This window comes from Sulfuricella sp. (genome assembly GCF_035531155.1).
Taxonomy (GTDB): Bacteria; Pseudomonadota; Gammaproteobacteria; order Burkholderiales; family Sulfuricellaceae; genus Sulfuricella.
Genome location: NZ_DATKTK010000026.1, coordinates 170825 through 227979, shown reverse-complemented (window position 1 = coordinate 227979; position 57155 = coordinate 170825). Strand labels below are relative to the sequence as shown.

The following is a 57155-nucleotide window of genomic DNA, read 5'->3' as shown; positions in this document are numbered from 1 at the left end:
AAGGCATCGACCGCAGTGGTAGACATTTTCCTTTCCAGGAAGCCTTGGTAACGCTGCCAGTAGCGCCAGTCCTTTTTTCGTGCCGAGACGAGCCAAGGCACGTGCCCCTCTTCGTCATGTAGGGTCGAATCCTGCCCTATCCATAGGCTGAACCGCCGGATAAGCTCCCCAATCGCCACCTGCCTGTCAATTCCGGCTGGATCCGAGGGGGCGACGAGACCCGTCGCGAGATCAACCTTTTCCGCTATAAGGACGGGGGTGATGGCCGTTTTGTCCTTTTCGCCTAGCAACAGGGTTTGGGCAATGCTGATAATGTTCACGAGAGCTTTGTCGGCATCCGACATCAGGTTTCCTTTGCTTTGTTTTCAGTCTTGGGCTGGTTCGTCATCGGGCAGGGTAGCGACGAGCCCAGGATAGTTCTGGAAGGGCTCAGTGACCGAGAGCGTTTTTTTGGCGAGAGTGGGTGAAATCCCCCTGCGACCGACCATATCCCCGAAAAGCGTTTTCAGCACCGCCAAGACATTCTCGGGCGGCTCCCCGGAGAAGCCCGTGCGAGGTGTTTCCTTGTTCTCGGCGGTGTCCAGCCAAATCCTCTGCACGGGGACCGTCTCCTCGACGACGCGCAGCATGGCTTTCACAAGTGGAAGAAGGGGGCCAGCGCCGTCGAGCACGGCGAATACAGCGGGATGCTTTTCGTCGATCTTGTAGCGCGCGCCGGACTTGGCGTGCTCCACGCGCCAGGCCGGGTCGACGGTGGCACCGCCGGGACCTGGAATCGGGCTTCCACGGTAGGCAAAAACCCTTCTGGCACGTTCGCGGGTGTCCTCGGCAAGCCGCGTCAGCCAAGGGCGCAGGGAAATGGGCGGCCTGGCCGTGGATTTTCTGATGTCTATTTTCCACTCGGCGTCTGCCGTGTTTGGGATGTCAAGGCGAATGCGAGCTAGACGGTGGGCTTCCTCGCGGTTCCACGCACGTCCTTGCCCGAGGCCGAGCCAGCCACCCGCCACCAGAAGGCGTTCATTGCGGTAAACGTAGAAACCCTGCTGGGCCGTCCACCCTTCAGGGCCTCCACCAATTTCGAACTCGGCAGGAGTCAGCCTGTCTCGGTGAGGAAGGACATGACACTCAACCTCCACGGGGCCGACATCCGTCATCGTTCGCGCAACGGGGGAGTCCCACGGCTTCGCAACGTGGCCAGTCATGAAGGGATCCCAAGGGCCTACAGGTTTCCCGTTCAGAAGAAGACATAACCGTGCTTTCGGACCTTGGATGTAACGGTGGAACACCATGGCGAGGTGGGCCTCGACGCGGTCTATCAGATCGACGAAGTCGTCGGCGACGTAGCCTTTGGTTACAATTCGGTCTAGCGTCTCCCAGAGGACAAGCGTGCCAGACTTCCTGTCTTCGAGCGGGTTAAGGAACACTTCGGAGCCGGGGGATGCCCCCTCAAACAGGAGCCATCCCTTGTCGGGTTTGGCTGCCAAGGCATCGAGGTCCCAGCGCAGGCAGGCCTTCGCCCCATCCTTTACGGAGGCCACCGTAAGCCTGCGGCACTGGGAAAAAGAGGCGGTTTTGAGTCCCATGCCGAAACGCCCGAGGTCTCCCGGATCGCGTTCGTCCAACGGGCTTTTGTCCCCGAGCCGCATGGCGCTTTCAAGTTCGGTGTCACCCATCCCGCGACCGTCGTCGAGCACCAATATCCGGCTGGCCTGCCCCTCCCAAGCGAAGTCGATTCGAACCTCGGAGGCTCCGGCCGAAATGCTGTTGTCCACGACATCGGCCAAAGCGGCCGCTGTTGAATAGCCGAGGCCTCTTAGAGCCTCCATCATGGCCCCTGCTCGTGGCGGGGCGTTCCGCGTCCTAGTGGTCATTTCATGTAACCTATTCCGGGCTCGTGTTTGAAACCTATCAGCCGAAGTTTTCGGGAGAGCGTTCTCAGCGCCTTGGACTCGATTTGCCGGACACGCTCGCGTGTGACCCCGTAAATCGTCCCGGTTTCCTCAAGCGTCTTGCTTCCCCCTCCGTCTAGCCCGTTTCTTAAAGAGAGAACTTCCGCCGATCGCTGATCGAGTTCAGCAAGCAAGCGGTCGAGCATTTTTCGAAGGTCGAGCAGGGCCGCGGAAACGAAGGGATCTGGAGACGACGAATCCTCGATTAGCTCAGCGAGGGGAACGCCGTCCTCGCCAGGCTCGTGGATGGGGAGAGGGTCTTCCATGCAAAGCAAAAGGGCTGCGACCTTAGGTAGAGGCATGGAAAGCCTTTCGGCAAGAGCCTTCGCTGATGGCCGTTTCCCGGTGTTTTTCTCCATCTCGTCGGCTTCTTTGGAAACACGGTACATCGTATCGTGGAGGTGCACTGGCACCCGGATCGTCCGGCCCTTGTCGGCGATCGCCCGCATGATTTGTTGCCGTATCCACCACGTCGCATAGGTGGAAAACCTGAATCCGCGACGCCAGTCGTATCGCTCGACGGCTTTCATGAGGCCAATGTTCCCCTCTTGGATCAGGTCATCGAAGGGGAGGCGGAAGCTTTGGTAACGTTTCGCTATGGACAGAACCAACCGCAGGTTGGAGACGGCCATCCGTTCCCGGGCTCGCTCCTGGCGCTTCACCTCCTCGGCGAAGCGCGAGGCTGATCGGCCTCCGGCCGCCATCAGGTCTTTGTCTTCCGTCAGTTCCGACAGGAAGGTTTTTGAAAGAGCAGAGACAGCGATCGCCTCCCTGAGTGCTTTTTCGCCCGACCCGCCTTGTCCAGCATGGTGGGACAGAGCGGCGATTTCTTCTACTGCGCTCAGAAAGTCCTTGGCAGCTAAGGAGAGCGGAACCGAAGCTTCCATTTCGCCCTCACCTTCGTCCTCATCTTCGTTCTCATCCTCGGCTTCGATTCTCCGTTCCGTCTCGTCGCCCCCCGAAGAGAGATAGGTCACACGACCAGTCGAAGCCCATTCGACATCTTTTTTCCCTGTCCTCACCAGCTCCGCTGCTGCCAACACACGGGCCACACCATCGCGCCAAGAGGCGAGGGCGTCCAAGACATGGATAGCGCCTTCCTCCATCTCCCGTCCGAGGAAAACTTCGTCTTCGGCGGTCAGAAGACGTATTCGCTGTACTTCGCGGACGTAATGTCGCAATGGGTCGTTGCGGCTGGAGGCAACGTCTTCCATGAACGCCAACGCCTCCGAAACTGTTTCCTCTTCGATCGGCGTTTCCTCGGAGGCGAGGAACGGGGTTTCGATTTCGAGACGATCGTCGGTTTCGGCTCCCAATTCGTTCAGGATATAGCGTAGAAGGGTTTCCCCTTCTTCGTTCCTGGAACCGTCATTGCCTTGGCTGAGCGTTTCGACAGCCGATTCCGGAACACTGCCTTCCCGGAAAGCCCGGAGTAACAAGCGTCTCAGACCTATGCGGCCTTCATCGTCGCCAGCTCGATGCAGTGGGACGGCCCTCTCGGGGAGAAAGGCCTCGAACTCCCCCCAGTCCTCGGAGGTGTCGACAGGCTCGTGGTCTGAAATCGCTCGGTGGAGGGCCGCTGCCGCTTCGGCCAAAGTATCATCCCCGTCAGGCGCCAGACCATCCTCTTCGGCCTCCCATGCCGACAAATCGAATGAATTTCCTTCATCATCGGAATCAGAGAACTCCAAAGACAGGGCGTCGATGAGGGCGGTGCCTGCGTGCTTGTTGTTGGCGCAGCTCGGATCGCTCACGCCACCGGGAACCGAAATCGGAGCCTCGCTGTTTTCCTCTGTTGGGCTTTCAATTTCCTCTAAGGACAGCTCTTGGACGGTATTTCCTACTTCGGCAGTTTCAAATATCCGTTCGCCCTCGGAAGGCGCTTCAAAGGTAGTGAGGAGAGAAGATTCAGAATAGTCCGCAGCTAGACCCTCGTCGATCTGATTCTCTTGCATCGCGGCGGAGAAAACCTCTCCAATGAGAGTTGCCGACTCGGACGCCCCGGCTGCCCGTGCGATGGCGAGTGCATCGCGACCCGAGGGATCAGTAAGACCAGGGTTCACCCCCGCCGCCAATAAAAGTCTACAGATACCTACCTTGTTCTTGGCCGCCGCCATCATTAGGGGGGTGAAACCCCTATGGTCTCGTGCGTCCAGATCGTCGCCCCGTCGAATGTGCATTCGAACGGCGGTTTCCACTCCCGCAACGACAGCCATTCCAAGAAGGCGGTTCAGGGGCTGGGCCGGTATTTTTGCCACGAAGTTCAATTTTTTCCGCTCGAAGCGAAATCTCCGGGGGTGAGGGCAACGCTTCCCACCCTGTTAAAGGCCAAATAATAGTACAGCCAGATACGGTATTCTGGGCCCCGCGGGTCAGGGTTGGGCAAGCAGTTGACGCCCCAAAACTTCAGGGCGTACCAGGCGAGCGTTGCCCTCGCCCCCGAGGCAGGTATGGTTTTCCATAACCTGGCGAGGGCGAAGTCCCTGAACTTGCCGCACTTCTGGACGCGATGCGGTACGTGCAAAGCGGTTGCTGTCGCGTCTATCCGGGTAGGATGCATACACGACAATGGTCTCAGGTTCCTCGAGCAGGAGCTTGAGTCGGAAACCGGCCATTTCTGATGATATGCTTCGGTTTCTGACTGACCGATATTAAGAGCCACATGGCCAAATTGGCCGGAAACTTCGACTGTCATTCCTTTCCCCTTCCCGGCAGTAGTTTACCTGTTATTACATAGTCATGTAGAAAACCAGGCAGGATTTTATCCGTGGAATCATGAAAAGCATTCTTAAATTAGCCTCCAACCTCAGCCAGGCTCACATAATGATCCAGTGGAGACATGATAATAAGCGTATCTTGGCTGAGGAGATGCGACATAGCGATGAATCAGGTTCCGATTCAAAGAGTGTTTGCGCTAACAAAAGAGTGACGCCGCCCTTGCCAACCCAACGAAAGAAAAGTATTATTGCGCGTTTCGTCTGCCCCGCAGAGTAATATCCAAGGAGTTTCATCAATGGCAAACAGCGCACAAGCCAGAAAGCGTGCAAGACAGTCCGACAAGCAGCGCGAGCACAACACCAGCCAGCGTTCCGAGTTCCGCACCGCGGTCAAGAAGGTGATCAAGGCTGTTGAAGCTGGCGACAAGGAAGCTGCCAAGGCGGTTTACCTGGAGTCGGTTAGCGTGATCGACAGCATCGCCGACAAGAAAATCGTGCACAAGAACAAAGCTTCTCGCCACAAGAGCCGTTTGAACGCAGCCGTCAAAGCGATGGCCTAAGACCCGCCGCAGCACTCGCTGCCGCGCGCCCGTTTTGCTTGCCCGGCAGCCTTTAGCTAGCCGGGCATTTGTTTTGGCTTGACCATCCTGCTTGCCACGCCTTGAGGCGGGTTTGAAGGGCAAATTTCTCTTGCAAGTATCCGTTGTTTGGCTAAATATAACGCTTTCGAGCGTACCGATGCACGGCGGCTGATGCCGCCGTGTGCTTTTATATTTTTCGCGCGGTCATTTGTCCAACTCTAAAGCAGTAACAGCTCACCCTATATGTCACATTTAATGAACACCTATGCCAGATTGCCCGTCGCCTTTACCCGCGGTGAAGGCGTGTGGCTTTGGGACGAACAAGGCAAACGCTATCTCGATGCGGTCGCCGGCGTCGCCGTCAACGGTCTGGGGCATGCTCATCCGAAACTGGCCCAGGCGATCTGTGAGCAGGCGAAGACGCTGATCCACACCTCCAACCTGTACCAGATTCCCAAGCAGGAGCAACTGGGCACGAAGCTGGCGCAACTGGCCGGCATGGACAAGGTGTTCCTGTGCAACTCCGGCGCCGAAGCCAACGAAGCCGCGATCAAGCTAGCCCGCCTGTATGGCCACAACAAGGGCATCGACAGCCCCGCCATCATCGTGATGGAGAAGAGCTTCCACGGTCGCACCATGGCGACTCTGACCGCTACCGGCAACCGCAAGGTGCAGGCCGGATTCGAGCCGCTGGTGAGCGGTTTCGTGCGCGTACCCTACAATGATATCGCCTCGATCAACCTGATCGCCGAGCACAACAAGAACGTCGTCGCCATCCTGGTCGAACCGGTGCAGGGCGAAGGCGGCATCCAGATACCGCAACCCGCCTACCTGCAAGAGCTGCGCCGCATCTGCGACAGCCACGGCTGGCTGCTGATGCTGGACGAGGTGCAGACAGGAATGGGCCGCACCGGCTCCCTGTTCGCTTTCCAGCAGACCGGCATCACCCCCGACGTCATGGCTCTGGCCAAAGGCCTCGGTTCGGGCATGCCGATCGGCGCCTGCCTGGCGAAAGGCGCTGCAGCCGAAGTCTTCAAGCCCGGCAACCACGGCTCCACCTTCGGCGGCAACCCGCTTGCCTGCGCGGCTGCGCTGGCGACGCTGGAAGCCATCGAGGAACAAAACCTGTGCCAGCAGGCCGCTGAAATCGGCGCGCTCATCCGCGACGGCTTGAGCAACCAACTGGCAGGCACGACAGGCGTTGTCCAGGTGCGTGGCGCCGGGCTGATGATCGGCGTCGAGCTGGACCGCCCCTGCGGCGATCTGGTCAAGCTGGCGCTGGAGCTAGGCCTGATTATCAACGTTACGGCGGACAGCGTGGTACGCTTGCTGCCGCCACTGGTCATGAAGCGCGACGAGGCACAGCAAGTGGTAGACATGCTCGCGCCGCTGATCAAGGTTTTTCTCGCGCAGAAATAATGCGCCCCCGGTGGCATCTATGCAGATCAAACATTTCCTGCAATTCAACGACCTGACCCGCGACGAATACGAGCACCTGTTCGAACGCACGCGCCGGATCAAGGAACAGTTCAAGGCCTATCAGACCTACCACCCGCTGCATGACCGCACGCTGGTGATGATTTTCGAGAAGGCGAGCACGCGGACCCGACTGTCGTTCGAAGCCGGCATGCAGCAGCTCGGCGGCAGCGCCATCTACCTCAACACCCGCGACTCGCAACTGGGCCGCGGCGAACCGGTGGAGGACGCCGCCCAGGTGATCTCGCGCATGAGCGACATCGTGATGATCCGCACCTTCGAGCAGGAGATCATCGAGCGCTTCGCCGCCCAGTCGCGCGTGCCGGTGATCAACGGCCTGACCAACGAATACCACCCGTGCCAGATCATGGCCGACATCTATACCTATATCGAACAGCGCGGCTCGATCCGCGGCAAGACCGTGGCGTGGATCGGCGACTCCAACAACGTCTGCAACACCTGGCTGCAGGCTGCTGAAGTGCTGGATTTCAACGTCCACGTTTCTACCCCCCCCGGCTATGAAGTCGAGCCGGAGCGCGCCGGGCTGTACGGTACCGACCACTACGAGGAATTCCGCGACCCGATGGAAGCCGCGCGCGACGCCGATCTCGTCACCACCGACGTGTGGACCAGCATGGGCTTCGAAGCCGAGAACGAAGAACGCAAGCGCGATTTCGAAGACTGGCAGGTAGATGCCGACATGATGCGCCTGGCCAAGCCCGACGCCCTGTTCATGCACTGCCTGCCCGCCCACCGTGGCGAGGAAGTCGCTGCGGAAGTGATCGACGGCCCGCAGAGCGTGGTGTGGGACGAGGCAGAGAACCGGCTGCACACCCAGAAAGCGCTGATGGAATACCTGCTGCTGGGCAAGATAACGGAGTGATGGGGGAAGAGCGATGAGTGATGGGTAAAACCCTCGAAAACCGCTCATCACCCATCCCTCATCACCCTTCACTGGAGCTTCAAATGAGCAACGTCAACAAAGTCGTCCTCGCCTACTCCGGCGGGCTGGATACCTCAGTCATCCTGAAGTGGCTGCAAGACACCTATCAGTGCGAAGTGGTCACCTTCACCGCCGACATCGGCCAGGGCGAAGAACTCGAGCCGGCGCGCAACAAGGCGCTGCAATTCGGCATCAAGCCGGAACAAATCTACATCGACGATCTGCGCGAGGAATTCGTCCGCGACTTCGTCTTCCCGATGTTCCGCGCCAACACGGTTTACGAAGGCGAATACCTGCTCGGCACCTCGATCGCCCGCCCGCTGATCGCCAAGCGGCTGATTGAAATCGCACGGGAAACCGGCGCGGTCGCGATCTCGCACGGCGCCACCGGCAAGGGCAACGACCAGGTGCGCTTCGAGCTCGGCGCCTACGCCCTCAACCCGGAAATCAAGATCATCGCGCCGTGGCGCGAGTGGGACCTGCTCTCACGCGAGAAACTGCTGGCTTATGCCGAGAAGCACGGCATCCCGGTGGAAATGAAGCACAAGGCCGGCGGCAGCCCCTACTCGATGGACGCCAACCTGCTGCATATCAGCTACGAAGGCCGCCACCTGGAAAACCCCGCCGCCGAGGCCGAGGAAGACATGTGGCGCTGGACGGTGTCGCCGGAAAAGGCGCCCGACCAGGCGGAATATCTGGATATCGAATATATCAACGGCGACCCGGTCGCGCTCAACGGCAAAAAGCTGTCGGCCGCTGAAATGCTCGCCGAACTCAACCGCCTCGGCGGCAAGCACGGCATCGGCCGCCTCGACCTGGTGGAAAACCGCTACGTCGGCATGAAATCGCGCGGCTGCTACGAGACGCCCGGCGGCACCATCATGCTCAAGGCCCACCGCGCCATCGAATCCATCACCCTGGACCGCGAAGTGGCGCACCTGAAGGACGACCTGATGCCGCGCTACGCCAGCATGATCTACAACGGTTACTGGTGGGCGCCCGAGCGCCGCGCCCTGCAGGTGCTGATCGACGACACCCAGCGGCACGTCAACGGCTGGGTGCGGGTCAAGCTCTACAAGGGCAACGTCATGGTGGTCGGGCGCGATTCCAAGACCGACTCGCTGTTCGACTCCACCATCGCCACCTTCGAGGATGATGCCGGCGCCTATAATCAAGCTGATGCGGGCGGCTTCATCAAGCTCAACGCGCTACGACTGCGGATTGCGGCGAAATTGCAGAATCGTTAATTTAACCGCAGAGGCGCGGAGACGCAGAGGAAATCCGTTTCTCTCAGCGCCTCTGTGCCTCCGCGGTAGATGAAAGGAAAAATACCATGACCCAATTCGATAATGTCAGCGTCGTCAAGAAAGCCAACGTTTACTTCGACGGCAAGTGCATTTCCCACACGGTGGTGTTCCCCGACGGCAGCAAGAAAACCGTCGGCGTGATTTTCCCGAGCAGCCTCACTTTCAATACCGGCCTGCCGGAGCTGATGGAGATCAATGCCGGCGTCTGCAAGGTGAAACTGGCTGGCGAGAAGGACTGGAAAACCTACAAGGCAGGCGAGAGCTTCAGCGTACCGGGCAACACCAGCTTCGATATCGAAACCGTCGAGTTGCTGGATTACGTCTGCCATTTCATCACCGAGTCCACCTGCTGCGCGGGTTAAAGGGGAGTCAGCCATGCCAACATTCGATATCGTTTCCGAAGTAGACAAACAGGAATTGCGCAACGCCGTTGACCAGGCCAACAAGGTCATCAGCGGCCGTTTCGATTTCAAGGGCTCGGATTCACGCATCGATCAGGCGGAATATGTGCTGACGATCTACGCCGACGACAACTTCAAGCTCGACCAGGTGCTCGACATCGTCAACCAGACCTTCGGCAAGCGCAACATCGACGTGAGCTGCCTGGACAAGGGCAAGATCGAGAAAATCAGCGGCAACAAGGTCAAGCAGACCGTTACCGTCAAGACCGGTGTAGAAACCGAACTGGCGAAGAAAATCGTCAAGCTGATCAAGGATTCCAAGCTCAAGGTCCAGGCCAGCATCCAGGGCGAAGCGGTGCGCGTCACCGGCGCGAAGCGGGATGTGTTGCAGGAAACCATCACGCTGGTCAAAAAATCCATCACCGACTTTCCGCTGCAATTCCAGAATTTCCGGGATTAAAACCGAATAACCGCAAAGACGCGAAGACGCAAAGAAGATGGAAAATAAAACTTTGCGGAACTTAGCGCCTTTGCGGTTTGCATTTTGGAGAGTACAAAGATGCCAAAGGTGCTTGTCCCCCTCGCCCAAGGCTGCGAAGAAGTCGAAGCCGTCACCATTATCGACCTGCTGCGCCGCGCCAAAATCGAAGTCGTTTCTGCCGGGCTAGACGATCAGCCGGTGACCGCCAGCCGCGGCGTCCGCCTGATCGCCGACACCACTCTGGATGTAGCGCTCGAGCAGGAATTCGACATGATCGTGCTGCCCGGCGGTATGCCCGGCATGACCCATCTGAAGAACGATCCCCGCATCATCGCCCTGCTGCAAAAAATGGCCCGGGAGGGCAAGTACACCTGCGCCATCTGCGCCGCACCCGCTGTACTGGCCGAAGCCGGCCTGCTGGCGGGAAAATCGGCGACTAGTTACCCCGGCTTCGTCGACAAGATGAACCTGCCCACCGTCGCCTACAAGAACGATCCCGTGGTCAGGGACGGCAAGGTCATCACCTCGCGCGGGCCAGGCACGGTGATGGATTTCACCCTGGAACTGATCGAAGTTTTGGCCGGGAAGGCCCAGCGGGACGAAGTCGAAGCCGGCTTGCAGCGACCGGGGAAATTCTGACGCTGCAACCGTCTCATGCTGGCTCCAGAGACTGAATCGTGTATACTTGACTAAAGTACACTACTATTCTGCGATGCACTATGAGTTTCCGAGTTCGCCTCCTGCCCAGCGGCAAAGAGTTCACCGCCGAGAAAAACGAAACCGTGCTTGAAGCCGCGCTCCGCTCCGGCATCGCACTCAACTATAATTGCAACAATGGCAGCTGCGGCGGCTGCGGCGGCAGGATAAAGTCCGGCCAGGTACGCGAATCCCAGCAACACGATTTCCACTTTTCCGACACGCAGAAGGCACAGGGCCATGTGCTGTTATGCGTCATCACTGCGCAATCCGACCTGGAAATAGAGGTCAAGGAAGCCGGCGGCATAGAAGATATCCCGCTCCAGCTGATCCCCACCAAGGTTGAGCTGATGGAGCGCGTTCAGGACGACACCCTGATCCTGCACCTGCGCACGCCGCGCTCGCAGACGCTGCGCTTTCTCGCCGGGCAGCACCTCAGCCTCGCCATCGCCGACATGCCGCCACGCAGCAAGTCACTGGCCAGCTGCCCGTGCAACGCCATGCACTTGCAATTTCACATCCGCCGGGTGCCGGGCGATTCGTTCTCGGAATACGTCTTCAACCAGCTGAAAATCTCTCAAACGGTGATGGTCGAAGGGCCATGGGGGAACTTCTCCCTGGACGAAAATTCAAACCGGCCCATCATCTTCGTCGCCTACGAAACCGGCTTCGCATCGATCAAAAGCATTATCGAGCACGCCATCGCCCTGGAATTGGAACAGCCCCTGCACCTCTACTGGATGGCGCACCGGCCCGGCAACCACTATCTGAATAACCTGTGCCGCTCCTGGCTCGACGCCCTGGACAACTTCAGTTACACGGCGCTGACGGGGAATGATTTATCCGGCGAATCCAGCTGGGAGGCGTCCGCCGACCCGGCGGTGGGCCTGCGCGATATGGAAGCCGCAGGTACAGCGATCGTCGCCGATCATCCCGATCTTGCCGGCTTCGACGTCTATCTCACGGCACCGGAATCAAGTACGGAGGGAATTGTCGGCTTGCTACAGCGGCACGGCCTACCGAAAGGGCAGTTGCACCTGGACGTCATGAGGCGGTTCTAGCGCGTGATACCGCCAGAGAAGTAGGGTGCGTTCCACGCACCATGGTGCGCAAGGCGCACCCTACCGTATGAATAATTCTGGCTAGCGCACCAGCCCTTCAATCCACTTTTTATAGGTTTTTTGCGCAGCGGCATTCAAGGTCTTCACGCGTCCCGCCAGATTTTCCAGGATCTCCGCCGGTTGCTGCACTGCCGGGCTGGCGCTGGCGGAGGCAATTTCTTCCCCGCCCAGCTCGCACCATTCCCGCACCATCTCTTCGGTCATTTCGATATGGCATTGCATGCCCAGATGCTTGCCCAGGGCAAACGCCTGGTTTGCACAGTGCTTATTACCCAGGATGCCGGTAGCGCCGGGCGGAATCGTGAAGGTTTCGCCATGCCAGTGGAAGGCGTCGAATTTTTTCCCCTCTCCGAACCAGGCTTTGGCCGTGGCATTGTCCGCCACCGTCACCTCGCCCCAGCCGATTTCCTTGACCGGACTCCTGCCCACAACACCGCCCAGGGCCTTGGCCATCAACTGCCCGCCGAGGCAGTGCCCGAGCACGGGAATGTCGGCCTGCGCCGCCTGCCGAATCAATTCCAGAGAATGGGGTATCCACGGCAAGTCGTCGTTCACGCTCATCGGTCCGCCCATGAACACCAGGCCGCTGAACTGCCTGGCATCTGTCGGCAAGGCGTCACCGGCATCGATCCTGAACAGTTGCCAGGGAATGCCGCGACTATCGAGAAATGTGGCAAAATAGCCTGGCCCCTCGCTGGGCGCATGGCGAAAAATCGCAACCGGTTTCATGATCTGCATGATCTGAAGGAGTCCTGATGAGTTTAGTATGGCGCCATTCTATCCTGCCCGGCCTGGTTATTCTATGCACCGCAACCAGCGCCCCTGCCACCGAAGTCAACGTGGTCGGCCTGTTCAGCGGCAAGGCCATGGTCAGCATCAATGGCGGCAAGCATCGCGTAATGACCGCTGGCGAGACCACGCCGGAGGGCGTCAAGCTGATCAGCGCCGACTCCTCGACCGCAGTGCTGGAGATCGACGGCAAGCGCCAGAATTTGGGCATGGGCAAGAGCGCCTCCATCCCGTCCGCCGATGGCGGCGGCAACCAGAGCGCAGTCCTGGCCGCCGATGTCCAGGGCCATTTCGTCACCACCGGCAACATCAACGGCACCGGCACGCGCATGATGGTAGACACCGGAGCATCCATGGTATCGATGGGCAAGGATGAAGCAAAGCGGCTCGGAATTTCCTATCTCAACGGCGAACGCGGCATGGTTTCCACCGCAAACGGCGTGGTCCCGGCCTACCATGTCACCCTCAACACGGTGAGGGTGGGCAATCTCACGCTGAACCAGGTCGACGGTCTGGTGCAGGAAAGCAACATGCCTTACGTGCTGCTCGGCATGAGCTTCCTGAAAAGGCTGGAAATAAAGCAGGACGGGACTAACATGACGTTGCTGAAAAAATATTGAGTGGAATCCAGGCTCGTCCCTGCCACGTCCTGGAATGGCAATCAATCGGGGCTGAACCTTCAATCAAATTTTATACGTACTTTCAGTTCGAGGGAAAGCTGCTAGGGAACCTAGCAAAAACGAGCCGCATTCATCGCAGGGCTTCAGTCAGCAAGGCACGATAATGCCCGACCAGTTCGTGCTCGCTGCCCACCATATTGAAAATGGCAATCAGCCCATTGCGGCCGGCATCATCGCGGAAACTCCTGTCGCGGCGCACGATCTCCAGCAACTGCTCCATCGCACCGGCACAATCATCGCCAATCAACTTGACTGCACTCAACTGATAGCGCGCCAGGCTGTTGTTCGGCTCTGCAGCGATATCCCGTTCCAGCGTTTCGATGTCTGGTGCATCCTGCGCAATGCGGATAAAGCCCGCGTGCGTCAGCAAGGTGCTGATTTCGGCATCGTCGCGCACCTCTTCCGGCAGGGCTAACAGCAGATGTTCAGCCTGGACATAATCGCCCTTGAGCAGAAGCAGCTTGGCAAGATCAACCGGAATCTGGAAATTGTCCGGGTCATCCAGAGCGGCTTTGGCGAGCAGGCTGCAGGCCTGCTCCACATTGCCCTGCTGGCAAAAAGCGCTCAGGACAACCTGGGACGCCCCACCTGGCCGTGCAACGAACTTGTCAATGGCGCAACGGAATTCGGCATCGGATTCTGCACCATGGATAGTATGGGCCACCTGCCCCTGCCGAAAAAACTTGACCGTCGGCACGCTGGTGATGCCGTATTCTTCTCTGGCCATCCTGCCGTGCTGATCCGTATCCAGCAGGACCAGCAGAAATTTTCCGGCATATTCATGCGCTAGCTGAACCAGCCTGGGCATCAGCATCATGCAGGGCCCTGCGCGGGGCGACCAGAAGTACACCAGTACCGGACCTTTTCCCGAATTTTCCAGCACCAGGGTGCGGAAGTTTGCGGGGTTCACGTCAGCTATGTAAGGAGATTTCGCCATGCCATTGAAAGAGGGTAAAAGAGGATCACGGGGTCGGGCAGAGTCAGGGCAGGTGGTTTACTTCGATGTCGTTTCACGTACAAACATACGTAGGTTGCATCCCAAGCATGGTGCATGGGATGCACGGCGCGCCCTACTTTTTTTGCTCAGCGTGCCGTCTTGTCGCGCTCGATCAACGCATAAGCCGAGTGGTTGTGAATCGATTCAAAGTTCTCCGCCTCCACCACATAAGCATCGATACGCTTATCCGCGTTAAGCGCAGCCGCCACGTCGCGCACCATGTCCTCGACGAACTTGGGATTGTCGTAGGCACGCTCGGTGACGAACTTTTCGTCCGGCCGCTTGAGCAGGCCGTACAGCTCGCATGAGGCCTGATCCTCCACCATCCGCACCACGTCCTCGATCCACACCATTTCATTGGTACGCACCTCCACGGTGACGTGGGAACGCTGGTTGTGGGCGCCGTAATCGGAAATCTTCTTCGAGCACGGACACAGGCTGGTGACCGGGACCACCACTTTCATGGTGAGCTGGTACTTGCCCTTGACGATTTCGCCGATGAAGGTGACGTCATAGTCGAGCAGGCTCTGCACGCCGGAAACCGGGGCCGTCTTGTTGATGAAGTAGGGAAAGCTCATCTCGACGTGGCCGGACTCGGCCTCCAGGCGCTGTACCATCTCGCGCAGCATGGTCTCGAACGATTCCACCGAAATCTCGCGCTCGTTGCTGTCGCTGTTGAGAATCTCAACGAAGCGCGACATGTGCGTGCCCTTGAAATTATGCGGCAGATAGACGTTCATGTTGAACATGGCGATGGTGTGCTGCACGCCCTCGCTCTTGTCCGCAACCCTGACCGGATGGCGGATGGATTTGATGCCCACCTTGTCGATGGCAATCTGGCGGGAATCCGCGTAGTTCTGCACATCGGCGATGGCGTCTTTGTCACAGACGGGAGCATTCACATCGCAAGTCTCACTGCAGTCGCTCATGAATTTATTCCTTGAATTAATTTAGACCAAGTATAACACTTGTTAATAGTTGAGTAAACTACTCGGCTACCCGGAAGCCTCAATGTTTACCGGAATCCGTTCGCCCTGACTTGTCGAAGGGCTTGTTTACGAAATGCAGGCTGTTCGACAGGCTCACCACGAACGGCTTAATGGGCAATTATCGTTAACCGGGCTCTCACCGCGTGGACGATGCCGTCCTGGTCCAGGCCGCAGGCCGCCAGCAATTTGGCCGGATCGCCATGTTCGACGAAACAGTCGGGCAGGCCGAGTTGCAGCACCGGCACCGTCACGCCCCGACTCTCCAGGAATTCGAGCACGGCGCTGCCGGCACCGCCCATCACCGCGTTTTCTTCGACCGTGACGAGCAGGTCATGGGTTTGCGCCAGGCGTAATATCAGTTCCTCGTCCAGTGGCTTGACGAAGCGCATGTTGGCGACCGTGGCTTTGAGTTCTTCGGCTGCGGCCAGTGAGGGCGTAAGCATGCTGCCGAAGGCGAGAATGGCGATTTTTTCACCCTCGCGCCGGATTTCACCCTTACCCATCGGCAATGCCTGCATTTCCTGCTGGATGGCGACACCCGTGCCGCCGCCGCGCGGATAGCGCACCGCCGACGGACCGTTGTGCATAAATGCAGTGTAGAGCATCTGGCGGCACTCATTCTCATCCGATGGCGCCATCACCAGCATGTTGGGCACGCAGCGCAAAAAGGACAGGTCGAAGCTGCCGGCATGGGTCGGGCCGTCGGCGCCAACCAGCCCGGCACGGTCTATCGCCAGCACGATGGGCAGATCCTGCAGCGCGATGTCGTGGATCAACTGGTCGTACGCGCGCTGCAGAAAGGTCGAATAGATCGCCACCACCGGCTTCATCCCTTCGCAGGCGATGCCGGCGGCGAAAGTCAGCGCGTGCTGCTCGGCGATGCCGACATCGAAATAACGCTTCGGGTATTCCCGTGCGAAACGCACCATGCCGGAGCCTTCGCACATCGCCGGGGTGATCCCGATCAGGCGCGCGTCCTGCGCCGCCATGTCGCACAGCCAGTCGCCGAACACTTGGGTGTAGGTGAGCTTGCCGCCGGGCTTGGCATCCATCACCCCGTCCTCGGGGTTGAATTTGGCCACTCCGTGGTAACGGCAGGGATCCTCTTCGGCCAGCTTGTAGCCCTTGCCCTTCTGCGTGGCGATGTGCAGCAACTGCGGCCCCTGGAGCTGCTTCAGGTTTCTCAGCGTGGTCACCAGCACGTCGAGGTCGTGGCCGTCGATCGGGCCGATGTAGTTGAAGCCGAATTCCTCGAACAGGGTGCCGGGAATGACCATGCCCTTCATGTGTTCTTCGGCGCGCTTGGCCAGTTCCAGAATCGGCGGCATCGCCCCCAGCACCTTCTCGCCGCCCTTGCGCATTGCGGAATAAAAGCGCCCCGACATGAGCTTGGCGAGATAGTTGTTGAGCGCGCCGACGTTTTCCGAGATCGACATGTCGTTGTCGTTCAGCACCACCAGGAGATTGGCGTCCATCGCTCCGGCGTTGTTAAGCGCCTCGAACGCCATGCCCCCGGTCATGGCGCCGTCGCCGATGATCGCCACCGCGCGCCGGTCGCTGCCTTCCGCCTGAGCCGCAACCGCCATGCCGAGCGCTGCGCTGATCGAGGTGCTGGAATGGCCGGTGCCGAAAGCGTCATATTCACTCTCGGCGCGCTTGGGGAAACCGGCGATGCCGCCGAGCTGGCGCAGGGTGGCCATGGCCTCGCGCCGTCCGGTCAGAATCTTGTGCGAATAGGTCTGATGGCCGACATCCCACACCAGCCGGTCGTCCGGCGTGTTGAACACGTAATGCAGGGCGACGGTCAGCTCCACCGCGCCCAGATTGGAGGCCAGGTGGCCGCCGGACTTGCTCACGCTTTCGATCAGGAAGCTGCGCAACTCCTCGGCGAGCTGGGGCAGTTGCTTGCGGTCGAGGGCGCGCAACTCTGCGGGATCGTTGATAGCTTCGAGGAGGGAGTACTTACCTGGCACAAATATCCTTCAACCGCGGAAGGCGCGGCAAATAACTTAACCTAAAAATGGCGATTAACCACGAATGACACGAATGTTCACGAATAACCAAAAGTAGGCGCCTCCAGGCGACACGAATGGTTTAGAGACAATCATCGCTCCACCAAACAGGCGAATCAGGTTATCCATACTAACTAACTGATTATTCGTGAACATTCGTGTTTCATTCGTGTCATTCGTGGTTAAAGCTTTTTCTAGATTTAAACCCTGTTCAAAATTGCCGCTTGACGATGAAATCGGCGATCTGGCGTAATCTTTCCGCTCGCGCGCCGAACACTTCAAGCGACTGTAACGCATCCCGGTGCAAATCGGCAGCGAAGGCACGCGCCGCATTCGCGCCAAGAATAGAAACGTAGGTTGGTTTGTTGGCCTCGGCATCCTTGCCGGCGGTCTTGCCCAGCGTGGCAGTGGTGGATTCGGCGTCGAGCACGTCGTCCACCACCTGGAAGGCCAGCCCGATACATTTCGCGTAGTGCAGCAAGCGCTCCATTTCACCGTTTTCAAGCCCCTTGCCGCACAGCGCACCCAGTTGCACCGAAGCCCGGATCAGCGCACCGGTCTTGTGAATGTGCATGAATTCCAGTTCCGGCAGAGACAGCGTCTTGCCGACGCTTTCGCCGTCAATCGCCTGGCCGCCGGCCATGCCGCGCGAACCGGCGGCCACGGCAAGAATCTTCACCATTTCCAGCTGCACCGCGGGAGCATCCGCCAACGGGCGGTCCGCCAGCAACTGGAGCGCCAGGGTTTGCAGGCTATCGCCCACCAGCAGTGCAGTGGCCTCGTCATATTCGAGGTGACAGGTGGGCTTGCCGCGCCGCAGGCTGTCATCGTCCATGCACGGCAGGTCGTCGTGCACCAGGGAATAGGCGTGGATCAGCTCGACCGCAGCCGCAGCCGTATCGACGCGCTGCGGATCGGCGCCGGCCACTTCACCGGCAGCGAAAGCCAGCAAAGGGCGGATGCGCTTGCCGCCGCCGAGTACGGCATAACGCATCGCCTGATGCAGGCGCTGCGGCGCAATCGAGGGCTGCGGCAGCACGTCGGACAGCACGCCTTCCATGCGCTGCTGCAGGGCCGCTGCCCATGCCTGAAAATCAATCATTGTCTGTATTGGCTTTATCTGCGTCGGCGACGAAATTCTGCAAGCTGCCCGCTTCGAGGATGCGCACCTGCTGCTGCGCATCCTGCAACGCCTGCTGACAGAACTGGAGAAGCTCCGCACCGCGCTTGTAGGCCGACAGAAGCTGCTCCAGCGGCAACTGGCCCGCTTCCATGGTGGCGACGATATTTTCCAACTCGGCGAGTGCGCTTTCGAAGGTCGGTGATTTTGAAGCTTTGCTCATTACTTGCCGCACTCTAAAAAGGGTTAAAATACCGCATATTGCGGTCTCCGGTCAATCTCTGCGCGGCTTTCGGCCCCCACTCATAGACGCAAAGCGGCCCGCAGCTTTAACTTCCAGCCTGACAGCAAATCCGGGATAAACTACTCCACCATGAATTGCACAACAACTCCACAACATAACCCATGCCCAAACTTCCGCAGCTAAAATCCGCGTGGATGCTCGTGGCCGGCGTCCTGTTCGGCTGCATGGGAGTATTCGTCAAGCTGGGTGCGGAGTTTTTTTCCAGCGCCGAACTGGTGTTCTACCGCTCCCTGTTCGGCCTGCTGATCATTTCCCTGATCATCAAGAGCCAGGGCATGAGCGCCGCCACGCCTCACTGGAAAGCGCACCTGTGGCGCGGGTTGTCCGGCTTCGCTGCGCTGATGCTGTTCTTTTATTCCATCACCCGGCTACCTCTGGCCACTGCGGTGACGCTCAACTACACCGCGCCGCTGTTCCTTGCCTTTCTCAGCGTGCTGATCCTGAAAGAACGTCCGCACCTGCCGCTATTGCTGGCCATCCTGCTCGGCTTTGCCGGCGTGGTGCTACTCTTGCGCCCCACCCTGCACCAGGAACAGCTGGTCGCAGGACTGATGGGGCTGGCTTCCGGTTTTCTCGCCGCCATCGCCTATCTCAACGTCAAGCAACTGGGACAGCTCGGCGAACCGGAATGGCGGATCGTGTTCTATTTCACCCTGATCTGCACCTTTGGAGGCGGCATCTGGATGGGAGTTCACGCCTTTCATCCCGTTTCACCGCGGAATTTCCTGCTCCTGCTCGGCCTCGGCACCACCGCCACCCTGGCACAGCTCGCCATGACCCGCGCCTATCGCGAGGGCGACACGCTGGTGGTCGGCAGCCTGGCCTACAGCACGGTCGTGTTCGCCAGCCTGTGGGGCATCTTGCTGTGGCAGGAAATCCTGTCCCTGACCAGCTGGCTGGGGATAGTGCTGATCATCCTGAGCGGCGTTCTCGCCTCCCGCGTGGTGCCCCGTCTTCCTGCCGTATAGCCGGTTTGCTATAGTGAAAGGACGCCACCTCTGTTAAGGGTAAACCATGATCACCATCGAACTCCGAAGCCACCTCGTCAACGTCGCCGTGCTGGGTCAGTTCACCCTCGCCGACTTCAAGGAGCTGGAAGATGCGGTCATGTACAAGATCAAGTTCGAGGGTCGGGTCAACCTGCTGATCGATCTGCGCGACATGGCCAGACTCACCGTGGATGTTGCCTGGGAAGAAATCAAGTTTGCCCGCGAACACCGCTTCGACCTGTGGAAAATCGCCGTGGTCACCGATAGCCAATGGATCGCCTGGAGTACCTGGCTGACCAGCCTGTTCACTCCTGCTGAAACCCGGGTGTTCGACGACTACAATCTGGCCAGCGATTGGGTTGCTGGCGTTTAGTTTACTCATGGCGATCTTGGCCGACGCAGTCCTGATCGTCCACTTTCTGTTCGTGCTGTTCGTGGTGGGCGGTTTGCTCGCCATCTGGGCCGGCGCCGCGCTCGGATGGGTCTGGGTGCGCAACCTCCGCTTCCGCGTCGCGCATCTTGCCGCCACCCTCTTCGTAATGGCTGAATCCCTCGTCGGTATAGCCTGTCCGCTGACCGTGTGGGAAGATTTCCTGCGCCAGACCGGCTCGGGCGGGGCCAGCTTCATGCAGCGCTGGGTCGGTCGCCTGATCTACTACGACCTGCCGGAATGGGTATTCACGCTGGCGTATGCACTGTTCGCCCTGGCCGTCATCGTCACCTTCCTGCTCATTCGACCGCAGGCCCGGAAGCCAGACGATGCGCCCAGCGCGTCGTCTCCGGCAGGCGGTAGCGGGTGACGCAGGCCATCACATAGTCGAGCGCCGTCGCCAGGTTGATGCGGTGACCAATGGAGATGTATAGCGGTTTCACGCCGGGTCGGCTGCGCAATATCGCGCCGATGGTTTCGCCATGATCGATCAGCGGCACGGATGCGCCGCGCTGGTCGGGCGGCTCGACATGCTCGCCGATCAGCCGGGTTTTGGCTACGCCGATGGAGGGAATGCCGCACAGCAGGCCGAGGTGGCTGGCGATGCCGAAACGGCGCGGATGGGCGATACCCTGACCGTCGCACAGCAGCAGGTCGGGGATGACGGTCAGCTTCTCCAGTGCTCCGATCACCGCTGGCACCTCACGGAAAGACAGCAGCCCTGGCACATAGGGAAAACGAGTGGGGGCGCGAAAAATGGCATGATCCACCAGTTCGAGAGAGGGAAAGCCGAGCACCGCCACTGCGGCGCGGGTGATCGCGCCGCCTTCCTCGAAACCCACGTCCACCCCCGCCACATGGCGCACCGGACCGAGCCGGTCTTCCCTCACCACCTCGCCGCGCAGTTGCTGCTGGATGGCAATCGCCTCAGTCGGGCTGATATCCCAAGAGTGTCTTTGGACTATTTTCATGGTGTTTGCGGTAAAATGCGAGTTTTCCAAATACCTACAGCACGGGCCGGCTTATGAATCTTTCCACGCTTACCGCATTATCCCCTCTGGACGGGCGCTACCACAACAAGGTGGCCGACCTGCGCGCCTATTTCAGCGAGTTTGCGCTGATCCGCTATCGCGTCAAGGTGGAAATCGAATGGCTCAAGGCGCTCGCGCGCGAGCCCGCCATCGCCGAAGTCCCGACCTTCTCCGCTGAAACCTTCGCGCAGCTGGATGCGCTGGCGAACGATTTTTCAGAAGCCGACGCCCAGGCGGTCAAGGATATCGAAAAGACCACCAACCACGACGTCAAGGCTGTCGAATACTGGATGAAAGCCCGTTTGGCCGGCAATGCGGAAGTGATGAAGGTGAGCGAATTCATCCATTTCGCCTGCACCTCGGAAGACATCAACAACCTGTCCCACGGCCTGATGCTGAAGGAAGCACGCGAAGCGGCGATGCTGCCCGGCCTTGCCAGGCTCGTCGCCAGACTCACCGAGCTCGCCCATGAACTCGCGACCATGCCGATGCTGGCCCACACCCACGGCCAGCCCGCCTCGCCCACCACGGTCGGCAAGGAGATGGCCAACGTGGCCTACCGCCTGCAACGCCAGCAAAAGCGCCTGACCGAGGTCGCCATCCTGGGCAAGGCCAATGGCGCGGTGGGCAACTACAACGCCCATCTGTCGGCCTATCCCGATTTCGACTGGGAGCGCTTCGCGAAGCATTTTGTCGAAGGGCTGGGGCTGGATTTCAACCCCTACACCATCCAGATCGAACCGCACGATTGCATGGCCGAGCTGTTCGATGCCTACGCCCGCGCCAACACCATCCTGATCGACCTCGACCGCGATATCTGGGGCTACATTTCGATGGGCTATTTCAAGCAGAAGGTGAAGGCCGGCGAAGTGGGTTCCTCCACCATGCCGCACAAGGTCAACCCGATTGATTTCGAGAACTCGGAAGGCAATCTCGGGCTGGCCAATGCGGTACTGCGGCATCTATCCGAAAAGCTGCCGGTTTCCCGCTGGCAGCGCGACCTCACCGACTCCACCGTGCTGCGCAACATGGGCGTGGGCCTGGGCTACACCCTGCTCGGCTACGACTCCTGCCTGCGCGGCCTCAATAAGCTGGAAGCCAACCCGAAACGCCTGAATGAATACCTGGACAACAACTGGGAAGTGCTGGCGGAACCGATCCAGACCGTGATGCGCCGCTACGGCGTGGAGAACCCCTACGAGCAGCTCAAGGAACTCACCCGTGGCAAGGGCGGCATCACCCGGGCAACGCTGCACGCCTTCATCGCCAAACTTGCGATTCCGGAGGAAGCGAAACAGCGGCTGCTGCAGATGACCCCACACAACTACACCGGCATGGCGGCAGAGCTGGCGGCGAGGATTTAATCTGGAAAAGGCTTTTAACCACGAATAACACGAATGAAACACGAATGTTCACGAATAATCTGCACCTACAATTCGTGTCGCCTGGAGGCGCCTACTTTTGGTTATTCGTGAACATTCGTGTCATTCGTGGTTAATGCCGTTTTAAAGTTTAATCCTTCGTCTGCTCACCCTCGATGGCGCGATAGAACTCTTCCATTTTCCGCGCTGCCACGTGTTTGTAATAGGCCTTCCAGACGGTTCTAACGAGCCAGGCGGTGTAAATAAAGGCGGCGACGAAAGCAAAGGACAGCCCCCAACCCAGCCCGGTGCCGAGCGACAGGACGAGCCTCTCACCGCGCGGCGCGTTGAACACGTACAGCCCAAGCAGCGGGCCGCCGATCAACGAAACCGCGGCTATCACGGCAATATGCAAGATGATGCGCCGGGTCGGCGGCAGGAAACTGCTTACCGTGGCGTCGTCGAGCAGGGGTTCCATGGATAAGGGCTCGTTAATGGATAAGTTGGGCATACGCTGGGACTGGTTGGGGTGCAGTCCTAGGCGCGAGACGCGCCGTTGTGTCATTCACAACAGGGCGGGCGCGGACACGTTTGCAGCGTAGCTGCCCGTTTGCGGGGAGCGCCCGCGAGGCCTGCTCCCGCAAACAGCCGCTTCGCGGTAACGTGTCGCAGGCCTCCTCGCAACACCGGAATGCACCCCAACCAGCCCCAGCCCGGAGGGTTGCCGCGTATTCGGGCGCCTGCGGCGTTGCGAGGCTTGCGAATGGAACAACCATTCGCCGCGCCTCGCGCCTTGCATCCATCCCGAATATGCGGCAACGTATGCCCAACTTATCCATTAACGAGCCCTATTGAGTGCGATGGCGCAGGTAACCGATGATTCCCGGCAGGATTGACAGCAAGACAATGCCGAAGATCACCAGCGTCAGATTCTGCTTGATGAACGGAATGTTGCCGAAGAAGTAGCCGGCCAGCAGCAGCGAGCCGACCCAGGCTATCCCGCCCGCCAGGCTGTAAGGCAGGAAATGGCGGTAATCCATGCGACCGATGCCGGCAACGAAGGGAGCAAAGGTGCGGATGATGGGGAAGAAGCGCGCCAGGATGATGGCCTTTCCCCCGTGTTTTTCATAAAAGCGGTGGGTCAGCTCAAGGTGTTTGGGGTTGAGCAGGCGCGAACGTTCCCTGCTGAACACTTTCGGCCCGACATAGCGGCCGATCCAGTAATTGGTGTTGTCGCCCATGAACGAGGCGACGATCAGCAAGCTTGCCAGCACCTGAAGTTCCATCGCCCCGGTCGCGGTCAGTGCGCCGGCGACAAACAGCAAGGAATCGCCCGGCAGGAAGGGCGTCACCACCAGACCGGTTTCGCAGAAGATAATCAGGAACAGAATCAGGTAAACCCAGGAGCCGTGTTCCTGCACCAGCAACAGCAGGTGCTTGTCGAGGTGCAGGACGAGGTCGACAAAAGCAGTCAGAAGCTCCATCAGGGCAACGCTTCCGCCTCTTCGCCTTCCTTCTTCTCCGGCTTGAGGAAATCCTCGCGCGACACGCCCAGCCACATCACGATCGGGCTGGCCACCAGCACCGAGGAATAGATGCCGAAGACGATGCCGATGGTCAGTGCCAGGGCGAAGTAGTACAGCGCCTCGCCGCCGAAGAACAGCATCGACAGCACCATCAGCTCGGTCATGGTATGGGTGATAATGGTGCGCGACATGGTGCGGGTGATGGCGTTGTCGATCACCTCGGACACCGAGGCCTTGCGCATCTTGCGGAAGTTTTCGCGCACCCGGTCGAACACCACCACGGATTCGTTGACCGAATAGCCGAGTACCGCGAGGATGCCGGCCAGCACGGTGAGGGAGAATTCCCACTGGAAAAAGGCGAAGAAGCCGAGAATGATCACCACGTCGTGCATGTTGGCGATGATCGCCGCCACCGAGAAGCGCCATTCGAAACGAACGGCGAGGTAGGCCATGATGCCGAGGGAGACCACCAGCAGCGCGAGCGCACCGTTCTCGTACAGTTCCTTGCCCACCTGCGGGCCGACGAACTCGACGCGCTTCAGCGTGACGGAATTGTCTGCGCCCTGCAATGCCTGGAACACCTGCTCGGAAAGCTTGGCGGTGCTAAGCTCGGGCTTGAGCGGCAGGCGGATCATGACGTCGCGGGCTGTGCCGAAATTCTGCACCGCTGCATCGTGCATGCCGATTTTGGTCAGGGTGTCGCGGATCTTGTGGACATCCGCCTGCTGGCTGTAGCTCACCTCCATCACCGTGCCGCCGGTGAAGTCCACGCCCAGGTTCAGACCCTTCAGCCCCAGCGCCGCCACCGCCGCGATGAACGTCACCAGGGAGATAAAGGTGGTCACCCGTGCATAGCTCATGAACGGGATGTCGCGTTTGATATGGAAAAATTCCAGCATGTTGTTTCCTTGAAAATCCAGACTACTCGTTGCGGCGGACTTCCCTCTCCCCAACCCTCTCCCACGGGTGGGAGAGGGGGCGAACGTGAAAGGCGCTTGTTTTAAATCGAAACCTTATCCAGCCTGGCCTTGCGTCCGTAGCTCAGGTTGACCATGCCGCGCGACACCACCACGGCGCTGAACATCGAAGTCATGATACCGAGGCACAGCACCACCGCAAACCCGCGCACCGGGCCGGAACCCAGCCAGAACAACGCCACGCCGGCAATCAAAGTGGTGATATTGGAATCCAGAATGGTGGCAAAAGCCCGCTCGTAGCCGGCATGGATCGCGGCCTGCGGCGAGGAGCCATTCCTGATTTCCTCGCGGATGCGCTCGTTGATCAGCACGTTGGCGTCGATCGCCATACCCACCGTCAAGGCGATACCCGCCATGCCAGGCAGGGTCAGGGTAGCCTGCAGCAGCGACAGCATGCCGACCAGCAGCAGCACGTTGACGGCCAGCGCCGCCGTCGAGATCAGGCCGAAGAAACGGTAATAGAAAATCATGAAGATCGAAATGGCGACAAAACCGTAGATGTTGGAATTGAAGCCCTTGGCGATATTCTCCGCGCCCATGCTCGGGCCGACGGTGCGTTCCTCGATGATGTCCATCGGCGCAGCGAGTGCACCGGCGCGCAGCAGCAGCGCCACGTCGCTGGCTTCCATGGTGGTCATGCGGCCAGAAATCTGTACCCGGCCACCGCCGATTTCCTCGCGGATCACCGGTGCGGTGATCACTTCGCCCTTGCCCTTCTCGATCAGCAGGATCGCCATGCGCTTGCCCACGTTATCGCGCGTCAGTTGCTTGAAGATGCGCGCGCCGCGCCCGTCCAGGTTGATATGCACGGCCGGTTCGCCGCTTTGCCCTTCGAAGCCGGGTTGCGCGTCGCTGATGTAATCACCGGTCAGCACCACGCCCTTCTTCACCAATAACGGCAGGCCCTTGCGCTCGGTATAAAGCTCGCTGCCAAAGGGAATCTGGCCGCTCTGTACCGCGGCCGTCACGTCATGCTCCTCGTCCACCATGCGGATTTCCAGAGTGGCGGTACGGCCGAGAATATCCTTGGCCTTGGCGGTATCCTGCACGCCGGGCAACTGCACCACGACGCGGTCTATGCCCTGCTGCTGGATGATTGGCTCGGCCACGCCGAGTTCGTTGATACGGTTACGCAAGGTGGTGATGTTCTGCTGCAGAGCAAATTCCTGGATGCGCTTCTGCGCCTCCAGCTTGAGAGTGGCCAGCAGCTTGAAGTCGGCGCCCTCGTCGACTTCCTTCAGCAGCAGGTCGGGGGAGGTCTTCTGCAGTTCTCCCATCGCCTTCTGGCGCGATTCGGCATCGCGGAACTTGATCTCCACCGCCTGATCCTGCCGGGCAATGCCGGCATAGGCGATTTTTTTCTCGCGCAAGCTGGTGCGGATATCGCCGTTATAACGGTCGAGCGCCTTGGTGATCGCACCCTTCATGTCCACTTGGAGCAGGAAGTGCACCCCGCCGCGCAAGTCCAGGCCGAGGTACATCGGCAGCGCGCCCAGATTGGAAAGCCACTTGGGCGAACTCGACAGCAGATTCAGCGCCACCACGAAGTTTTCCCCGAGCTGCGACTGGAGAATATCCTTGGCCTTGATCTGGGTGTCCGCATCGCCAAAGCGCACCTTCACGCCGGAGGAGTCGAACGTAATGCCTTGGTAGGGGAGATTGTTTTTCTTCAGCACCTCCTCGACCTGCTTCATCAGCCCCTGGTCCACCTTGGTCATACCGCGCATCGGCGAAACCTGGACCGCGGGCGATTCACCGAAGAAATTGGGCAGGGTGTAAATCAGGCCGAACAGCATCGCCACGGCGATGACAAGATATTTCCACAGGGGATAACGGTTCATTCAGCAAACTCCGTGAGGAGTGAGGAATTAGGAGTTAGGAGTGGAGAAGGGATGCTCCTCACTCTTTACTCCTCACTCCTCACTTAAATGTCCTTGATCGTGCCCTTCGGCAGCAGGGTCGTAATCGCCGACTTTTGCACTTGGATCACTACATTCGGGGCGACTTCCAGACCGACGTAGGCTTCGCCAACTTTCGCCACCTTGCCCAGTTCGCCGCCAGAGGTAACCACTTCGTCGCCCTTTTGCAGCGACTCAATCATGTTTTTCTGCTCCTTGGCGCGCTTCATCTGCGGACGGATCATCATGAAGTAGAACAGCGCGAAAATCACGATCAGGGGCAGAAACTGCTGCAGGCTGCCCATCATGTCCGCCGGCGCGGCATCTGCCGCATAAGCCATATTAATCAACATATTGATTCTCCATTACTTAAGAACGAAATGGCGCATTTTATCACGACCCCGCCACCCGCGCTTGCCTAAACTCGCGCACGAAGCCGGAAAAGCGCCCTTCCTCGATGGCGCGACGAATGCCCTGCATCAACTCCTGGTAGTAGTACAGGTTATGGATGGTGTTGAGGCGCGCTCCGAGGATCTCGCCGATGCGGTGCAGGTGGTGCAAATAGGCGCGGGTGAAGTTGCGGCAGGTATAGCAACCGCACGCCTCGTCCAGCGGCCTCATGTCCAGCCGGTATTGGGCATTCTTGATCCTGACCGTGCCGAAGCGGGTGAACAGCCAGCCGTTGCGGGCATTGCGCGTCGGCATCACGCAGTCGAACATGTCCACCCCGCGCGACACCGCATCCACGATGTCCTCCGGCGTGCCGACGCCCATCAGGTAACGCGGCTTGTCCGCCGGCATCTGCGGCGCGACGTGGTCGAGGATGCGCAGCATGTCCTCCTTCGGTTCACCCACCGACAGCCCGCCGATGGCATAGCCGTCGAAGCCGATATTCACCAGCCCGGCCAGAGATTCGTCGCGCAGGCTCTCGTGCATGCCCCCTTGGACAATGCCGAACAGCGCGTTGGGATTGCCCTCGTGGGCCCGCTTCGAACGCTCCGCCCAGCGCAGGGAGAGGCGCATCGAGTCCCCGGCCTGCTGCAGATCGGCCGGGTGAGGCGTGCATTCGTCGAAGATCATCACGATATCGGAGTTCAGCACTTTCTGGATCCGCATCGACTCTTCCGGCGTCAGGAAGCAGCGGTCGCCGTTCACCGGCGACTGGAACTTCACGCCCTCTTCCGTGATCTTGCGCAGTTCGCCCAGGCTGAATACCTGGAACCCGCCACTGTCCGTGAGTATCGGCCCGTCCCAGCCCATGAAGCGGTGCAGCCCGCCGTGCGCCGCTATCACCTCCAGACCGGGGCGCAGCCACAGGTGGAAGGTGTTGCCGAGCACGATGTGGGCGCCGACTTCCTTCAGTTCGGCGGGCGACATCGCCTTGACCGTGCCGTAGGTGCCCACCGGCATGAAGGCCGGGGTTTCGACGGTGCCGTGGGCCAGAGTCAGGGTGCCGCGGCGGGCGGGGCCATCGGTGGCGAGAAGATCAAATTTCATTGCTGCCTTTCTATGAGCATTGCATCGCCGTAGCTGAAAAAGCGGTAGCGATTTTCCACCGCATGACGATAGGCACGGCGGATATTTTCCATGCCGCCGAAAGCCGACACCAGCATCAGCAGGGTTGATTTGGGCAGGTGGAAATTGGTCAGCAGCCTCTCCACCACCTTGAAGCGGTAGCCGGGGAAAATGAAGATGTTGGTTTCGCCGCTCCCCGCTTCCAGCTCGCCGCCCGCCGCCGCAGATTCCAGCGCCCGCAAACTGGTCGTCCCCACCGCCATGACACGTCCTCCTTCCGCCCTGGCCAGCCGGATCGAATCCACCGTCCGCTGCGGCACGGTGTACCACTCGCTGTGCATGTGGTGCTCGGCGATTTCCTCCACGCGCACCGGCTGAAAAGTCCCCGCGCCGACGTGGAGCGTGACGTAGGCCGTCCTCACCCCGATCTTTTCCAGCGTCGCCAGCATCGCCGGATCGAAATGCAGCCCCGCCGTAGGCGCGGCCACTGCGCCGGGTTGACGCGCGTAAACGGTCTGGTAGCGGGTTTCGTCCAGCGCTTCCGGAGCATGGGTGATGTAGGGCGGCAGCGGCAGGCTGCCGTACTGTTCCAGCAGTTCCAGCAGCGGCGTTTCCCCAGCGAAGCGCAGACGTTGGAGTTCGCCCTGCCGCTCCTCCACCGTCGCCGCAATCTTGCCCGCCAGCAGCAGGCCGGAGCCGGGCTTGGGCGCATGGCTGGCGCGGATGTGGGCGAGCGCTTGATGCTCGTCCAGCACCCGCTCGATCAGCACCTCCAGTTTGCCGCCGCTGTCCTTCACCCCGAACAGCCGGGCCTTGATCACGCGCGTATCGTTGAACACCAGCAAGTCGCCGGGCTTGAGAAATTGCGGCAAGTCGCTGAACTGGCCATCCGCCAGCGCGCCGCTCGCGCCGTCGAGATGGAGCAAACGGCTCTGGCTGCGCTCCTGAGTGGGAAACTGGGCGATCAGTTCGGGGGGCAGGTCGAAATCGAAATCACTGGTTTTCATACGAAGAAACTTGCCGGGAAAATGTTTTTGGTTGATAATTCGCGACTCACTAGACCAGCCGGGATGGCGGAACTGGTAGACGCACGGGACTCAAAATCCCGCGCTAGCAATAGCGTGCCGGTTCGATTCCGGCTCCCGGCACCACACAAACAAAGGGCAGCCTCAGCTGCCCTTTCGCATTTCTGACTGGCACCGGTTATGCTGCCTGCACCGGAATCTGCTGCCGCTTGTCGACAATGCGGTTGTCGCCATCCACATACACCAGCTCGGGCTGGAATTTCTGCAGTTCCAGTTCGTTGTACATGGCATAGGTGGCAATGATGACGAGGTCGCCGGGATTCGCCTTGTGCGCCGCCGCGCCGTTCACGGAAATAATGCCCGAACCGCGCTGCGCCTTGATGGCGTAAGTGGTGAAACGCTCGCCATTGCTCACGTTGTAGATGTCGATCTGCTGGTATTCGCGGATGTCCGCGGCTTCCAGCAAATTTTCGTCAATCGCGCACGAACCTTCGTAATGCAGTTCGGAATGCGTGACGGTGACACGGTGCAGCTTGGATTTGAGCATCAATCTTTGCATTGTGACTCACTCAACGAGTGGGGAACAAAAGGACGCGTATTATAAGCCTTTGTCCGCATTGAGACAAATTTCCAGGTTATCGATCAATCGGGTCTTGCCCAGCCATGCCGCTGCCAGCACCACCAGATTCATCTCGCCGGCCTTCGCCGGCACCAAGGATGCGGCGGCCCGCACCGAAACGTAGTCGACACGCCAGCCGTGAGCTTCCAGGTCGGCAATGGCTGCGCGCTCCAGCGCCGGAAAATCAAGGTTGCCCGCAATGATAGACTCCCGGAGAAACGCAAGGTTCCGGTAAAGCCGCACCGCCTCGGTGCGCTCTTCCGTACTGAGATAGCCGTTGCGCGAGCTGAGGGCGAGACCGTCCCCGGCACGCAGGGTTTCTCCCGCCACGATCTCCAGCGGCAGATTGAGCTGCCGCGCCATGGCGCGAATCACGTGCAACTGCTGGTAATCCTTCTTGCCGAACACCGCCGCCTGCGGCTGGACGATGTTAAACAGCTTCAGCACCACCGTCGCCACGCCGCGGAAATGGCCGGGGCGGAACGCCCCGCACAGCTCATTGGCGACCGGCGGCGGCTCGATGAACACCTGCTGCGGCTCGGGATACAAATCCGCCACCGTCGGCGCGAACACTACATCGGCCAGCCCGGCCAGCTTTTCGCAGTCCTGCTCGAAGGTGCGCGGGTAGTTGGAAAAATCCTCGCTCGGGCCAAACTGCAGGGGGTTGACGAAAATGCTCACCACCACGCAGCGGCCATGCTCGCGCGCCTGCCGGACCAGAGCCAGATGCCCCTGATGCAGGTTGCCCATGGTAGGAACGAAAACAACGGACGGCCCGGACTTCAGCCGGTCGCGCAATTCCTGGATGGTTGAGATAATCTGCATGAATGACAAATCAAAAACAATGCTCTTGCGCCGGGAACTCGCCGCTTTTCACCGCCTTGACGTATTGCTCGACAGCGGCCGGGATGCTCGCGGCACCGGTCAAAAAATTCTTGGCGAATTTCGGCGGCTTGCCGGGATAAATACCGAGCAGGTCATACAACACCAGCACCTGGCCGGAACAATCCGGGCCCGCGCCGATGCCGATGGTGGGAATCGTCAGCTGCTGCGTCACCTGCCGCGCCAGCACCGCCGGAATCGCTTCCAGCACCAGCAGACCGGCGCCGGCCTGTTGTAATGCAAGCGCGTCCTCGATCAGCTTCTGCGCCGCCGCGTCGCCCTTGCCTTGCACCTTGTAGCCGCCGATCTGGTGCACGGACTGGGGCGTGAGGCCGACATGGCCGCACACCGGGATGCCGCGCTCGACCAGGAAGGCCACCGTCCTCGCCATCGCCGCGCCGCCTTCCAGTTTGACCATCTGCGCCCCTGCCGCCATCAGTTTCGCAGCATTGGCGAAGGCCCGCGCCGGGCCTTGCTGGTAGCTGCCGAAGGGCAGATCGGCGACGATAAAGGCTTGCTTCGCGCCGTGCGCGACGCAGCGGGTGTGGTAAATCATGTCGGCCATGCTCACCGGCAGGGTAGTTTCCTCGCCCTGTACCACCATGCCGAGCGAATCGCCGACCAGCAGCACGTCCACGCCCGCATTTTCCAGCAGCGTGGCGAAGCTCGCGTCGTAGCAGGTAAGCACGGCGATTTTTTCGCCGTCACGCGCCAGCTTCTGCAAATTGCTCAAAGTGGTTCGCATTTTAGTACCTCAGCTTTCAGCTATCAGCCGGTAGGGTGCGTTCACGCACCATTTGGTGCGCACGGCGCACCCTACACAACTTCTTTGTTACCCCGCCCGGTTGAAGAATTCGCGCCCGCCGCGCATCTGGCCGATGCGCTCCAGCAGCAGCTCGAAATCCTGCGGCTGATCGGCAAAATTGAGATGTTCACTGTTGACGATCAGCAACGGCGAAGCATCGTACTGGTAAAAATAGCGGCTGTAACTTTCCGCCAACCGCGCCAGGTAATCTTCCGTGATCGGCGCTTCGTACGCCACGCCGCGCCGCCTGACGCGCTCGATCAGCGACTCCACCGGCGCCTGCAGGTAGATCACCAGGTCGGGCGGCGGCGTCTGCGGCTGCAGATGGGCATAAATCTGCTGGTACAGGCGGTATTCCTCGTCGTTCAGGTTGAGCCGGGCGAACAGCGTATCCTTGTCGAGCAGAAAATCGGCCACGGTGGGTTGGCCGAACAATTCCAGCTGCTTCAGGTCGCGCACCTGGGATGCGCGCTGGAACAGGAAAAACAGTTGCGTCTGCAGCGCATAGCGCGCCGCATCCTGGTAAAACCTGGGCAGGAACGGGTTGGCATCGGCGTCCTCCAGCATCAGCCCGGCCTGAAAGCGCTCTGACAAACGCCGCGCCAGACTGGTCTTGCCGACGCCAATCGGTCCCTCGACCACGATATAGCGGTATTTGTCGGGCATCATGGCCGGCTTCCCTCCATACGCTCCACCCGCTGAGCGATGCATTTCTCCAGGCACACCTCCACACTCCCGTGCCCGGCTATGATGCAGGACGGCGCGATTTCATGCAAAGGCTGAAGCACGAAGGCGCGTTCATGCATGCGCGGGTGCGGCAGGGTCAGACCGTGCTCGTGGCAGGCCAGGTCGTCGTAGAGCAGGATGTCCAGATCGAGGATGCGCGGCGCATTGCGGAACTCGCGTACGCGACCATGGCGGTGCTCCATGTCGAGCAAGGCTTCAAGCAACGCATGCGGCGCCAGGCCGGTTTCGACTTCGGCCACGGCGTTGATGAAGTCGGGTTGGTCGGCGTAGCCCACCGGCGCGCTGCGGTAGAGCGAGGAACATGACAGCAGCCGGGTTTGCGGCAGATTGCCGAGCTCGGCGCAAGCCTTGAGGATCTGCGCGCCGGGGTCGGACAGGTTGCTGCCGAGGCCGATGAAGGCGCGCTTGACGGGATTTTTTGAAGGCATGTTTAACTGAAAAACTTACCGCGAATTACACGAATGAACACGAATTGGCACGAATAAAAAAACAAACAGGCACTATGGTAATTCTCGAATGGGTTATTCGTGTACATTCGTGAAAATTCGTGTCATTCGTGGAGAATGGGTTGGGTTTCTCCAGCAGAGCCCGCAGCCTTGGGCTTGCGCCGCCGACGCTTCTTGGTGGCGGGGGCTTCGTCCTTGATCAGCATCCGGCCGCGCTCGTCGTCGCCGGCATCCTGGAAATCCTCCCACCAGCGGCCGACCTCGGCGTCTACCTCACCGCTTTCGCAGCGCATCATCAGGAAATCGAAGGCAGCGCGGAAGCGCGGGTGCTCGAGCAGTCGGAATGGACGCTGGCCGGCGCGCTGCAGGAAGCGCGGTTGCATCGTCCAGATTTCCTTCATCACCGCATCGTAGCGATGGGGAATCGCCAATTTTTCGCTCTGCGCCGCCAACACCAGATCCATCGCCAGGTGCAGCGCCGGAACCGGCTTTTCCCCATCGGCCTGGGATTGCTGCCAGGCCGCCAGCACTTCGTGCCAGAGCAGGGCCGCGAACAGGAAGGCAGGCGAAATCGGCTTCCCGTCCAGGATGCGCTGATCGGTCTTGGCCAGCGCCAGCATGACGAAACGCTCGCCCATCGGCTGCTCCAGGATCACGTCGAGCATCGGCAGCAAGCCATGGTGCAGGCCTTTTTTGCGCAGCAGCAGGATGCTTTGTACCGCATGGCCGGAAAAAAGCAGCTTGAGCATTTCGTCGAACAGACGCGCCGCGGGAACATCCTCCAGCAGCTCGGCCAGCTCCCGGATCGGTTTGATCGCCGCCGGGTCCAGCTTGAGCCCGAGTTTGGCGGCAAAGCGCACCGCGCGCAGCATCCGCACCGGGTCCTCGCGGTAGCGCTTAGCCGGGTCGCCGATGATGCGCAGCACCCCGGCCTTGAGGTCGGCCACGCCATTGTGGTAGTCCCAGATTTCCTGGCTGACGGGATCGTAATACAGCGCGTTGATCGTGAAATCGCGGCGCATTGCGTCTTCCACCTGGGAACCGAATACGTTGTCGCGCAGGATGCGGCCGCTTTCCTGGTCGGTCTGGCGGTCATCGCTGTCGTTGTTGGTGGCGACAGCAACGGTGCGGAAGGTGGAAACCTCGATGGTTTCCGGGCCGCACATCACATGGACGATGCGGAAGCGCCGCCCGATGATGCGGGAACGCCGGAACAAATTGCGCACCTCGTCCGGATCGGCATCGGTGGCCACGTCGAAATCCTTGGGCTCCCGGCCCAGCAGCAGGTCACGCACCGCACCCCCCACGACGAAGGCCTTGAAGCCCGCCTGCTGCAGCGTCTTTACCGTCTTCAGCGCACACGGAGTGAGTTGATTGGCGGTAATACCGTGCGTCTTCAGCTTGAAGATGCGCGGTTCGCCATTTTTTGGTGATTTTTTCTGGAAAACGCGGCTGATTAGTTTACGGATCATTCGTTAGTCTCTGGGTGGGGATGGGTGATGAGTAAAGGGTGATGAGGGATGCGTAAAATCAAAGTCCGCACCGATTTTGACTTTCCCCATCCCTCATCACCCATTCCCCATCACGCCTAAATTTATTTGCCGAAATAGACTTCTTGCTCCATCTCGCGGTAGATGAAATTGGCATTTTTTTTATGGTTCTCATGGTAGAGCGGAATTTCGTGCCAATCCGCAAAATCGGATTGCCGCACCGCGCTTTCGAGATCCTGACCCGCCTCCACGGCGGCACGCATTTCATCGCGCAGCCGCTTGATGTAGCGGTAAGTCTTTTCCACCATCGGGAACGGCGGCGTCTGGGCACTGCCGTGCCCCGGGATCATCAGCCGGGTATCCGGGAAAGTCTTCCGCATCCAGTCTATCGCTTCCAGGGCGGCACCTGAATGGCCGTCGCCCATGAAAGTGGAACGATTGTTGAAGGCGAGGTCGGAAATCCACAGAACCCGGTCTTCCACCTGGTGCACTACGAGATCGCCGAACGAATGGTGGTGGTCGGCATTATACACGGCGAAGGTTTTGCCGCCCAAAGTGAAATCGTAGTGGCTATAGATCTCGCCGCCCACCAGGATGTCGGGCTCCACGCCCTTGAATCCTTTCATGTCCGCGGGAAGGATGCGGCGACGGAAGGCAACCGAAGCCGGCAGATTGCCTGAACCAAGATATTCCAGCGTGCCCACGTGGCCGACGATCTTGATGCCGGGAAGCCGCCGGAACGCCACCGCGCCGTAGGAATGGTCGGGGTGGTTGTGGGTGAGGATCAGGTACCTGATCGGCTTGTCCGTTACCTTGCGCACCGTGGCGATCAGCCTCCGCCCCAGCTTGGGCGTTCCCAGGCTGTCGATCACCACCACCCCCTCGTCGGTCACGACGAAGCCGGCGTTGCCGTTGAAGCCGCGGTTCTTGCCATCGACCTCGGCAATATTGCCGTAGAGGAAATAAACGTCGGGAGCAATGCGATAATAGGGCAAGGGCTTGCTGTCGGAATCCCTGCCGGAGATGACAATTTCAGGAATTTCTGCAGTATCCACCGCCTGTTGGGGCAAACGGTCGGCATGTGCGGCGAACGATGCAGCAAACAGGCCGCAGACGGCCAATCTCATGCCGGCAGAAAATAACTGCCAACCTCCGTTTCGATTTCTCGCAATCCGCACTGGTAGAGCTCCTCCAGATTTTTTAGCGTCATCAGCTCGGCAGCGCTGCCGGCCAACACTCTTCCCTCATCATACAACATCAGGATGTGATCACAATAACGCCCGGCCCACAGAGTCTCGTGCAGCACCATCAGCACCGCCTTGCCTTCCTTGACGGCGAGTCGCTGCAGCAGCCGCAAGGCCTCTGCCTGGTGACCCAGATCGAGATGCTGCAGAGGCTCGTCGAGGCAGTAATGCTGAGGCGCCTGGGCCAGCAGCATGGCGATCCGCACACGCTGCCGCTCGCCGCCGGAAAGGGTAATCAGCGTTCGATGCGACATATCGGCCATGCCCACCTGTTGCAGCGCCGCCAGCGCGGCTTCCTCGTCGCCGTCCGTGATGCCGAAACCGCGACTATGGGGATAACGCCCGAGCAGCACGTATTCCAGCGCCGTCCCCCAGAATTCGTGGCCTTCGTCCTGGGGGAGCACACCGATCTGCCGGGCCAGCTCGCGGCGGGGATAATCCGGCAGAGGTTTGCCGACCCACGAAACCAGGCCGGCATCGGGCACACGCAGCCCGCTCAGGGCGTGCAGCAGGGTGGTCTTGCCGCTGCCGTTTCGCCCCAGAATACCCCAGCACTCGCCGGGTTTGATCGCGATATTCAGGTCGCGGCACAATACTTTGCCGGGAACGGACAGATTCAGGCCTTCGGCGCGCAACATCAGCCCAAAAACCCCAATTCATCAACCGCAAAGACGCGGAGGCGCAAAGAAAACAAGGGCATTAAATCCGTCTGGTATTCACATAATCTGGTGACTAGGCAGATTCCGATAACGAACAGCTTTTCCTTTGCGTTCTTTGCGCCTTTGCGGTTCAAATGTTTTTTTAGCATCAATCTTTCCTGGTCAACAGAAAAAGCAGCAGCGGCACGCCGAGCAGGGCGGTGAGCACCCCCACCGGCAGCTGTTGCGGCGCAATGACCGTGCGCGCCAGGGTGTCGGCCAGGGTCAGAAAGCTGCCGCCGGCCAGCACAGCCAGCGGCAACAGCCAGCGATGGCCACTGACGCCGAGCAGACGGACGAAGTGCGGCACGATCAGGCCGACGAAGCCGATCGCTCCGGCCTCGACCACCACCGCCGCAGTGGCGGCGGAAGCCGTAAAATAGATCCCGAACTGCAGCGGCCGCACCGCCACACCCAAGGACTGGGCCTTGAGTTCGCCCAGGCCGAGGATGTCCAGGCTATTTGCCTGCCACCAGGCGAGCGCCAGCGCCGTCAGCAGGACGCCCCAGGCCAGGCCGGGCGCCTGCGCCTGGGAAAGATCACCCATCAGCCAGAACAGCATGCCGCGCACCTGCGCCCCCGGCGCCAGGGTGAGCAGCAGGCTGATCAGTGCGCCGAATCCCGCCGACAGCACCACGCCGGTAAGCAGCAGGCGCACCATGTTCCCGCCGCGGCCAAAGCCCAGGGCGAACACCAGTCCAACCGCGGCCAGCGCCCCGCCGAGGGCAGCCAAATTCACCGCGGCGGCGGCCAGGCCAAACAGCATTGCCGCCAGAGCCGCCACGGCAGACCCGCCGGAAATACCCAGGACGTAAGGATCGGCCAGGGGGTTGTGCAACAACGCCTGGAGCAGCGCGCCGGCCAAGGCCAGCAGGCCGCCGCAGGCGAAAGCGCTGACCACCCGCGGCAGGCGCAGCTGCCACACGATGTCCGTCGCCAGCCCGGCTTCCTTGCCGGCAAGCGCGCACATCACCTCGCCCAGGGACAGGTCGACACTGCCGAAGGCGACGCCGGCCAGCAGGCTGAGCGGAGTCAGGAGCAGGAAAAGGATCAACAGGAAGGGACGCGACATAGCTTGGCTCTGGGGGCCGGTCAAAAGGCTCAGTGAGCCGGGTCACCCTGATTTGCAACTTCGATCAGATTGCCGTCCGGGTCGCGGAAATACGCCGACGTAATTGGCCCAAGCGCACCGGTCCGGGCAACCGGACCTTCCAGGATCGCCACATCACAGGCTTGCAGATGTGCGATCACCTGCGCCAGCGGCGTGACAGTGACGAAACACAAATCGGCGGAACCCGGCATCGGACTGGCCGCCTTGGGCTCGAACTCGTGCTGGTAGAGATGCAGGTTGATCTTCTGGCTGCCGAAAGCAAGCGCCTTGCGCCCCGCGCCGAAGGTGGTTTCCGTCATCCCCAGCACCCTGGCGTAAAAGGCGCAGGTGGCGGGAACATCGCGCACCGTGAGCACCAGGTGATCGAGCCGCTCGACTCTCATGCGCTCATCGCAGGCTGATCACCGGCCAACCGCTCTTCTCGGCACGCACCTTCAGGGTAGGATCGGGATCCACCGCCACCGGGTTACTGACCCGTTCCAGCAGCGGCAGATCGTTGAGGGAATCGCTGTAGAACCAGCTTTCCTGCACGCCTTCCCAGTCCATCCCGCGCTGCTTCAACCAAGCATCGAGACGGGTGATTTTCCCCTCACGGAAGCTGGGTGTGCCGGCCACCTTGCCGGTGAATTCGCCGCCGTTCTGTTCCGGTTCCGTCGCGATCAAGTGCTCGACCCCGAAGGCTTTGGCGATCGGCATCGTGACGAAGCTGTTGGTGGCGGTAATGATCGCCACCAGGTCAGCCTCGCGCAGGCTCCGGTCGACCAGGTCGCGCGCCTTCGGGTTGATGATCGGCATAATCTTTTCGCGCATGAATTGTCCATGCCAGATATCCAGCTGGGTCCGCGGATGGCGGGACAGCGGCTTGAGCTGAAAGTCGAGGAACTCGTGGATATCCAGCGTACCGGCCTTGTACTGATCGTAGAACGCCTGGTTGCGCGCCTCGTACACCTCGCGGTCGAGCACGCCGCGCTCGATCAGGAACTGCGCCCACTCGAAATCGCTGTCCCCGGAAAGCAGCGTGTTGTCCAGATCAAATAGCACCAGTCGCAAAATCAATCTCCACAAACTAAAATAAGGCGAAGTATAGCTTAACCCGGATGTTTCATGAATTCGCGTGATGATCGCGCAGGATTTTGTTTTGTAGGGGAATTTTGTGAAAGAGTGGCGTAGTTATTCATACGCCCGACTGAACAAAATTTCCCTGCGAAACAAAAGACCAGCGAGGGCGCGCGTCAATTTATGAAACATCCGGGTTAAAATAACAAGATGAATTTACCTGACAATCTCCTGCCTTCCGACTGGTATTGGACCGGACAGGGACTCTTCGCACTGGTCTTGTTCTGGGCAATCCGAACCGCGCCCTGGCGCAAGCTCAAGGATGCCAGCCCGCTGAATGTGTGGCTGGGTACCTGCGTGGTTCTGATGGCACTCTGGAGCGTCAAGACCGGCATCAAGCCGGGGCTGAACTTTCACCTGCTCGGCGCCACCGCCATGACGCTGATGTTCGGGCCGCAACTGGCCTTGCTCGGACTCGCCATCGTTCTGGCTGCCGTCACCCTGGCGGGCATGAGCGGATGGCAGGGATACGGCTGGAACGCCCTCATCATGGGGGCCTTGCCGATAGCGTTGAGCTACGGCATCTACTGGCTGGCAGACCGGAAGCTGCCCAACCATCTTTTCGTCTACATCTTTCTCAATGCCTTTTTCGGCGGCGCACTGGCAATGGCTGCCACCGGTTTGGGTGGAACACTGCTGCTACATCTGTCCGGCGTCTACCTGCCGGCCTATCTCTACCATGACTACCTGCCCTACTTCATCCTGATGGCCTGGTCCGAGGCAGTCACTACCGGCATGGCAATCACCCTGATGGCGGTTTACAGTCCACTCTGGCTCAGCACCTTCGACGATGCGCGCTATCTGAAGCGCAACAAATAGCGCACAAAATAAAGTATCCGAAATCCGCAGCCTGAAGCGCACATCCCCGCTAACCAGACGGGGGCTTAGAATTCCCGGCTAAATGAAACTCTGAAATATGCACGGTTGAATTCATACAAGGAAATGTTCGATTGATTAACTTGTCCGCCCAAAATCAGCCGTGGCGAAAATCCCTGCCATGACCAATCTCGCCGGAGCAGATCAACCTCGATGATATTTTTTGTGTCTTCACGAGGGTAACCAAACCAGATGTCATCCCCGTTATAGTTCAGCTTATATGATTCAATTCGCGCCCCGACCGTAAGGGCATGGGACATTTCATGGGAGAAAGATGCCCTTAGCCCATGATACCGGTATGAGTACGGTGTTTCTTTCGCCTCGGAATATCCAAGGAAGCCCCCAAGCGAAGCAATGGTATCGCCGCCGAAAGCATGGGCAATACCCAAGTTGAGAGTGCCTTGATGCCCGGACAGATATTGAACATCTGCGTAATTGAGTTGCTTGAATTCATAACTGGCTGTAACCAGGCTGCTCGGATTAATGCGCCACCCGTCGGCAATCCGTGCCAGACCGCCCGTATAAAGGGTTTTACCTGAATAACTGGAACCGTGTCCGCCCATTTCCAGGGTAAATATATGGTCTGTCAAACCAAATGATTTTCCAACTGTTGCTTGAGTGAACAGACGATCGTTGGTCCGGTTGGAATAGTCATATGACTCCAACTGAACTTGGGCAAAACTGGAAAGGTCGGCCCCAAATGCCTGTCTTCCGAATAGCCCCAGGTACCAACCCGCTCCATGCTTGGCCATGGCATCGTTGGATAGAGTGAAATGGTTACCGGATATGACAATGTCCCGGTTTTGAGTTGCGTTGTTGATATTGGTGTCGGACATCAGATCCAGCCTGATTTCCCATCGACTCAGCCTAAAACGTATGTCTCTTACGAATCGAAGCACATTTTTCTGTGCTTCATCCGGAAGCGGCTCTGACAGGGCTAGCTCAAAATGGTAAAGAGCGGCCGGATAATCCTTGATTTCGAATAGCGCACGAGCGAGTTCAAGACGAACACGAACGGCCTTTGGATCGGTGATTAGAATTGCCCGATATTCTTCAATCGCCTTTCCCCAGTTTCCTCGCATCCCTGCGAGTTGACCGGAGAGGAACATCACTTGAAGAGAGGGTCTTGGCGCCGAACGCAGTCGCTTCAGCAGTTTCTCGGCTTGGTCGGTCTTCCCCTGTTCTAACCAGACCGTTGCCAAGTCAGTGGCTTGTTCGACATTTAACTCCAGAATTGCCTGGCTTTCCCCTGCTTCACCGGAGTATGCGAAATGCAAGTTCAGGAACAGACCCAATGCGATAACCAGATGAATTATTTTCATCGGGGACACAAAAAAAAATGGGGTGCGAGGCGGCCCGCCCATTTTCGGGGACAGCAATTAAATTTATTGTTTTAGACCGAAACCTCCAGCGAACATCTTGGTTCCTCCGGCTTCGGAAGTCCTGAAGGTGCCCCCTATTTCTGCGGCTTGCGGGCCATAGAATACCCCTGTGGCTGTGCCGGTTTTACCGACGGTGCTTATTGTGCCGCTTAGCGCGTTGTTGCCAGCGGCATAAGTAAGGGTGCCGCTCAGGTTGTAATTATTGTCGGAGGATGTCAGAAGAGTAGCCTGGTCTGTCTTGATCGACAAAGTGGAAGCAAGCATTACACTCCTTGCGCCGAAGTCCGCGATGGCGATAGCGGGTGCCTTGATTGTGTAATTCGCGCCGACCCCTTCAGTGGCAAAACCCAATATCGCTCCGGTATAAGTCGCTGTACCTGCTGTTGGGATGTCGCTGCCCGCTGTCTTGCTGCCGAAGGAAATAAATGCCATGTCAGTTAAGCTTGAAGCATCGGTTTGGCGCCATATGCCCAGGGAAGAGTAGCGAAGACTCGATGATGTGGCTGGTTGGATATAAACAAATTCCCGAGTTACACCACCGCTTGTTTTTACTGCATCGATAATTGGAATGGTCATGTTTCCAATGACGCCGGTACTAACCACGTCCGCAGACGTATAAGTATCATTAACCCCTAATTCCGGAATGACAATTGTAATTGATGCAAGCGAACTGGCATTTGCGGTTATTTGCGGGGTTAGGGTGGTAGCCGGGTAATCCGCGGTCGAGTTATTGAAAGAGGTCACGGAGCCGATGTCCATCCGGACCGGGGATGCAAGGTTGGTCAAGTCGCTATAACTGGGCCTGACAATACTGGGAGTATCAACGCCACCACCGCCACCACCACCGCCGCAGCCCGCACTAATCAAGGAAACAGCCAGCAGAATGAAAAATATTGTTTTTTTCATTTTCAGTCACTCCCTTCATTCAAGCAGGATTATTTCCTACTTATTGTTTTGCTTAATTATTTATAGCAGAGCGCGCTAAAAAACCAAGCGCAAGATTTTTGATAGAAAATTGCATGGGAAATATCTACAAGCAATTGAGTATTTAAGTGCGCATGAGGATCCAAACGCAACTGGAGATGGGAATCAAAACAACGGCGATTGCCTGGAAACCGAACCCCGGCCACGCAAGTCGCTGGGCTTCAGTGTCCCGCAGAGTTGTTCTCCCCGGACGCTTTCGATTTCAGGTAGCATCATGCTACGCTTTTTGCACTTGGTCATTGAAACCGCCCCATATAATCTTTTACTGCTACCTTGGGTAAAACGCTGAAGAATTCATGGTTTGGCGTTCCGGTTTCTGCAATTCACTCAGTTAAAAAAGGCCTGATGCCGTGAAAAAACGATTCGAAATTTATGCGCAACTTGCCGCCGTGATCATTCTGGTTGCGGGTTGCTTCCTGGTGCTGAGGCCATTCATGACCGCCATGCTGTTCGCCGCCGTGGTTTGCGTCTCGACCTGGCCCCAGTATCTTTGGCTGTTGCGCAAACTGAAAAACCGGCAAATTCTGGCGGCACTCACCATGACGCTATCGTTAATTCTGGTGATCATTTTGCCGCTGGCCCTGGTGGCGTACAACCTCGCCGACAATGTCACCGCCTTTTACGATGCGGTCAGGCAATCCATGGAAGCCGGACCGCCGGAGCCGCCGGCATGGCTGACAGGGCTGCCGCTGTTGGGAGGGCCGATCGAGGAGTACTGGCACAATATCGTCAGCAGCAAGGAGGAAATGCTCGCCCTGGCGAAAAGCTTGCTGGAACCCGCCAGGAATTTTCTCCTCGCAAGCGGAATACTGCTGGGGCGTGGCGTCCTGGAAATGAGTCTGGCCACTTTCATCAGCTTCTTTTTTTACCGCGATGGCGAGGCATTGATACGATCGATCGGGGTAGGGATGGAGCGTCTGGCCGGGATTCATGCTACGAATGTGCTCGTCATCACCAACAGCACGGTACGCAATGTCACATATGGATTATTGGGAACCGCTCTGGCACAAGGTTTCGTGGCGACCATCGGTTTCGCCATCGCCGGCGTGCCGGCCGTCATGCTGCTCGGCGTAGCCACCTTCCTGCTCTCCCTGATTCCCATCGGCCCACCCCTGATATGGGGTGGGGCAGCAATCTGGCTGTTCCAGCAGGGCGACACAGGATGGGGCATTTTCATGCTGCTGTGGGGATTCTTCCTCATCAGCAGCGTGGACAACGTGTTAAAACCCCTGCTGATCAGCCGCGGCAGCAGCCTGCCGTTTCTTCTGGTGTTGCTCGGTGTAATGGGTGGCGTGCTCGCTTTCGGCTTCGTCGGCCTCTTTATCGGTCCGACGCTGCTGGCGGTGGGATTCAGCCTGGTGCAAAAATGGACATCCACCGACTCGACAATCACCAGCTAAAGCCGGTGGTCTTAACCTTGTGATGGACAAAAAAAATGCCGCGCCGGAAAACCGGCACGGCCAAGGGGAGGAACTACTTAAACTAAGACCAATCAAGTTTCAATTGGTTCCTTCTTGATGCCAGTTTCGCCCCCCTTGCCGGTTCCGCCCGCCATCTGCTCGTAAAAAGCGAAGCGCTTCTGCAGTTCATTTTCGTAGAACGCCAGCACTTCCCCACCGTCGCTATCCATTTCCTTCACCAGTCCGCGGAAGCGCGGCTCGTTCTGGATGAACTCGCGGTAGGACACCGCCGGTTTTTGCGAATCCAGCGACAGCGGGTTCTTGCCCTCCTGCTCGCGGCGCGGGTCGTAGCGGTACAGCGGCCAGTGACCGGTGCTGACCGCCAGCTCCTGCTGCTGGTGCTGCTTGCTCATGTCGTAGCCGTGCTCGACGCAGGGGCTGTAGGCGATGATCAGCGACGGGCCATCAAAGGATTCGGCTTCGAGGAAGGTCTTCAGGGTGTGGATGTCCTTGGCGCCGTAGGCGACATGGGCAACGTAGACATGGCCGTAGCTCATGGCGATCTGGCCGAGGTCCTTCTTGCCGGTGTGCTTGCCGCCGGCGGCGAACTTGGCGATGGCGCCGCGCGGGGTGGCCTTGCACGCCTGGCCGCCGGTGTTGGAATAGACCTCGGTGTCGAGCACCAGGATGTTGACGTTGCGCCCCGATGCCAGCACGTGATCCAGGCCGCCGAAGCCGATGTCGTAGGCCCAGCCGTCGCCGCCGATGATCCACACGCTCTTCTTCGCCAGGTAGTCGGCCAGGCTTTCCAGATTGCGCGCCTCGGCGGAGTCGATGCCGGCCAGCGCGCCGCGCAGAGTCTCGATGCGCTCGCGCTGGGCGAAGATGCCCGCCTCGCTGGACTGGTCGGCGTTGAGGATGGATTCGGCCAGCTCGACGCCGATTTTATCCTTCATCCCCTCCAGCAGCTCGCGCGCCTGCTCGGCGTGCTTGTCGATGCTGACGCGGAAGCCCAGGCCGAATTCGGCGTTGTCCTCGAACAGCGAGTTCGCCCAGGCCGGGCCGCGCCCTTCGGCGTTCTTGGTGTAGGGCGTGGTGGGCAGGTTGCCGCCGTAGATCGAGGAGCAGCCGGTGGCGTTGGCGATCACCATGCGGTCGCCGAAAAGCTGGCTGGCGAGGCGGATGTAGGGCGTTTCGCCGCAGCCGACGCAGGCGGAGGAGAACTCGAACAAGGGCTCCATCACCATCGCGCCCTTGATGGTGGAGGTGCGCAACTGGGTGCGGTCGAATTCCGGCAGCTTGAGAAAGAACTCGAAATTCGCCCGCTCGGCCTCGCGCAGCGGCGCCTGCGGCCGCATCTCCAGCGCCTTGTGGCCGTCGATTTTGGACACCGCCGGGCAGATTTCAACGCACAGGCCGCAGCCGGTGCAATCCTCCGGCGCCACCTGGTAGCTGATGTGCATGCCCTGCTCGAATTCCTTGCCCTTGACCTGAATATGCTTGAAGGTGGGCGGGGCGTCCTTGGCCAGTCCGGCGGGGAACACCTTGGAGCGGATGGCGGTATGCGGGCAGACGAACGGGCACTTGCCGCAGTAGATGCACAGCTCTTCGTCCCACACCGGGATTTCCTGCGCCAGGTTGCGCTTGTCCCACACCGCAGTGCCGGTGGGCCAGGTGCCGTCGTCGGGAATCGCCGAGACCGGCAGGCGGTCGCCGCGGCCGGCCATGATTTCGGCAGTGATCTTCTTGACGAACTCGGGCGCGAACGCCGGCACCGGCTGCGGCATCTCGTGGACGCTGCTCGCGGCTGCCGGCACGGCTATCTTGTGCAGGTTGGCGATAGTCTCGTCGATCGCCTTCCAGTTGGCTTCGACCACCGCGCGGCCCTTCTTGCCGTAGGACTTCTCGGCGGCGTGCTTGATCTTCTCGATCGCCAGCTCGCGCGGCAGCACGCCGGAAATGGCGAAGAAGCAGGTCTGCATGATGGTGTTGATGCGGCTGCCCATGCCGGTCGCCTTGGCGATGGCGTAGGCGTCGATCACGTAGAACTCGATTTTCTTGGTGATGATCTGCTGCTGCATCCTGCGCGTCAGGCTGCTCCACACCTTGTCCGCCGGCTCCGGCGTGTTGACCAGGAACACCGCGCCCTCGGCGGCGGAATCCAGCATCTCGTAGCGGTCCAGGAACACCGGCTGATGGCAGCCGATGAAGTTGGCCTCGTTGTGGCCGATCAAATAGGGGGAATGAATCGGCTTGGGCGAGAAGCGCAGGTGGGAAATGGTCGCCGCGCCCGCCTTCTTCGAGTCGTAGACGAAATAGCCCTGGCCGTAAAGCTCGGTTTCCTCGCCCATGATCTTGATGGTGTTCTTGTTGGCGCCCACCGTGCCGTCCGAGCCGAGGCCGTAGAACATGCAGCGCATCACGCCGTTGCCGGCGTCGGTGCGGAAATCGGGGTCCCAGTCCAGGCTGGTATGGGTGACATCGTCGAAGATGCCGACGGTGAAGTGGTTTTTCGGCTGGTCCTTGTTCAGCTCGTCGAACACGCCCTTGATCATGCCCGGCGTGAATTCTTTCGAGGACAGGCCGTAGCGACCGCCCACCACGCGCGGCAGGGCGGTGAACTTGCTCGCGCCGGCGGTGTAGGCTTCGGCAAGCGCCGTCACCACGTCCTTGTAAAGCGGCTCGCCGTCGGCACCCGGTTCCTTGGTGCGATCCAGCACGGCAATGCGCCTGGCCGTGGCAGGAATTGCCTTGAGCAGCTCGTCCGCCGCGAACGGGCGATACAGGCGTACCTTCAGCACGCCGACTTTCTCGCCGTGGATATTGAGGTGCTCGACGACCTCCTCCACCGCTTCCGCGCCGGAACCCATCAGGATCACCACGCGGTCGGCGTCGGGCGCGCCGACGTATTCATACAGCTGGTACTGGCGCCCAGTCAGCTTGGCGAACTTGTCCATCGCCTTCTGCACGATGCCGGGCATGGCGCTGTAATAGGCGTTGACGGTCTCGCGCCCCTGGAAATACACGTCCGGATTCTGGGAGGTGCCGCGGATCACCGGATGGTCGGGCGTCAGGGCGCGGGCGCGGTGGGCGAACACCAGCTTGTCGTCGATCATCTCGCGCACCACTTCCCGCGGCACCTGCTCGACCTTGGCCACCTCGTGGGAAGTGCGGAAGCCGTCGAAGAAGTGCAGGATCGGCAAACGCGATTCGAGCGTCGCGACCTGGGCGATCAAGGCCATGTCCATCGCCTCCTGCACTGAATTGGAGGAGAGGAAAGCGAAGCCGGTGGAGCGCGCCGACATGACGTCGCTGTGGTCGCCGAAAATCGACAGCCCCTGCGCCGCCAGCGAGCGCGACGCGACGTGCATGACGAAGGGGGTCAGCTCGCCGGCGATCTTGTACATGTTGGGGATCATCAGCAGCAGGCCCTGCGAGGCGGTGAAGGTGGTCGCCAGCGAACCGGTCTGCAATGCACCGTGGATCGTCCCGGCGGCACCGCCCTCGCTCTGCATCTCGACCACTTCCGGCACGGTGCCCCACAGATTCTTGAGGCCCTGCGCCGACCAGGCATCGGAATATTCGCCCATCGGCGTGGAAGGGGTGATCGGGTAGATCGCGATCACCTCATTGGTCAGGTGGGCAATATAGGCAGCGGCCTCGTTGCCGTCGATCGTAACCATGCGCGCTTGTGACATCGAAACACCCCTTTAAACAATCCATTTTACATAGACAAAACCTGCGCTCACCCGTTCAAACTATCATGACCGGGCAAGCCAGGCAATTTTTATAATGTTATCTAGGTAAGATGTCTTATACAAGTATCAATTGGATCAAAAACGGCAGAAAAATCGCTCTCCACATAACGACCGGGCAACTCGAATAATTTCTCGGGATGTTCAAAGTGTATAATTCCCGCTACGCCAGCTTACCCGCAAACCGCCGTGCAACAAACACTCCGAACCCTCGCCGCCGCGCTTCCCGCCTGCATGATCTCCGACCGCCACGCTTTCCGGCGGCAACTCGACAAGCTGCGCTCACTGGCCGCCGCCAACAAGCCAGCCGACGGCCCGCTGCAGCAACTGGAAAGCGCCATGGCGCGCTCGGTCGGTCGGCTGAAGCAACGGCTGGAGCGACTGCCCGTTCCCATCTATCCCGAAGAGCTGCCGGTCTCGGGCAAGCGCACGGAGATCGCCGCCGCCATCGCCGCCAACCAGGTGGTCATCGTCTGCGGCGAAACCGGCTCGGGCAAGACCACACAGCTGCCGAAAATCTGCCTGGAGCTTGGGCGCGGCGCGGCCGGCCTGATCGGCCACACCCAGCCGCGGCGCATCGCCGCCCGCACCGTGGCCGCGCGCATCTCGCAGGAGCTGAAGAGCCCGCTCGGCCAGGTGGTGGGCTACAAGGTACGCTTTTCCGACCACACCAGCCCGGACAGCTATATCAAGCTGATGACCGACGGCATCCTGCTGGCGGAAACCCAGAACGACCGCTTCCTTACCGCCTACGACACGATCATCATCGACGAGGCGCATGAGCGCAGCCTCAATATCGACTTCCTGCTCGGCTACCTGAAGCAGATCCTGCCCAAGCGCCCCGACCTGAAAGTCATCGTCACCTCGGCCACCATCGACGCGGAGCGGTTTTCCCGGCACTTCGACGGCGCCCCGGTGATCGAGGTTTCCGGCCGCCTGTACCCGGTTGAAATGCGCTACCGGCCGCTGCACCAGCGCAAGGTCGAGGCCGGAAAAGTCGAGGAAGCGAACAGCGAATCGGACATCGAGGAAGCCATCCTCGACGCGGTGGACGAGGTATCGCGCACCGGCTCCGGCGACATCCTGATCTTCCTCCCCGGCGAACGCGAAATCCGCGACACCGCCGAGGCACTGAGGAAGCACCATCCCGCAGGCAGCGAAATCCTGCCGCTGTTCGCCCGCCTTTCCGCCGCCGAGCAGGAACGCGTGTTCAAGCCCGGTGGGGCGCGCCGCATCGTGCTCGCCACCAACGTGGCGGAAACATCGCTCACCGTGCCCGGCATCCGCTACGTCATCGACCCCGGCTACGCCCGCCTGCTGCGCTACAGCTATAGATCAAAGGTGGAACGCCTGCAGGTGGAGAAAATCTCCCAGGCCTCCGCCAACCAGCGCGCCGGCCGCTGCGGTCGGGTGATGAGCGGGGTGTGCGTGCGGCTGTACGCGGAGGAGGATTTCAACACCCGCCCCGCCTTCACCGACCCGGAAATCCGCCGCAGCAACCTCGCCGCCGTGATTTTGCGGATGAAGGCGCTGGGCCTGGCCGACATCGAGGACTTCCCGTTCCTCGAACCGCCCGACTCCCGCGCCATCGCTGATGGCTTCAAGCTGCTGGAAGAACTCGGCGCGGTGGACGCGCAGCGCGCGCTGACCGAAACCGGCCGCCAGCTTGCGAAGTTTCCGATCGACCCGCGCATCGGCCGCATGATCCTGGCGGCCAAGGCGGAAAACTGCCTGACCGAAGTGCTGATCATCGCTTCAGCGCTGTCCGTGCAGGACCCGCGCGACCGGCCGATGGAACGTCAGCAGGCGGCGGACGACAAGCACCGTCAGTTCCAGGACGACAACTCCGACTTCATCGCCTACATCAAGCTGTGGGCGTTCTACGACGAGGCGCTGAAGCACAAGAAGTCCAACCGCAAGCTGCTCGACCTGTGCCGCGAGCATTACCTCTCCGCCACGCGTTTGCGCGAGTGGCGCGAAATCCACGGCCAGCTCCACGCCCAAGTCGTCGAGATCGGCCTGCGCCCGAACCAGACCCCGGCCAGCTACGAGGAGATCCACCGCGCCCTGCTCGCGGGGCTGCTCGGCAATCTCGGCGTCAAGACCGAAACCCAGGAATACGCTGGGGCGCGCGAAATCAAGTTCCACCTCTTTCCCGGCTCAGTGATCTACAAGAAGGCGCCGAAATGGGTGATGGCGGCGGAGCTGACCGAAACCACCAAGCTCTACGCCCGCTGCGCCGCCAAGATCGAACCGGAGTGGGTGGAAAAGGTCGCCGCCGACCTGCTGCGCCGCCACTACTTCGACCCCCACTGGGAAAAGGCCACCGCCCAAGTCGCCGCCTTCGAACGCGTCAGCCTCTACGGCCTGACCCTGGTGCCGCGCCGCCGCGTCCACTACGGCACCATCAATCCAACCGAGTCGCGCGACATCTTCATCAAGGGCGCCCTGGTGGCGGGCGAATTCAACACCCGCGCCCCGTTCTTCGAGCACAACCGCAAGCTCGTCGCTGAAGTCGAGGAACTGGAACACAAGTCGCGCCGCCAGGACGTGCTGGTGGACGAAGAGCGCATTTACACCTTCTACGACGTCCGCATCCCGGATGGCATCCACAACGGCACCGATTTCGACAAATGGCGCCGCGGTGCGGAAGCCAAGGACAAGCGCCTGCTGTACATGAGCCGCGACGACCTGATGCGCCACGGCGCCGATGCCGTCACCGTCGAGCTGTTTCCAGAAATCTTAAGCGTGGGCGAAACCGCCTGCCGCCTCAGCTACCGTTTCGAGCCCGGCCACCCGCTGGACGGCGTCACCCTCACCGTGCCGCTGCACCTCTTGAACCAGATGGACGCCAAGCGCTTCGACTGGCTGGTGCCGGGCATGATCCGCGAAAAGCTCACCGTGCTGGTCAAATCGCTGCCCAAGCGATTGCGCAGCGCCTGCGTGCCGGTGCCGGATTTTGTCACCGCCGCGCTGGAATCTATGACGCCCGGCCAGGGCTTGCTCGCCGAATCCCTCGCCGCCTTCATCCGCAAAAAAACCGGCCAGGAAGTCCCGCCCGACACCTGGAAGGACGCCGACCTGCCGCCGCACCTGCGCATGAACTTCAAGGTGGTGGACGAGGCTGGCGCCGAAATGGCTTCCGGCCGCGACCTCGCCGCGCTCAAGGAAAAACTCGGCCAGGCCGCGCGCCTCACCTTCGCCAAAACGCCCGAACTCGACATCGAAAAGGAAGGCCTGACCAACTGGGATTTCGGCGACCTGCCTTCGATGATCGCCTTCACCCGCGGCGGCCAGCAGCTCACCGGCTACCCGGCGCTGGAAGACGACGGCGATTCGGTCTCGATCCGCCTGTTCGACACCCCCGAAGCGGCGGATACCGCCATGCGCGCCGGGGTGCGCCGGCTGCTACGGCTCGCCCTCAACCCGCAGATGAAGCAACTGGAAAAAAGCCTGCCCGGCTTCACCCAGACCGCCATCCTGCTGCGCGCCGTCGCGAACCCGGACGACCTGAAGGAAGACCTGCTCACCGCCATCACCGACCGCGCCTTCATCGGCGACGACGAACTGCCCCGCACCACAAAGGCCTTCGCCACCCAGAAAGACCGCGCCCGCACCCGCCTGGCTGCCGTATCGGACGCCGCCTGCCGCATCCTTGCCACCATCGCCGCCGACTACCAGACGATACAGGCCAGGCTCGCCGCCAAACCGCCCGACAACGTCGCCGCCGACATCCGCGAGCAGCTCGCCAACCTGGTCTACAAAGGATTTCTCACCGCCACACCGTGGGAGCAGTTGCAACACCTGCCGCGTTACCTCAAGGCCACCGTGCGCCGACTGGAAAAGCTCTCCGGCGCGGTCGAGCGCGACGCCAAATGGACGGCCGCCATCCGCGAACTGTGGCAGGATTACCAGAAGCGGCTGGAGAAGCACCGCAAGGAAGGGATCAGCGACCCGGAGCTGGACAAATTCCGCTGGATGATCGAGGAACTGAGGGTGTCGATGTTTGCGCAGGAGTTGAAGACGCCTTATCCGGTATCGGTCAAAAGGTTGCAGAAGGCTTGGGAAGGGGTGAAGGGGTAGTTAGTCCGTGCCATTAAGGTGGTGTTATACTTTTTTTGACATCCCTGACTTTTTTGGAACGACGATGGACAAGATCCAAGCCAAAGAGCATGACTGCGTCTGATTCGAAAAACAAATCCCCTCGATTTTCCGGCATCCCCACCTGGATTCCGCTGCTGGCGTTCATTCTGCTCACTTTTTTGATCGGTGCGGCCGGCTATGCCATCTTTGAACAAAACAAGAAATCCATAACAGAAAAAGAAGTTCAGAACCTCGGCGCAATGGCCGATCTGAAAGTCGCGCAAATTGTCGCCTGGCGCGAGGCCCATAGGCAGCGGGCAGAAATGTTTTTGAACAACTCGCTGCTTCCCGACGAAGTTGACCTGTGGCTACGCGAAGGTGCGCAAGCAGACAAACGCAAGGAAAGGATCCTGAGCATCCTCACCGGCTTACGGCAGGTGCAGAACTATAGGACCATCTCGCTGCTCGACAAGGAAGGCGCAACCAGGATCTCGACGAATGACAGCTATGCGCCGGACACAGAGGCAATAAAACTCGCCGTTGAAGCGATGCGCAGCCAACGCGTACTATTCTCGGACTTGCACAAGGAAGGCCACAAGGACAACAGGATCAAGATCGACAGCGTGGCGCCACTCAGGGTAACCGATGAGAATAATGCCACACGTATCGTTGGCGCCCTGCTGTTCGAAATCGACCCCGATTCGTTTCTCTACCCCCTGGTCCAGTCATGGCCGATCAAGAGCCAGAGCACAGAGACACTGCTGGTGCGGCGGGATGGCGACGATGTTCTGTTCCTCAGTGAATTGCGCCATAAAAAAGGCGCCGCGCTGTCTCTGCGCATCCCTCTCACCAACAAGCAACTGCCGGGCGCTCAGGCGATGCTCGGATCGGCCAAAGTCACGGAAGGCATCGATTACCGCGGGGTTCCCGTGATCGCGACCCTGCGCAGGGTTCCCGATACCCCCTGGTTCATGGTGTCAAAAATCGACAAGGCCGAACTTTTTGCCCCGGTCAACATTCTTCAGCGATGGGTGACCGGGCTGGGCTTTGCTTTTGCCGTGCTTGGCGGCGCCCTGGTCTTCGTCTGGTTCAAGGGATACCGGGCGCGCTACGCGCACCTTAAGATGCAGCATGATGGGGCGGTCGAACGCGAGATGCTCGTAAAGCACTTCGACTATCTGACCAAATACGCGAACGACATTGTCCTGCTGTTGAATGCCCAGGGCAGGATTGTGGAGGCCAATGACCGGGCGGCTTTGGCATACGGCTATCCGAAAGAACAACTCAAGACCATGTCGCTGGGCGCTTTGCTTGCCCCGGGGATCGACCTGCGCTCGCGGCTGGAGGAAATCGAAAAAAAGGAAGGCTTGAAGTTCGAATCGGTGCATGTCCGCAAGAATGGCGCCGTTTTTCCCGTCGAGAGCAGCGTGCGCGCGATCACCATTGAAGGGGAAAGGTATTTCCAGGCCATCATCCGCGACATCACCGAGCGCAAACGGGCCGAAAGCGCCCTGCGGAAGAGCGAGGCCTTGCTGAAAGCATCGCAACAGATGGCCCACATCGGGAGCTGGGAGCTGGACCATAGAAACGCTATCCTCTTCTGGTCGGAAGAAAATTTCCGCATCTTCGAAGTCGACCCGGCCTTGTTCGACGCCTCCTACGAAGCCTTCCTGGATGCGGTACACCCGGATGACCGGGCGATGGTGGACAAGGCTTACACCGACTCGCTGAAGAACAGGACCCCATATACTATTGTCCACCGGCTTCTCTTCCCGGACCAGCGGGTCAAATTTGTCCAGGAATGGTGCGAAACGCAGTACGATCACGAAGGCCGTCCGATTCGCTCCATAGGAACGACCGAGGATATCACCGAGCGCAAGCAGGCCGAGGAAGCGCTGAGGCGGCAAAAAAATTTCATCCTCCAGGTCATCGACACCGATCCGAACCTGATTTTCGTCAAGGATGCCAAGGGGAAATTCTTGCTGGTCAACCAGGCCATGGCGACGCTGCATGGCAAGACAGTGCAGGAGCTAATCGGGATGGACGCCGCCGAACTGTTCCGGAACAGGGAAGAGTTCGAGCCCCATCTCCAAGCCGACCGCGAGGCGATCGCGAGCGGGCGGACGGTGACGTTCGTCGCAAAAAATTTCCTGGGTGGCAAAGAGCGCTGGCTCCATGTCACCAAAGTCCCGATGAAGCAGCAGAGCGATGGCTCGGTGAACGTTCTGGGCATCGCGGTGGATATCACGGAACGCAAACTCGGGGAGGAAAGACTCAACGAGTCCTACAAAGAGCTGGAAAAGCTCACTACCCACCTGGAAGTAGTCAGGGAGGATGAACAAAAGCGAATCGCGCGCGAACTCCATGACGAGATGGGCGGCGTGCTGGCCGCGCTTAACATCAATGTATCCATGCTGGCGGAGCAGATCCCCGCTGAAATGACGGATATCCAGACTAAGGTGGCCGGCCTGGGGAAGCTGGTTGCCGCCGGAATTCAGGCAATGCAGCGGGCCGTCACCGAGTTGAGGCCTACCCTGCTCGATGAAGTGGGGCTCAAGTTTGCAATCGAAAGGTATGTGCAGGAATTCGAGAAGAACACGGAAATAGAATGCGACCTTCACCTGCCCGAGGAAGCGCTGACGCTGGACGAAAATCAATCCACTACCATCTTCCGGATTATTCAGGAGTCGCTGACCAACGTGGCGAAGCACGCCAAGGCAAACAGGGTCAGCATCGTCTTGAGCGAATGGGATACCTCGCTGGTATTGACGGTCAAGGATAACGGAAAAGGCTTCGACCTGAATATCCAGAAAGCAAAATCCTTCGGCTTGCTCGGGATCAGGGAACGCGCCGCCATGGTGGGCGGAACGGCCCTAATCACCAGCGCGGCGGGCAAAGGCACGACGGTGCGGGTAAGCCTGCCACTGACAGCTGGCCGGCACGAAGGCGGCCCAGCCCGCGAATGACTGATTTTGACACCAAGCGCCCATCCGCCCATGGGCAAAAGGCAACACTTCCAAGGCGGAGGTTTTCTGGAGACCGTACCGTTCCTGAAATTACAGGGTTGTGGCACCAATTTTTCAGGTATCACGCATAACTCAATCTGCTATTTTTAAATGGTTGCGCCTGGGATAAAGAAGATACTGGATAGGGAGTACTGCAAATGACTTATGTCGTGACCGAAAACTGCATTCTCTGTAAGTACACCGACTGCGCGGTTGTTTGTCCGGTGGACTGCTTTCACGAGGGACCTAATTTTCTGGCGATCGATCCGGATGAATGCATCGATTGCGACGTATGCGTGTCGGAGTGTCCGGCTGAAGCGATCTTTCCCGAGGCGGACCTGCCGCCGGGGCAGGAGAAGTTCCTCGAAATCAATGCGGAACTGGCAAAAACCTGGCCAGTCATCACTTCGAAGAAGGACCCTCTTCCCGAGGCAGAGAAATGGAATGGTGTTGAGGAGAAGTTGCAATATCTGGAGAAAAAACCCCGAGAGTGACTGAATATCTGCTCCTGGCGCTATTAGCGTAATTGGCGTCTGACTACAGGCTACACCATTCTGTTCTACATTGGAGTCAACGAGATGAGCAAAACGACTACCCAATCCAGCAACCCCGAATTCGACAGCCTGGTTCCCAACATCCCCTACACCCGCCGTGCTTTCGTCATTACCATGCTGGGCGTGGGTTTCGCCCTCGCCACGCAGCCGGTCATGGCCGAGACCGTTATCAAAACCGGCACCGATGGCCTGATTGCGGGAGAAATCAAGGTTCCCGTCAGCGATGGCGAAATGGTCGCTTATCGTGCTCAACCGGACCTAGGCGCCGATTTTCCTGTCATCCTGGTGGTTTCCGAGATCTTCGGCGTCCACGAACACATCGCCGATATCTGCCGGCGGCTGGCCAAACTCGGCTATCTGGCCATCGCCCCGGAACTGTTTGCGCGCTATGGCGATCCGCGAAAAATCAGCAGCATCCAGGACATCCTCGACAACATCGTCGCCAAAGTGCCGGATGCTCAGGTCATGAGCGACCTCGATGCCTGCGAAGTGTGGGCCAAGGTCCATGGCGGCGACACTTCGCGCCTTGCGGTAACCGGCTTCTGCTGGGGCGGACGCATCACCTGGCTCTACGCTGCCCACAACCCCCGCCTCAAGGCTGCCGTGGCCTGGTACGGCCGGATCGACGGGGTGGGGAGCGAGCTTACGCCGAAATACCCGCTCGATCTGGCGGCGCAACTGAAGGCGCCGGTACTCGGGCTTTACGGCGGCCAGGATCAGGGAATCCCGCTGGAGGATGTGGAGGACATGCGTGCCGCCATCAAGAAGGCCGGCGGCAAGTCCGAGATTCATGTCTATCCCGACGCGCCCCATGCCTTTCACGCCGATTACCGGCCCAGCTACCGCAAGGATGCCGCCGAAGACGGATGGAAGCGTATGCAGGCTTGGCTGAAGAAGAACGGGGTGTAGTTCTAAAAAAGCAGTTCAGCCACGGATTAACACAGATATACACAGATTATCAGTGAGTTACAATTCTCACCCTAATCACATTTTTGGTGAGGTGCGAATCCTCAATAACACATTGTTTCGCTTAGAGGCGCCTACTTTTGGTATCTGTGGTAATCCGTGTTTATCTGTGGATAAAAGAGGTTTTTAGGGTAATTCGAATTCTTGAAACGGGGGGCCGAGATGGCGAAGAAATCCTTTCCCTTGTCCAAGGTCTACAGCCTGCTCGAACCGGGGCCGGTCGTGCTAGTCACGACCGCCGGCAAGGAGCGGGCGAACATCATGACCCAGTCGTGGCACACCATGATTGAATTTGAACCGCCGCTCGTGGGTTGCGTGATCAGCAACCGGAACTACTCGTTCGACATCCTGAAGGCCACCAGGGAATGCGTGATCAACATCCCGACGGTGGAGCTGGCGGAAAAGGTAGTGGGCTGCGGCAACACGTCAGGACGAAGCATCGACAAGTTCAAGGACTTTGGCCTCACGCCGGTGGCGGCCTCGTGCGTCAAGGCGCCCCTCATCGACGAATGCTATGCCAGTCTTGAATGCAAGGTCATCGACGGGAAGATGGTGACCCAATACAACTTCTTTATCCTTGAGGTGCTCAAGGCGTGGATAGACCCATCGATAAAACATCCGCGGACAATTCATCATCTCGGAAAAGGCGCGTTCATGGTTGCCGGCGAGACGATCCGGCTGCCCTCCAAAATGAAATAAACCTAAAAACCGCTATTATCCAGGTTTATCGAAAGAGCAATCCATGCAAATCTGGGTTGATGCCGATGCCTGCCCCGGCGCCATCAAGGAAATCCTGTATCGCGCCGCAGAGCGGGCGCAGATTTCGCTCACGCTGGTCGCCAACCAGCTCCTGCGCACCCCGCCATCGCGCTATATCAAGGCCATACAGGTGCCCGCCGGTTTCGATGTGGCGGATGGCAAGATCGTCCAGCATCTGGAACAAGGCGACCTGGTGATCACCGCCGACATCCCGCTGGCCGCCGAGGTCATCGAAAAAGGCGGCCACGCACTCAACCCCAGGGGCGAGTTTTATACCCCGGACACGATACGCGAGCGCCTGAACATGCGCGATTTCATGGACACCCTGCGCAGCAGCGGCGTGGAAACCGGCGGCCCTTCATCGCTCAGCCAGAGCGACCGAAAGGCCTTTGCCAGCCAACTGGATCGCTTCCTGGCCAAGAACCGCAAGTAATCCAGTTCAGACCGGACAAGGACTGCCCCCCTTTCCTGGAATCGGCGCCAGTTTGGCGCATTTGGCTCAAATAGCGCCCGTTTTTGGTGCGTCCATGAGGTTCTGACTCCTGACCATACCCGCTCTGTTTACTGATTTTTATCAGGATCAATCAGTTGCCTGCCATGGTATGGGAATTGCGTTGTTCGCAGGGTATGAAATCCCCCGTCTATCCATCCGAATCCCCTCTTCGAGTCTTGCTGGTGGACGAAACCTTCGAACGCGCGGCGCTCCTCAAGCAAGCCTTGCTGGATGCGGGGTGCAAGATTGCGGCTCATGTCTCCGCCAGTGCCGATCTGCCTGGCTTGGTGGCCGAACTGAAACCGGATCTGATCATTCTGGATACCGAGTCGCCGGATCGCGATACGCTGGAAAATTTATGCGTGATCCGACGCGATCAGCCGCGCCCGATCGTGATGTTTACCCACGATGATGATAGCGACAAG

General features: G+C 59.6%; 55 protein-coding genes and 1 tRNA gene (2 of these 56 running past the window's edge). 23 read left to right on the top strand and 33 right to left on the bottom strand.

Annotation, left to right across the window (positions count from 1 at the left end; all coding sequences use genetic code 11):
- From VMV64_RS05370 to VMV64_RS05355, 4 genes are all read right to left on the bottom strand, one after another.
- Positions 1-344, bottom strand: partial view of a Z1 domain-containing protein gene (locus tag VMV64_RS05370; RefSeq protein WP_325328915.1) — the beginning only. Its footprint begins 2527 nt before the window's first position; the window shows 344 of its 2871 coding nt (coding positions 1-344); the start codon lies at positions 342-344; its stop codon lies off the left edge, out of view.
- 21 nt (positions 345-365) lie between these two features.
- Entirely contained in the window at positions 366-1829 is a 1464-nt protein-coding gene (locus VMV64_RS05365) for an ATP-binding protein (protein ID WP_325328914.1), read from the bottom strand.
- A 38-nt stretch (positions 1830-1867) separates the two neighbouring features.
- Positions 1868-4207: a sigma-70 family RNA polymerase sigma factor gene (locus tag VMV64_RS05360; RefSeq protein ID WP_325328952.1), complete on the bottom strand. Its 2340-nt coding sequence runs from the start codon at positions 4205-4207 to the stop codon at positions 1868-1870.
- 114 nt (positions 4208-4321) lie between these two features.
- Positions 4322-4564 carry a hypothetical protein gene (locus tag VMV64_RS05355; protein ID WP_325328913.1) on the bottom strand — a complete coding sequence of 81 codons (243 nt, stop codon included), beginning with the start codon at positions 4562-4564 and terminating at the stop codon, positions 4322-4324.
- A gap of 398 nt (positions 4565-4962) precedes the next feature.
- Here VMV64_RS05355 and rpsT point away from each other — a divergent pair, with 398 nt between their 5' ends.
- From rpsT to VMV64_RS05315, 8 genes are all read left to right on the top strand, one after another.
- Positions 4963-5226, top strand: a complete 264-nt coding sequence (gene rpsT, locus VMV64_RS05350; RefSeq protein ID WP_059419223.1) for a 30S ribosomal protein S20 — start codon at positions 4963-4965, stop codon at positions 5224-5226.
- 264 nt (positions 5227-5490) lie between these two features.
- Positions 5491-6666 carry an acetylornithine transaminase gene (locus VMV64_RS05345; protein WP_325328912.1) on the top strand — a complete coding sequence of 392 codons (1176 nt, stop codon included), beginning with the start codon at positions 5491-5493 and terminating at the stop codon, positions 6664-6666.
- A 19-nt stretch (positions 6667-6685) separates the two neighbouring features.
- On the top strand, positions 6686-7606 hold the full coding sequence (gene argF / locus VMV64_RS05340; protein WP_325328911.1) for an ornithine carbamoyltransferase: 921 nt from the start codon (positions 6686-6688) through the stop codon (positions 7604-7606).
- Positions 7607-7689: 83 nt separating this feature from the next.
- Complete coding sequence (locus VMV64_RS05335) at positions 7690-8913, top strand: argininosuccinate synthase (protein WP_325328910.1); 1224 nt, start codon at positions 7690-7692, stop codon at positions 8911-8913.
- Between the two features lie 86 nt (positions 8914-8999).
- Positions 9000-9335: a pyrimidine/purine nucleoside phosphorylase gene (locus VMV64_RS05330; protein ID WP_325328909.1), complete on the top strand. Its 336-nt coding sequence runs from the start codon at positions 9000-9002 to the stop codon at positions 9333-9335.
- Between the two features lie 13 nt (positions 9336-9348).
- Positions 9349-9834: a YajQ family cyclic di-GMP-binding protein gene (locus tag VMV64_RS05325; protein WP_325328908.1), complete on the top strand. Its 486-nt coding sequence runs from the start codon at positions 9349-9351 to the stop codon at positions 9832-9834.
- Between the two features lie 99 nt (positions 9835-9933).
- Positions 9934-10494 carry a DJ-1 family glyoxalase III gene (locus VMV64_RS05320; RefSeq protein WP_325328907.1) on the top strand — a complete coding sequence of 187 codons (561 nt, stop codon included), beginning with the start codon at positions 9934-9936 and terminating at the stop codon, positions 10492-10494.
- An 80-nt stretch (positions 10495-10574) separates the two neighbouring features.
- Positions 10575-11612, top strand: coding sequence for a 2Fe-2S iron-sulfur cluster-binding protein (locus tag VMV64_RS05315; RefSeq protein WP_325328906.1), 1038 nt, complete (start codon positions 10575-10577; stop codon positions 11610-11612).
- 81 nt (positions 11613-11693) lie between these two features.
- On the opposite strand, the gene VMV64_RS05310 is transcribed toward VMV64_RS05315, so the two are convergent.
- Entirely contained in the window at positions 11694-12401 is a 708-nt protein-coding gene (locus tag VMV64_RS05310) for a type 1 glutamine amidotransferase (protein ID WP_325328951.1), read from the bottom strand.
- A gap of 26 nt (positions 12402-12427) precedes the next feature.
- Between VMV64_RS05310 and VMV64_RS05305 the strand changes: the two genes are divergently transcribed.
- Positions 12428-13081, top strand: coding sequence for a retropepsin-like aspartic protease family protein (locus tag VMV64_RS05305; protein WP_325328905.1), 654 nt, complete (start codon positions 12428-12430; stop codon positions 13079-13081).
- Positions 13082-13211: 130 nt separating this feature from the next.
- Here the strand turns inward: VMV64_RS05305 and VMV64_RS05300 are convergent, their stop codons facing one another.
- The 5 genes from VMV64_RS05300 to VMV64_RS05280 all read right to left on the bottom strand — a co-directional run bounded on the left by VMV64_RS05300 (position 13212) and on the right by VMV64_RS05280 (position 18482).
- A complete protein-coding gene (locus VMV64_RS05300) occupies positions 13212-14051 on the bottom strand; it encodes a tetratricopeptide repeat protein (protein WP_325328904.1) in 840 nt (279 codons plus the stop codon).
- A gap of 173 nt (positions 14052-14224) precedes the next feature.
- Positions 14225-15067, bottom strand: coding sequence for a GTP cyclohydrolase FolE2 (gene folE2 / locus VMV64_RS05295; protein ID WP_325328903.1), 843 nt, complete (start codon positions 15065-15067; stop codon positions 14225-14227).
- Positions 15068-15234: 167 nt separating this feature from the next.
- Positions 15235-17100, bottom strand: coding sequence for a 1-deoxy-D-xylulose-5-phosphate synthase (gene dxs / locus VMV64_RS05290; RefSeq protein ID WP_325328902.1), 1866 nt, complete (start codon positions 17098-17100; stop codon positions 15235-15237).
- A 250-nt stretch (positions 17101-17350) separates the two neighbouring features.
- Positions 17351-18241, bottom strand: coding sequence for a farnesyl diphosphate synthase (locus tag VMV64_RS05285; RefSeq protein ID WP_325328901.1), 891 nt, complete (start codon positions 18239-18241; stop codon positions 17351-17353).
- On the bottom strand, positions 18234-18482 hold the full coding sequence (locus tag VMV64_RS05280) for an exodeoxyribonuclease VII small subunit (RefSeq protein ID WP_325328900.1): 249 nt from the start codon (positions 18480-18482) through the stop codon (positions 18234-18236). Before VMV64_RS05280 ends, VMV64_RS05285 begins: the two co-directional genes overlap by 8 nt.
- 215 nt (positions 18483-18697) lie before the next feature.
- Between VMV64_RS05280 and VMV64_RS05275 the strand changes: the two genes are divergently transcribed.
- Genes VMV64_RS05275 through VMV64_RS05265 form a run of 3 tightly spaced genes read left to right on the top strand, consistent with a single transcriptional unit; the run spans position 18698 to position 20352 of the window.
- Positions 18698-19531: a DMT family transporter gene (locus VMV64_RS05275; RefSeq protein ID WP_325328950.1), complete on the top strand. Its 834-nt coding sequence runs from the start codon at positions 18698-18700 to the stop codon at positions 19529-19531.
- Positions 19532-19577: 46 nt separating this feature from the next.
- Positions 19578-19925: an STAS/SEC14 domain-containing protein gene (locus VMV64_RS05270; protein ID WP_325328899.1), complete on the top strand. Its 348-nt coding sequence runs from the start codon at positions 19578-19580 to the stop codon at positions 19923-19925.
- Between the two features lie 7 nt (positions 19926-19932).
- The gene (locus VMV64_RS05265; RefSeq protein WP_325328898.1) at positions 19933-20352 is read left to right on the top strand and encodes a DUF2784 domain-containing protein; all 420 of its coding nucleotides are present in this window, start codon (positions 19933-19935) and stop codon (positions 20350-20352) included.
- On the opposite strand, the gene nfi is transcribed toward VMV64_RS05265, so the two are convergent.
- Positions 20282-20953, bottom strand: a complete 672-nt coding sequence (gene nfi, locus VMV64_RS05260) for a deoxyribonuclease V (protein WP_325328897.1) — start codon at positions 20951-20953, stop codon at positions 20282-20284. The two genes, VMV64_RS05265 and nfi, sit on opposite strands and share 71 nt — an antisense overlap.
- Before the next feature lie 53 nt (positions 20954-21006).
- On the opposite strand from nfi, the gene purB reads away from it, so the two are divergent.
- Positions 21007-22377 (top strand): adenylosuccinate lyase, encoded by a 1371-nt coding sequence (gene purB / locus VMV64_RS05255; RefSeq protein ID WP_325328896.1) that lies wholly within the window; start codon positions 21007-21009, stop codon positions 22375-22377.
- Positions 22378-22525: 148 nt separating this feature from the next.
- Here purB and VMV64_RS05250 read toward each other — a convergent pair whose 3' ends face one another.
- The 7 genes from VMV64_RS05250 to queA all read right to left on the bottom strand — a co-directional run bounded on the left by VMV64_RS05250 (position 22526) and on the right by queA (position 29297).
- A complete protein-coding gene (locus VMV64_RS05250) occupies positions 22526-22852 on the bottom strand; it encodes a hypothetical protein (protein ID WP_325328895.1) in 327 nt (108 codons plus the stop codon).
- 370 nt (positions 22853-23222) lie between these two features.
- Positions 23223-23858, bottom strand: a complete 636-nt coding sequence (locus tag VMV64_RS05245; protein WP_325328894.1) for a DedA family protein — start codon at positions 23856-23858, stop codon at positions 23223-23225.
- The gene (gene secF, locus VMV64_RS05240; RefSeq protein ID WP_325328949.1) at positions 23858-24796 is read right to left on the bottom strand and encodes a protein translocase subunit SecF; all 939 of its coding nucleotides are present in this window, start codon (positions 24794-24796) and stop codon (positions 23858-23860) included. Before secF ends, VMV64_RS05245 begins: the two co-directional genes overlap by 1 nt.
- Positions 24797-24900: 104 nt before the next feature.
- Positions 24901-26718, bottom strand: a complete 1818-nt coding sequence (gene secD, locus VMV64_RS05235; RefSeq protein ID WP_325328893.1) for a protein translocase subunit SecD — start codon at positions 26716-26718, stop codon at positions 24901-24903.
- An 83-nt stretch (positions 26719-26801) separates the two neighbouring features.
- Positions 26802-27128: a preprotein translocase subunit YajC gene (yajC, locus tag VMV64_RS05230; protein ID WP_325328892.1), complete on the bottom strand. Its 327-nt coding sequence runs from the start codon at positions 27126-27128 to the stop codon at positions 26802-26804.
- Between the two features lie 40 nt (positions 27129-27168).
- Entirely contained in the window at positions 27169-28272 is a 1104-nt protein-coding gene (gene tgt, locus VMV64_RS05225; RefSeq protein WP_325328891.1) for a tRNA guanosine(34) transglycosylase Tgt, read from the bottom strand.
- The gene (gene queA / locus VMV64_RS05220; protein WP_325328890.1) at positions 28269-29297 is read right to left on the bottom strand and encodes a tRNA preQ1(34) S-adenosylmethionine ribosyltransferase-isomerase QueA; all 1029 of its coding nucleotides are present in this window, start codon (positions 29295-29297) and stop codon (positions 28269-28271) included. The genes tgt and queA overlap by 4 nt, the downstream gene beginning before the upstream one ends.
- A 57-nt stretch (positions 29298-29354) precedes the next feature.
- On the opposite strand from queA, the gene VMV64_RS05215 reads away from it, so the two are divergent.
- A tRNA-Leu gene (locus VMV64_RS05215) sits at positions 29355-29441 on the top strand.
- Positions 29442-29493: 52 nt separating this feature from the next.
- Here the strand turns inward: VMV64_RS05215 and panD are convergent.
- From panD to VMV64_RS05155, 12 genes are all read right to left on the bottom strand, one after another.
- Complete coding sequence (panD, locus tag VMV64_RS05210) at positions 29494-29874, bottom strand: aspartate 1-decarboxylase (RefSeq protein ID WP_325328889.1); 381 nt, start codon at positions 29872-29874, stop codon at positions 29494-29496.
- Between the two features lie 39 nt (positions 29875-29913).
- Complete coding sequence (gene panC, locus VMV64_RS05205) at positions 29914-30759, bottom strand: pantoate--beta-alanine ligase (protein WP_325328888.1); 846 nt, start codon at positions 30757-30759, stop codon at positions 29914-29916.
- A 10-nt stretch (positions 30760-30769) separates the two neighbouring features.
- A complete protein-coding gene (gene panB / locus VMV64_RS05200) occupies positions 30770-31561 on the bottom strand; it encodes a 3-methyl-2-oxobutanoate hydroxymethyltransferase (RefSeq protein WP_325328887.1) in 792 nt (263 codons plus the stop codon).
- A gap of 87 nt (positions 31562-31648) precedes the next feature.
- Positions 31649-32290, bottom strand: coding sequence for a deoxynucleoside kinase (locus VMV64_RS05195; protein WP_325328886.1), 642 nt, complete (start codon positions 32288-32290; stop codon positions 31649-31651).
- The gene (gene folK, locus VMV64_RS05190) at positions 32287-32796 is read right to left on the bottom strand and encodes a 2-amino-4-hydroxy-6-hydroxymethyldihydropteridine diphosphokinase (protein WP_325328885.1); all 510 of its coding nucleotides are present in this window, start codon (positions 32794-32796) and stop codon (positions 32287-32289) included. Before folK ends, VMV64_RS05195 begins: the two co-directional genes overlap by 4 nt.
- Before the next feature lie 122 nt (positions 32797-32918).
- Positions 32919-34286, bottom strand: a complete 1368-nt coding sequence (gene pcnB / locus VMV64_RS05185; protein WP_325328884.1) for a polynucleotide adenylyltransferase PcnB — start codon at positions 34284-34286, stop codon at positions 32919-32921.
- A gap of 122 nt (positions 34287-34408) precedes the next feature.
- Positions 34409-35431 carry an MBL fold metallo-hydrolase gene (locus VMV64_RS05180; protein ID WP_325328883.1) on the bottom strand — a complete coding sequence of 341 codons (1023 nt, stop codon included), beginning with the start codon at positions 35429-35431 and terminating at the stop codon, positions 34409-34411.
- Positions 35428-36186: an ABC transporter ATP-binding protein gene (locus tag VMV64_RS05175; RefSeq protein ID WP_325328882.1), complete on the bottom strand. Its 759-nt coding sequence runs from the start codon at positions 36184-36186 to the stop codon at positions 35428-35430. Before VMV64_RS05175 ends, VMV64_RS05180 begins: the two co-directional genes overlap by 4 nt.
- Entirely contained in the window at positions 36186-36356 is a 171-nt protein-coding gene (locus VMV64_RS05170; protein WP_325328881.1) for a hypothetical protein, read from the bottom strand. The genes VMV64_RS05175 and VMV64_RS05170 overlap by 1 nt, the downstream gene beginning before the upstream one ends.
- Complete coding sequence (locus VMV64_RS05165; protein ID WP_325328880.1) at positions 36356-37318, bottom strand: iron ABC transporter permease; 963 nt, start codon at positions 37316-37318, stop codon at positions 36356-36358. The genes VMV64_RS05170 and VMV64_RS05165 overlap by 1 nt, the downstream gene beginning before the upstream one ends.
- 29 nt (positions 37319-37347) lie before the next feature.
- Positions 37348-37740, bottom strand: a complete 393-nt coding sequence (locus tag VMV64_RS05160) for a VOC family protein (protein ID WP_325328879.1) — start codon at positions 37738-37740, stop codon at positions 37348-37350.
- Between the two features lie 4 nt (positions 37741-37744).
- Entirely contained in the window at positions 37745-38407 is a 663-nt protein-coding gene (locus VMV64_RS05155; RefSeq protein ID WP_325328878.1) for an HAD family hydrolase, read from the bottom strand.
- A 216-nt stretch (positions 38408-38623) separates the two neighbouring features.
- Between VMV64_RS05155 and VMV64_RS05150 the strand changes: the two genes are divergently transcribed.
- Positions 38624-39292: an energy-coupling factor ABC transporter permease gene (locus VMV64_RS05150; protein ID WP_325328877.1), complete on the top strand. Its 669-nt coding sequence runs from the start codon at positions 38624-38626 to the stop codon at positions 39290-39292.
- Positions 39293-39357: 65 nt separating this feature from the next.
- Here the strand turns inward: VMV64_RS05150 and VMV64_RS05145 are convergent, their stop codons facing one another.
- Both VMV64_RS05145 and VMV64_RS05140 read right to left on the bottom strand, forming a co-directional pair.
- Positions 39358-40671 (bottom strand): surface lipoprotein assembly modifier, encoded by a 1314-nt coding sequence (locus VMV64_RS05145; RefSeq protein ID WP_325328876.1) that lies wholly within the window; start codon positions 40669-40671, stop codon positions 39358-39360.
- 63 nt (positions 40672-40734) lie between these two features.
- Positions 40735-41637, bottom strand: a complete 903-nt coding sequence (locus VMV64_RS05140; protein WP_325328875.1) for a transferrin-binding protein-like solute binding protein — start codon at positions 41635-41637, stop codon at positions 40735-40737.
- A 428-nt stretch (positions 41638-42065) separates the two neighbouring features.
- Here VMV64_RS05140 and VMV64_RS05135 point away from each other — a divergent pair, with 428 nt between their 5' ends.
- The gene (locus VMV64_RS05135) at positions 42066-43115 is read left to right on the top strand and encodes an AI-2E family transporter (protein WP_325328874.1); all 1050 of its coding nucleotides are present in this window, start codon (positions 42066-42068) and stop codon (positions 43113-43115) included.
- A gap of 92 nt (positions 43116-43207) precedes the next feature.
- Here the strand turns inward: VMV64_RS05135 and nifJ are convergent, their stop codons facing one another.
- Positions 43208-46813 carry a pyruvate:ferredoxin (flavodoxin) oxidoreductase gene (gene nifJ, locus VMV64_RS05130; protein ID WP_325328873.1) on the bottom strand — a complete coding sequence of 1202 codons (3606 nt, stop codon included), beginning with the start codon at positions 46811-46813 and terminating at the stop codon, positions 43208-43210.
- Between the two features lie 246 nt (positions 46814-47059).
- Here nifJ and hrpA point away from each other — a divergent pair, with 246 nt between their 5' ends.
- The 7 genes from hrpA to VMV64_RS05095 all read left to right on the top strand — a co-directional run.
- Positions 47060-50953: an ATP-dependent RNA helicase HrpA gene (gene hrpA / locus VMV64_RS05125; RefSeq protein ID WP_325328872.1), complete on the top strand. Its 3894-nt coding sequence runs from the start codon at positions 47060-47062 to the stop codon at positions 50951-50953.
- Positions 50954-51042: 89 nt separating this feature from the next.
- Positions 51043-53919 carry a PAS domain S-box protein gene (locus VMV64_RS05120; RefSeq protein WP_325328871.1) on the top strand — a complete coding sequence of 959 codons (2877 nt, stop codon included), beginning with the start codon at positions 51043-51045 and terminating at the stop codon, positions 53917-53919.
- Positions 53920-54116: 197 nt separating this feature from the next.
- A complete protein-coding gene (gene fdxA, locus VMV64_RS05115) occupies positions 54117-54452 on the top strand; it encodes a ferredoxin FdxA (RefSeq protein WP_325328870.1) in 336 nt (111 codons plus the stop codon).
- 84 nt (positions 54453-54536) lie between these two features.
- Positions 54537-55421: a dienelactone hydrolase family protein gene (locus VMV64_RS05110; protein WP_325328869.1), complete on the top strand. Its 885-nt coding sequence runs from the start codon at positions 54537-54539 to the stop codon at positions 55419-55421.
- Between the two features lie 219 nt (positions 55422-55640).
- A complete protein-coding gene (locus VMV64_RS05105; RefSeq protein WP_325328868.1) occupies positions 55641-56177 on the top strand; it encodes a flavin reductase family protein in 537 nt (178 codons plus the stop codon).
- Positions 56178-56220: 43 nt separating this feature from the next.
- Positions 56221-56670, top strand: coding sequence for a YaiI/YqxD family protein (locus VMV64_RS05100; RefSeq protein WP_325328867.1), 450 nt, complete (start codon positions 56221-56223; stop codon positions 56668-56670).
- A gap of 194 nt (positions 56671-56864) precedes the next feature.
- Positions 56865-57155, top strand: the start of a protein-coding gene (locus VMV64_RS05095; protein WP_325328866.1) for an ANTAR domain-containing response regulator. 315 nt of this gene lie beyond the right edge of the window; the window shows 291 of its 606 coding nt (coding positions 1-291); its start codon is at positions 56865-56867; its stop codon lies off the right edge, out of view.

Excerpts from the sequence above, each read along its gene's own strand:
- VMV64_RS05245 (WP_325328894.1), bottom strand. The coding sequence starts at position 23,858 with ATGGAGCTTCTGACTGCTTTTGTCGACCTCGTCCTGCACCTCGACAAG.
- VMV64_RS05170 (WP_325328881.1), bottom strand. The coding sequence starts at position 36,356 with ATGCTAAAAAAACATTTGAACCGCAAAGGCGCAAAGAACGCAAAGGAA.
- fdxA (WP_325328870.1), top strand. The coding sequence starts at position 54,117 with ATGACTTATGTCGTGACCGAAAACTGCATTCTCTGTAAGTACACCGAC.
- VMV64_RS05195 (WP_325328886.1), bottom strand. The coding sequence starts at position 32,290 with ATGATGCCCGACAAATACCGCTATATCGTGGTCGAGGGACCGATTGGC.
- VMV64_RS05175 (WP_325328882.1), bottom strand. The coding sequence starts at position 36,186 with ATGTTGCGCGCCGAAGGCCTGAATCTGTCCGTTCCCGGCAAAGTATTG.
- VMV64_RS05320 (WP_325328907.1), top strand. The coding sequence starts at position 9,934 with ATGCCAAAGGTGCTTGTCCCCCTCGCCCAAGGCTGCGAAGAAGTCGAA.
- VMV64_RS05100 (WP_325328867.1), top strand. The coding sequence starts at position 56,221 with ATGCAAATCTGGGTTGATGCCGATGCCTGCCCCGGCGCCATCAAGGAA.
- argF (WP_325328911.1), top strand. The coding sequence starts at position 6,686 with ATGCAGATCAAACATTTCCTGCAATTCAACGACCTGACCCGCGACGAA.
- VMV64_RS05310 (WP_325328951.1), bottom strand. The coding sequence starts at position 12,401 with ATGAAACCGGTTGCGATTTTTCGCCATGCGCCCAGCGAGGGGCCAGGC.
- VMV64_RS05150 (WP_325328877.1), top strand. The coding sequence starts at position 38,624 with ATGAATTTACCTGACAATCTCCTGCCTTCCGACTGGTATTGGACCGGA.
- yajC (WP_325328892.1), bottom strand. The coding sequence starts at position 27,128 with ATGTTGATTAATATGGCTTATGCGGCAGATGCCGCGCCGGCGGACATG.
- VMV64_RS05330 (WP_325328909.1), top strand. The coding sequence starts at position 9,000 with ATGACCCAATTCGATAATGTCAGCGTCGTCAAGAAAGCCAACGTTTAC.
- VMV64_RS05265 (WP_325328898.1), top strand. The coding sequence starts at position 19,933 with ATGGCGATCTTGGCCGACGCAGTCCTGATCGTCCACTTTCTGTTCGTG.
- VMV64_RS05315 (WP_325328906.1), top strand. The coding sequence starts at position 10,575 with ATGAGTTTCCGAGTTCGCCTCCTGCCCAGCGGCAAAGAGTTCACCGCC.
- VMV64_RS05120 (WP_325328871.1), top strand. The coding sequence starts at position 51,043 with ATGACTGCGTCTGATTCGAAAAACAAATCCCCTCGATTTTCCGGCATC.
- VMV64_RS05160 (WP_325328879.1), bottom strand. The coding sequence starts at position 37,740 with ATGAGAGTCGAGCGGCTCGATCACCTGGTGCTCACGGTGCGCGATGTT.
- VMV64_RS05345 (WP_325328912.1), top strand. The coding sequence starts at position 5,491 with ATGTCACATTTAATGAACACCTATGCCAGATTGCCCGTCGCCTTTACC.
- VMV64_RS05105 (WP_325328868.1), top strand. The coding sequence starts at position 55,641 with ATGGCGAAGAAATCCTTTCCCTTGTCCAAGGTCTACAGCCTGCTCGAA.
- VMV64_RS05250 (WP_325328895.1), bottom strand. The coding sequence starts at position 22,852 with ATGGAACCCCTGCTCGACGACGCCACGGTAAGCAGTTTCCTGCCGCCG.
- VMV64_RS05355 (WP_325328913.1), bottom strand. The coding sequence starts at position 4,564 with ATGGCCGGTTTCCGACTCAAGCTCCTGCTCGAGGAACCTGAGACCATT.
- secD (WP_325328893.1), bottom strand. The coding sequence starts at position 26,718 with ATGAACCGTTATCCCCTGTGGAAATATCTTGTCATCGCCGTGGCGATG.
- VMV64_RS05145 (WP_325328876.1), bottom strand. The coding sequence starts at position 40,671 with ATGAAAATAATTCATCTGGTTATCGCATTGGGTCTGTTCCTGAACTTG.
- nifJ (WP_325328873.1), bottom strand. The coding sequence starts at position 46,813 with ATGTCACAAGCGCGCATGGTTACGATCGACGGCAACGAGGCCGCTGCC.
- nfi (WP_325328897.1), bottom strand. The coding sequence starts at position 20,953 with ATGAAAATAGTCCAAAGACACTCTTGGGATATCAGCCCGACTGAGGCG.
- rpsT (WP_059419223.1), top strand. The coding sequence starts at position 4,963 with ATGGCAAACAGCGCACAAGCCAGAAAGCGTGCAAGACAGTCCGACAAG.
- panB (WP_325328887.1), bottom strand. The coding sequence starts at position 31,561 with ATGCGAACCACTTTGAGCAATTTGCAGAAGCTGGCGCGTGACGGCGAA.
- VMV64_RS05305 (WP_325328905.1), top strand. The coding sequence starts at position 12,428 with ATGAGTTTAGTATGGCGCCATTCTATCCTGCCCGGCCTGGTTATTCTA.
- pcnB (WP_325328884.1), bottom strand. The coding sequence starts at position 34,286 with ATGATCCGTAAACTAATCAGCCGCGTTTTCCAGAAAAAATCACCAAAA.
- tgt (WP_325328891.1), bottom strand. The coding sequence starts at position 28,272 with ATGAAATTTGATCTTCTCGCCACCGATGGCCCCGCCCGCCGCGGCACC.
- folE2 (WP_325328903.1), bottom strand. The coding sequence starts at position 15,067 with ATGAGCGACTGCAGTGAGACTTGCGATGTGAATGCTCCCGTCTGTGAC.
- panD (WP_325328889.1), bottom strand. The coding sequence starts at position 29,874 with ATGCAAAGATTGATGCTCAAATCCAAGCTGCACCGTGTCACCGTCACG.
- VMV64_RS05165 (WP_325328880.1), bottom strand. The coding sequence starts at position 37,318 with ATGTCGCGTCCCTTCCTGTTGATCCTTTTCCTGCTCCTGACTCCGCTC.
- queA (WP_325328890.1), bottom strand. The coding sequence starts at position 29,297 with ATGAAAACCAGTGATTTCGATTTCGACCTGCCCCCCGAACTGATCGCC.
- VMV64_RS05275 (WP_325328950.1), top strand. The coding sequence starts at position 18,698 with ATGCTCGTGGCCGGCGTCCTGTTCGGCTGCATGGGAGTATTCGTCAAG.
- VMV64_RS05280 (WP_325328900.1), bottom strand. The coding sequence starts at position 18,482 with ATGAGCAAAGCTTCAAAATCACCGACCTTCGAAAGCGCACTCGCCGAG.
- panC (WP_325328888.1), bottom strand. The coding sequence starts at position 30,759 with ATGCAGATTATCTCAACCATCCAGGAATTGCGCGACCGGCTGAAGTCC.
- VMV64_RS05365 (WP_325328914.1), bottom strand. The coding sequence starts at position 1,829 with ATGATGGAGGCTCTAAGAGGCCTCGGCTATTCAACAGCGGCCGCTTTG.
- VMV64_RS05325 (WP_325328908.1), top strand. The coding sequence starts at position 9,349 with ATGCCAACATTCGATATCGTTTCCGAAGTAGACAAACAGGAATTGCGC.
- VMV64_RS05335 (WP_325328910.1), top strand. The coding sequence starts at position 7,690 with ATGAGCAACGTCAACAAAGTCGTCCTCGCCTACTCCGGCGGGCTGGAT.
- VMV64_RS05270 (WP_325328899.1), top strand. The coding sequence starts at position 19,578 with ATGATCACCATCGAACTCCGAAGCCACCTCGTCAACGTCGCCGTGCTG.
- folK (WP_325328885.1), bottom strand. The coding sequence starts at position 32,796 with ATGCCTTCAAAAAATCCCGTCAAGCGCGCCTTCATCGGCCTCGGCAGC.
- VMV64_RS05180 (WP_325328883.1), bottom strand. The coding sequence starts at position 35,431 with ATGAGATTGGCCGTCTGCGGCCTGTTTGCTGCATCGTTCGCCGCACAT.
- VMV64_RS05110 (WP_325328869.1), top strand. The coding sequence starts at position 54,537 with ATGAGCAAAACGACTACCCAATCCAGCAACCCCGAATTCGACAGCCTG.
- VMV64_RS05285 (WP_325328901.1), bottom strand. The coding sequence starts at position 18,241 with ATGATTGATTTTCAGGCATGGGCAGCGGCCCTGCAGCAGCGCATGGAA.
- VMV64_RS05140 (WP_325328875.1), bottom strand. The coding sequence starts at position 41,637 with ATGAAAAAAACAATATTTTTCATTCTGCTGGCTGTTTCCTTGATTAGT.
- purB (WP_325328896.1), top strand. The coding sequence starts at position 21,007 with ATGAATCTTTCCACGCTTACCGCATTATCCCCTCTGGACGGGCGCTAC.